Genomic DNA, 57,671 nt, shown 5'->3' with positions numbered 1-57,671 from the left:
TCTGTTTTGTTTGCTTTCAGGGCAGCATTGAGCAAGTATTTTTTGTCTTTCTGACTTGAGTGAATAGTAATCTTTAAGTAATAAAAATACATCCTGTTCCATAGTAATTGTGATTTTAATAGCTTGGAAGGATTCTTACGCCTTTAGCCAAATATTTGTTTTATACAAATATTTACTTATTCAAAAAATATAACTTTTTGACAAATAAATTCAATTTAATAAAACTACAATTGACTTACCCCCTTATTTATAAGGGAAAATTAACAAAAATATAATTATTTAAACTTTGACTGGTTATTTTTTTATATAACAAAACCCCTAAAATTCTTAAATCGTAAAACGCTTTTAAACGAGGAAAAATACAATTACAAAAATAGAATAATCATTCTATTGGTAATTGTTTACTGTCGGGGATCCATTTGTACGTGAGTATTTAATAAAAAGATATTCACTTATCTGAGGCAATTTAATAACTAAAATATTTGAATTATGACTAATGAAGTTGCCAAGTCTATGTCTCCAGAAGAACGGGTGTCTTTCCTTGAGAATAAGCTTAATAGTATCCTCTTCACTATCGAAAATATTATAAAGGGGGATACCGAAAAAGCCAAAAGTTTAATGCTTAGTCATACAGATGAATATGAGCAGACGATACTTAAATCCCTGATTGAAAACTCAGCCAACCCAATGCCAGCACAAGAAGAAAAAACTTACGATTTCCTAAGAATAATTATTGAAGGCATGCCCTTTCCTGTTTTTCTGAAAGACGAACAGGGGAAATACCTGCTTATAAATAAACTCGAGGCAGAACTGTTTGGGCTTGATGAGGCACAAATTATTGGGAAAGAAGATGCACACTTTATCCAGAATGAAGAGCAAATAGAAATAATCAGAAAGTCTGATGAAGAGGTTTTGAATCAGAATAAAAGTATTGAACTCCCTAATCAAAACTTTTCATTATCCAATGGACGAACCTATGTTTTCAAAACACATAAGATTCCATTTCTGAACCCTATTACTGGAAAGACCAATATCCTTGGATTCTCGGCGGATGTAACTGACACTGTCAACCTTGATAAATTAAAAAAGATTGTGATGGGCTGCAGTAATCCTTATTTATAGCTTATTTATAATTTTATTTTTTAACCCGACACATTTTACCTTCATATTTTTTATCTTGGGTTCTGATAAACCTACGAACTCAATTGATAAAATTTAATACAGTTATCCTCCAGTTCGAAGAAAAAGGAGAAAAAACAGGCTGGAGCTACATAGAGATCCCAAGAGATGTAGCTCAACAATTACAACCATCTAATAAAAAATCCTTTAATGTAAAAGGCAAATTGGATGCTTATGAATATAAAGGTGTAAGCCTTCTGCCAATGGGCAATGGCAATTATATCATGCCTTTAAATGCATCTGTAAGAAAAGCAATCAAAAAAAATAAAGGTGCGATGCTTGTGGTAGAAATTACTTTAGATACAGAAGAAAAAAAATTGTCTGAAGACTTTATGACTTGCCTGGAAGATGAACCTAAAGCTTTAAAATTCTTTCAGTCCTTACCAAAATCTCATCAAAGATACTTTTCCAACTGGATTGAATCTGCTAAAACAGAAGCCACCAAAACCAAAAGAATTGCTATGTCTGTTAATGGCCTGGCTATGGGACTAGGCTATGGGGAGATGATCAGAATGTACAAGAACCAATAAATACTTATTACTGATTATAAATAATAAAGCCTTTAATTTGAATTAAAGGCCTTATTATTTATGAAAATGATACCTCTTGCATATTAATAACTATCAGCAACAGTAAGTACTTTCAACTTCTTTTCCAACTCATCTACAGAGGGATTTCCATTAATTTTAAAAGTCAATATTCTGGTTTGATTTGCATCCAGATCAAAGAAGTTATCACTCAGATTACAATCCAAACCTTCAAAATATAAATAAACGTCTTTAGCGAATTTATCAGATCTTACTTGCATAGTATAAGTATCGATAGATTGAGATATTTTAACCAATACGTTTGGCTTAGGCAATGACAGGGATTTATAAGGAACCAAAAAGAAATTATTCTCCGTTATTGCTTTTCCATTTTCAGACAGTTCAGCTTTAATATAAACATCTTCTTTGTTCTTGCCCTTTAACAACTCAGCTAATTTATCTTTAAAAAACACTTTGCTAGCATTACCAGGAATCATTATCTTCTGTGGTATTGCTAAAATCAGCTTTCCAGAAAAATCATATACACTGATCCTCAATTCAGCATTAGTATTTTTTAATCTATCCGAAACAACATAAGCTTTTATAGTATCATTGCGCTGAGTAAAGCTAACAATCATATCCTTATAAGCATTTCTTGCTCTGTAATGGCTGGCTTTCCAATTACCGAAGTAATCGACAGAAGACCAGGATACAGTTGGCCAGCAATCGTTGATTTGCCAATACATAGAACCCATAGTATAAGGCATATTTCGTCTATGCGCTTCGCCGGCAGTCTTTATTGCTTGTCCGTGTAGCAGCTGACTTATATAAATATATGATTCAAAATCTTTTGGTGTCCTAAACTCCTTTTTCATATATCTATCTATCATATGATTACCATTCATTCCTTTGCCAATCCACTCCATAGGGCTTCTCTGTCTTTTCAGCAATACCTCCGAATCCCATTGCATATCTTCTGTTAAAGCTATTTTCTTTAGTGTATTGATACATGGATAAGATTGAAATCCATACTCACTGATAAAGCGTCCTGGTTGTTCTTCATAGCTGGAGAATGGCTGTTCACCAAACCATACTGACCAGGAATGCTGGTCGCCAGATAACGGCGTCTGCAATTTATCCTGCTCTGATTGAGGAGAACAAGCCCAGTATAATTTTTCCGGATCAAATTTTTGTACCGTTTCGGGAAGTACTTTATAAAATATATTTGTATAGTATTTCCAAAGCGTGTCTTTCTGCTGATTGCTGTAGCCAAAACGTTCCTGATAGTTCCACTCATGCCAGCCATTCAGTATTTCGTTATTGCCAGCCCATAACATAATGTTAGGATAGTTTCTAAGACGTTTAACCTGTTCTTCTGCTTCTTGTCTGATATTCTCCGCAAATGCATCGTCGCCCGGATACATGCTACAGGCAAACATAAAATCCTGGTAAATAATCAGTCCTTTTTCTGCACATAAGTCGTAGAATTGATCTGTTTCATAGACAGCACCACCCCATACTCTAAGCACGTTCATATTGGCATCCAGTGCTTCATTAATAACTCTATTGTATTTATCCTGTCTAACTCTTGTGATCAGATTATCTCCGGGAATATAGTCAGCTCCTTTCATAAATACCGGCACTCCATTCAACTCTACATAAAATGATTTGCCAAGAGCATCCTTCTTCTGAATTACTTTTAATGTGCGTATCCCAAGTTTTGTTTCTTTTATATCTGCTTCAGCACCTTGAATGTTCAGGATGGTCTTAACATTATATAGTTTTTGCTTGCCCAAACCTGCACTCCACCAAAGCTCGGGATTTTTAACAGAAAGGTCCATATGAAAGGTATTCATACCTTTCTTCAGCTGTACACTCATAGCACCAAGGCGCTTTCCATCTGCTGAAACATCTATATGCCCTGCTCCTACTTTCGTAGCTATAACTTCTATAGTAGCAGTATAATTGGCAATTTTGGATGAAACATTCTTCTGTTGAAGGAATACATCTTTGATTCTTCCTTTTGACCAAGCATGAAGATAAACAGGTTGCCATATTCCAGATGTTACAAGTCTTGGCCCCCAGTCCCATCCATAATGGTATGCAGCTTTCCTTGTCATTACCGAGTTCTGCTTTCCCTTTGGAGCTTGTTCATTTTGAACAGGAATTAGGAATCCAAGCTTATTCAATTTTTCCTGTCCGATTTTAACCGGAGATTTGAATACTATTCTCAATTGGTTGTTACCTTCTTTGAGATTGGGGCATTCTACACTCCAGGACCTGAACATATTGTCAGCAGACAAAATCAATGAGTCATTCAGATAAACATCAGCATATGTATCGAGCCCTTTAAAATAAAGTTCTTTGTTCTCCTGATTTATTATTTCCTTAGAAACATAGAAAGTGGTTCTATATTCCCAATCTTCATTTTCTATCCACTGTACATCGAATTCATTTAACCTGAAAAAGGGATCCTTAATAGTACCGTTTTCAATCAAGTCCTGATGGACACAACCAGGCACAGAAGCCTTTGACCAGTTCTCCTTACCAACTTGTCTGAATTCCCAGTTTTTATCTAACTGAATAGTTTCATGGCTTTTCTCAGAAGGTGCTTTGGCATTGGCTGAATTATTAAATGAAAAATCTAAAACCAATAAGAGGAATAATAAATAGCTGAGTTTTTTCATAGATGATTAAAGATTCAAACTTAAATTTCCGGCAAAGAATATCAAAACCCTATTGATATGCAATTAATTACTAATAAAAAATAGGATATTTCAGAAAAAAATTAAGGTCCATTTCAGCCAGAATAGACTTCAAGGGACCTTAATGAATATTTTACTGGAATATTTGGATTCAATAACTTAGCAGTTATTCTTTTACTTATCCGACTTAAAATAAACTGGCAGAAGAACTTTCAATTTATTTAACGTAGCCTCCATGGACATTTCGCTGATCCCCCCCGAAGCATTGGCATGTCCGCCTCCGTCAAAATGTTCTTCAGCTAGCATATTAACCGGATTTTCTTGCCCTTTGGATCTAAAAGACATTTTGATTTTCCCTTCCTTCTCATAAAGACAAACCGCAATCCTGATTCCTTTAATAGACAATGCTAAATTAGCCAGACCGTCAGTGTCTCCTTTCTGGGCATTGAATCGAGCAAGTTCAGCTTCTGTCAATGAAATAATTGCTGCATTGCAGCTATCAAGAATTTCAAGTTTCTCGCTCATAGCATATCCCTGCAAACGCAAGCGGCCGACAGTATTATTATCATTCAACTGCTCATGAATGAGATGGTGCTGAACACCGGCCTCTAACAATTTTCCTAATATTTCATGCGTTCTTGGTTGCACTGAAGGAAAGCGGAAAGCTCCTGTATCAGTAAGTATACCAAGATATAAAGGTGTTCCGATTTTTTCATTTAATAAATCTGCATGTCCTGATTGCTCAATAAGCTCATAGATAAGCTGAGAGGTAGAGCAGACTTCTGTTTCGGAAACAATTATATTCACGAAATTTTCCGGATTAAGATGGTGATCGATCATGATCTTCTTGCCAGGAGCCGATTTAATAAGCTGCTGCATTTCCGGCCCAACGCGGTCGGTTGCATTATAATCCAAACAGAAAATAAGACCAGCATTCTGGAAATGATTTTTCAGTGCATCTCCATCCCTATCCATATACAAAATTGAATCAATGCCTTCCAGCCATTGCAAAAACTCAGGTGCAGGATCAGGATGGCCAATTACAGCCTTTTTTCCTAAGCGTTCTATAAAATGAAATAAACCCAATGAACTACCTACCGAGTCTCCATCCGGTGATTTATGAGCAGTGATAAGTATGTGAGAGGCTTTTAGTATTTCGTTTTCAATCTCTTTGTATGGATTCATGTCAAATTTGCTTTGGGGTGCGAAATTAGGCTTTCTTTATAAAAAAAGAAATCAATTCCATCTTAAGCGATTACTTGTTGAAAGTATGCATTTCTGGCTGAAACCATAATATTCAGCTATTAAACAAAAAAACGGGCAAAACATTAACTCTAAATATTTATTTTTTAACACATTAGCTTACTTTACGAATCTAATTTTAATAATTTCTAAACCAGCTATCAATTTTTTAAAATGAACCGAATGACCCTTACAATGCTATTGGCTTTTACAGTAATCAATTGCTGCATAGCCCAGAAATTTCCTACTCTGAAAAATCAAATTAAGCTTTCACCTATGAGAACTTTAGATCTGGTGAATCCAGGATATGAATTAAGCTATGAAAGGCTCTTACAACGACTATTTGCATTACAAGCATCTGCGGCTTATTTAAAAGACATTTTTAAAACAACAGATTTTGAAAATATTCAAGGATACAGATTAGGACTGGAAGGGAAATTTTTAATTGCAATTATGAAAGTAACAAGGCCATACCTGGCTGCTGAAATGATCTATCAAAATTCAAATCTCAAATTCGAAGGGTACTATTGAGATTTCGGCACTACCGGTTCAAATAAACTAGAACTTTATAACGTTGATAAAACATGACCATATTTAATATGAAAATCGGATTTGAGTTTGTAATCCGGCACTTTGTTATTGATGTCTATAGTGGAATTGGTGGGAAATTTAAAAGCATAAATTACATTGGACCTGCAGCTAAACCTGGATGCATAACTTGGTCTTATAATTCGACACCTATAGAAGGTAATCATCTAACTTTTACGGTACCTATGAATGTCAAGTTAGGATACCCTTTTTAGATTATAACCTATTAGAGGATATTTTCTGTAAAATAAAAAAGGATAAGTATTTTACTACTTATCCTTCTCTCTATGATAAACCTAATAAAGACAGACAATTTGCACTGCCTGTCCTCATTCACTAATCCGCTATTACAACTTTAACTACTTTTTTGTTTCCCTTATAATTTATTACCAATCCATATACACCCGCATTTAGGTTGCTGACATTGATATTAGATTCTGTTTCTCCAGCTTGTAATTCTCTTCCGAAATTATCAACTACAGAATATTTGAAACTTCCTTGTAAACCTTGAACATTTAAAGAACTCTTAGCTGGATTAGGGTAAATTACAAATCCAATTGATCCAAGGTTATCTATTCCTGTTACAACCTCGAATTTAATTTCATTCGAAGTTACTGTAGCAGGATCAGCGCAGTTGGCCGAAGAAGTCATTGTAACAGAATAAGTATCTCCAGCATTGATTGGTTTTGGTACTTCAAATGAACCAGCGGAAGCATTGGAAATAACCTGATTATTCTTCATCCAGACATAAGTAGCATTCGCTCCTTTATTGAAAGCTGTGGTTGTCAATACAAAATTTGTTTCCGGATTATCAACTACAGTGCCTGATTCAGACTTCAATTCTATAGATGGAGTTACTTTTGCATTTACAGTCACTGTAATAGCTGCTCGCGGACTTTCGCAATCTTCTGTCGCTGATTTTTGAGAAACATAGTAAATTAATTTACCTGGAGTAGCTGTTGATGGTGTTGGTGCTGTCGTACTAGCTGTACCTCCTGTTGCATTGGTTCCATACCATTGAAGAATATTACCTGTTGAAGCAGTTGAAGTTAAAGCCGGAGCTGATGCTCCCTGACAATAATTAAGATCAACTACAGATGGAGCTGTCGGAGGCACGCAAGGACAAACTGGTTTCCAAACTTTAAAGTTTCCGGAAACATTAAGCATACCAAGCATATATAACATACCATCATAATATCTGTATTGACCAGTAGGGATCCCAACATTCCATAATTCCTGTACAAAAGGTGTTGCAAGAGAGGTATTATTTACAGCCAGGGAAGCTACAGCATTACAGGCAACCAGACCGGTAGAATGGTCACCATTGGCATTGGCACCATTCCAGTCGTAATGATTTTTATATCCAGATCCCTGGTTTTTGAAGAACGTTAAATATCTTTCGGAAATTACCGGTTGCTGTGCATCAGCCTTGAACCAATGATAGTCCATTCCTATATTCATAATGCTCCTCCAGGCATCATACATAAACCTGTCAGCATCCTTGTTATAATCCACTTCTTTGGGTGTTCCGTCAAAATTAGAATAATCAGTAGTTAATCCGGAAGACGAATGAGATGCATCTCTTAATAACTTACGTGAAGCAGCAGGTGCCTGAGACCAGAAAGATTGATTTGTTTTAGACCATTTAGCCCATAACTCCCAGAAACCAGGAAGATTATATGATGGATCAGTAAAGTTATAAGAGTCACCATATGGAACAAAAGTTATCAGTTTTGAATTGGTATTGAAAAGGTTGTATACTGAACCTGCTCCCGTCTTACTCATTACCTTGTTCAAGATATCCTGAGCTTCTGCTTCATAGTTATATATTCCAGTTCCATTGCCCCATCTGTTTGCAGCAAAGAATAATGAAGTAATGAAATAAGCTTCACCATCCGAAGCAGGACTGTTTCCTTTTATAGATCCATCTTTATTTAACTGCCATGCAAAGTAACCATTATAGTTATTGTTACTTCCATACTGCATATAGGTTTTTGCCCATTTCCATATTTTATTAAATTCAGCTTGTTTGTTTAACTGCACACATATCATCATACCATATGACATCCCTTCAGACCTTACATCATTATTATTTACATCCAGAATATAAGCCATATCAGTTCCAACTTCATAATATAATTTTTGATCTGCAGTGCCATAAAAGATTTGCTGGAAAGCAGTATTCACTTTAGAGTTGATTTCTGTATCTGTTTTATTCAGAAGTTCTTTAAACATATTTCTGTAAGTTCCAGTGTAATAAGCTCCTTCTCCTGCTTCTTTGCATCCTCCGCCAGTTGAACCTTCTGTAACATTCACTGTAATTGATGCTCTTGGTCCTTCGCAGTTATTCAAAGTTTGTGACACATAATAAATTTTGGTTCCGACTGCATCAGTACTTGGGACAGGTGCGATACTTGATGCAGTTCCTCCTGTAGGATCCGTATACCATTTTAAAGAATTACCAGTAGCTGTTAATGCAGTTGCAGTAGCCCCTTTTACATAACTTATCGGAGACGTGACTGTTGGTGCAGCGGTAGAACAAGTTGGAGTTGAAGTCTTATTTGCAATAGCATAAGTACCTTTATCAGGTACTACATCAAATTCTATATATTTAACGTTATTTACAGTTACAATAGAAGATGTTTGTAGCGTATTTCCTAAGTATACTTTTGCTTCGGTCCAGCCGCTTGGTAATTGACGACGAACTGTAACTGCTGCGTCATAAATACTATTATCAAGATTATCTGTTGCTGTCAATCTTAAAGAGTCATTATTTACAGTAGTCTCTGAAATATTCAGAGCATTACGTTCTTTAATATATTTTACAACATTAGAAAATGTTCCTACCCAATAATCAGCAGCATTAGAATTAACATAAGATAAATGATTTCCAAGTACACTTGAGGCCAAAGGAGAATATCCTCCGTCATTGTCTATACCGTGAATAAGGAATACGCACCATCCATTGTTATTCTTAGCGCTGGAAACTTTGTTATTTAAATCATTGGCTGTATTAACACCTGTATTTCCACAAATGATTGAACTAAGATTATAAAAGTCAGTTGGAGAACTTGAATTAATTTGTCCACTGCAAGTTCTGCCCGCTATATAATACTTTTGGATAGTATTTACGTCACCTGTATTACAGTTAGGATATGCAATGGTTAAACATTTTGCATTTGTAATATTGGAATTAATTGTGTTTTGAGAGTTTTTATATTCTGTATCCTGTTGAGTTGTATTCAGTGTAGTCAAAGTAGTATGTGAAACAGTATGACTTGCAACTTCATGTCCATTATTTGATGCGGTCTTCAACTGACTCCAGTTAGGTCCCCAGTTCGTTACCACAAACGAGGTAGTTTTAAAATTATACTGATTAAAAAGAGGAATAGCTACCGGTAACTGATTGGAGGTATTATCATCCATAGTATATGTAACCGCTGCTGATTTAAACTTATACCATTTACCAACCTGATAAGTGGATGGAACTTGTGCCATACCTGTAATACTTATGCAAAGCATTAAAAATATACTGGTCAGTTTTGAAACAGCTAAAACCTTTTTTGTGAGTAATCTCATCTTCTTCAGATTATTTGATTAATTGTAAGTGTGTTTTATAAATTCAAGGTTTAAAATCAGCTTTAAATCAACGGCCTGCTGCTTTTTCTTTCTTCACAATCAGAATTACAAGCCCAAAAGCCCAAAAGCAATATACAATTTGCAGGATACGTTGAATTAAAGGAGCTACACGCTGGTATAAAAAAGGTAAACCCAAAATCTTTTAAAAAATGTAAGTATCAGACACTCTGGCCAAAATGATAAATCAAAAAAATAAAGTCATTAATCAACTCTAAAGAAACTAAAAATCATTTCGATAAGAATAAAATTGATGACCATTTAGTTAATGAATTTCTCTTTTAAAGTTTAAAAATCGGAAATGGATTAAGAGGATGTTTTATAAAATTTCTAAGTAATAGTGCTAATAAGAACTTATGAAAGCCTGAATTAGGAAATTTTTTTCTAACTAAGTAAACATCTGATTTTTTTAAACTAAATCTTAAAAGACCCAAAGAAATGTCAATCCAATCTGCTTTCCTGAAAATCTCTATAGTAAGAGGTGCCTTAGTTTTGAAGTTTAATATTTTATGGTGCATTTCGATCATTGAAGAGATTTCCTGAATCCAATCATCTCTGTGAATTGAATGCAAGTATGCCTCTGCATTTCTTATTGAAGGATTCAGATAATCAAAAGTATGATCCGTCCAAATACCTATGTCATGATAAGCAGAAGCAATTGCATATTTATCTATGTTATTTTTATTTCCATCAATCAACTGGCAAAACATAAACACTCTATAGACATGGTTTCTATACTTTTCATAATCCATTCCCAGAATGTCCTTATATTTTAATAATATGTCTTCAATTGTAGAATTAACAGCTATCATTTACATTCAGGCTTTGTCATTACATAAAGTTTAATGCTTCTATTACTAATTTAAATTCTTACTATCCTTATTTTCAAATTTGAATTATACTACTTCGATAAAAGTAAAAAGGCAAGCTACCTATTGATAACCTGCCCTAGTATTTCTTTGTTATATTTGAATTAGTTCTTAAAAATCCGGTAAACCTTAAACGCTACACTGGAATCAATACCTATTCGATTAAGTAGGTCATCTCTTTTTTTTATTTTACTAAGGATACCTTTTTTATGATGGTTATTCCATTCTCATCTTTTAATTCCAGATAGTAAACACCTTCAGAAAGTGAAGATAAATCCACAAAAGAAATCGGTTCTCTTGAGGTTCTGTTATAAACTGTTTTTCCTCCAATATCTTTGATCGAAATACTTACGATCTTTGATCCAGATGCTGAGAATATCTGCATTGGGCCAGAAGTGGGGTTAGGCCCAACCACAAGCATTTCTTTTGTCAAAGACGGATCTGCAAGTGAGTTGATCATATATATTTCTTTTCCAGTAAACCAGTTTACATGACTGAGAGAATCTGTATTCTCACCAATATATCTAAATTTTAATACTTCTTTTCCAACATCCTTAGCCCACCAATTATATTCTATGACTTTATTTATATCTTGATTTAAAAGAGTCCAAGTATCTCCGGTTTTTACTTCAGTATAGGTTGTATAAGTGATATATGAAATTAGTCTTAGTGCATCAAAGTCATTTGTAGGGGTCTTCAGTATTCCCCAGGCATCAGCAGTATCTTTTTTTGCAGTAGAGATCCTCATTCTGGTAGAAGCATCAATCGGTACAATTCGTTCTCCTTCTCCGGAATAATAATTGCCAATGTTGATTGGCAAGTCCATAATAAGCAATGATGGAGAAAATTCATAAGCAGCAACATCCTTCCCTCCAAGAAATGTCTGATGATATCTGAGCCCGTCTTCTGAAATCTGGAAATAAAAAACGCCTTCCACTGTTATCGAAGCAAGGCTTGCAGAAGGAAAGAGTTTGCTAAGTTCTGAATCAAAGGTGATAGGATTAACAAAGATAGTACTGTCTTTAATGCCACCGCTTAATGAAGAAAAGTCCCAGACAATGTTATCTCCAGCTGCTCCGGGAGTTAATCCTTGCAGGTTCTCTGTTATAACCTGCCGGTAATACACATTGTATGCATCATCGGGATGTGGCAAATCTGCTATATTAAGCTGTATTTGAGCTTGAATAACTGGCTGAAAAAACAAAACCAACAGAATGGTTAATAGAAGTTTTTGCATGATTGATAGAATTTTTTAGTTGATTGAAAGAAATTTTCAGTCAACATAAAGAAGTTTCCACTCAATCACAAGAACCATCTGGCAGTCAATACTTTTCTAATCTCTTCCTGTAATATGATTTGTCTTATTTTTTTGAACCTTCTATAAATTCAAGAAATCTACATCCTAGAAACAGTAGGTATATCAGTAAAGAAAAACTACTAAAGGGGGGTAATTTTATCCCTCAGGGTTCACTATAAATTTAGATTGTCAGTAGCTAAATTTTAATCATATTCTAATCAAATTTTAATAATGGAGTATCTCTTTAATTCTTTCAGGCTAAATCCGAAATACCTTTTTAAAAGATATAATAAATAAGAAGGACTGATAAATCCCGTTTCTGGCTAAAATAACTTTGGAGAAGTCTTGTCGCATCAAGAAATGAAAACATATACATCAACATAGTTGAATGGTACTATAAAGTTCGACCCTTTTAAATTGTTTGAAGATAATAGAATATGATAAGTTTGATTGATCTTCCATTCCTTCATTTAAAACAAAATAAAAAGTCCCTCAATTTTGTGATTTAAATAGAGGGACATTTTTAAAACTATATTTCTACGATGCTTACTTCACTACCTTGCTTTTTTGCAGATCTAATAAAGTTTTCAAACGATTTTTGCTTTCTTTATAATGGCTTAGATGTTCGTTTTTCAGTTGACTGAAAAACTCCATTTGCTCAGGTGCATGATTTTCCCTTTTCCCCGTTTTAACATTCACAAAAAAATATTTCGTCCAAAGGAGACTCTTAAACTGACTTTCATCTTCACTCATCATAAGACCTTCAACTAACAATGATGAATTGTCTACTTCAATAACAGAAGTTTGAATTTTCACCTTCTCATTATATAAAGAAGGTTTGAGGTAGTAAATCTCATGATTCGTTACTACCCAGCAATAACCTGAAGCTATAAAATCACTTAACTTTAAATTATAATACTGATCCAGATGGTCTTCCCTTGCATTAATAATATAATCTATATAACGACTGTTGTTCAGGTGCCCCATTGGGTCGCAATCCTGGAAACGGACTGTGTAAACTGAGCTAGGTTCTTTTATCATATCAAAATAGACCATTCGGTCTTTTTTAGGTTAAAATAATTAAGCTTTTAAAGTTATTGTAATATAAGATTTGAGCTCATCAAGCAATCTATTGAGTTTCAAAGGATCACCTGTCGCTTTGGAAAGCATTATAGCCCCTTCTATCCTACTATAAAGAATATCTGCAGCAAGCCCAGCATGAACAGACTTTTTAATCTGATCATATTTTTGGCCTTTTTCGATAATCTGAACAAGGCTGGATAGCATCTGTTTAGAAGCTTGGTTTAGAAGAAGTTTTAATCCTGGCAAGCTATCATCTGCAAAGCTGCTATAATTGAGAATCGGGCATCCACCTTCTATAGGTGATTGTAATGTATAGTTGTAATAATAATCAGTGATGGCAAATAATTTATCAATAGCATTATCGCAGGCCTTAATTCTGGAGACCAGCTCATTTAATACTTTTGAAAAAGAATATTCAAAAGCAGCTTCAATGATATCTTCTTTGCTTTTGAAATGACCATAAACTCCTCCCTTAGCCAAGCCTGTTACATCAAGTATATCACTCATAGAAGTTCCATGAAAGCCTTTCTTATTAAAAGCATGGGCTGCTTTTTCAATGATTAATGCCTTGGTCTTTTCAGCTTTTGATTCCACAATACAAAAATAAGACTGATCGGTCTAAAAAACAAACAACAAAAGAAAAAAAACAAACTTCTGAAAACAAACACAATACAAAATACAAAAACCAAACTCTAAATAACCGTTTAGTCCAACTTGACTTTTTTGTATAAACTTGACAAATATCATTTTTTCAGGTAATCAAACTCATTTTTTCGACACCCTCAGAATCTGACCTTTACACCATAGAGCTGACAAATATGAAAACAATCCTCCTTCCCACTAATTTTTCAAAAGCCTCACAGAAAGCTTTGGAATTTGCTATCATGATAGCCCAAAAGGCTGATGCAAAAATCATCGTTGCACATGCTTATACGCTCACGTCTATTAATGCCGAACCTATTCCTGTTGTTTTTGAAAATGTACTGGAAGAAACTCAGGAATATTTGAAATCACAACTTGACTCGATCTGTGGATATATCTCTTCTTTTAAAACAGACTCTGGCAAGACAATAAACACTCAATATATTATTCAATATAATATCCCTGAACAAGAGATAAAGGAATTAGCAACCCGTCACCAGGTTGATCTTATTGTCATGGGAACCAATAACCCTGAAGGACTTCAGGGGCTAGTGGGAAGCACAATCCAGAATATGATAGAAAATACCAATGTGCCAATACTCGTAATCCATGAAGATACTCCTGTTAAGCTTTTTAATAAAATTGATTTTGCCATAGAAAAAGTATCTGAAAAAATTTCCTATGTAAAAAATATCATAAATCTGGCTAGCATATTCAAATCTGAAATAACCTTATTACATGTAGAACAATATGCCAGATCCTTTCAGGAATACGAAAAAAATACTGAATCGAGTACTGCGTCAATCATTTTGAATTCAGTTAAAAAAATAACCAGCTATGATCAGATTAAATACAAAACTACACTGTCTGATATTGTTGAAGAGGGATTGCACAAAGGTTTAATGGAAGACAATTCAGATTTACTGGTACTTATTTATAATGAAAGAAACTGGTTAGATGCACTATTTCATAAAAGTGTAATCAAAAGTGTTTTGAAAAAATTCAGCCTGCCTGTTCTGATTTTACATTCAAATAAATCTCAAGTAAACATTAGTTAAATAACCTATTTATGAAAAAGATAATTGTACCTATAGATTTTTCTGAAGTATCTGAAAATGCCCTTATTGCAGCAACCGAGATCGCCCGTAAGACTCAGGCTGAAGTTGAGATATTTCATGTAATTGAAGCCCCCGGAGGAACTACCATCAGTGAAACCGGCGAAATATTCATGCCTGATAAAATGGAACAGGTATACGTTTTAAAATGTATAGAGCTCGCCAAAAATAAAATCCATTCTATCCTGGAAAATGTCAGATACGCAGGAGTTAGATTCAATCCAAAGATAAAAGTCGGAGATCCGGGTAAACATTTTTCCAGGTACATTACTTTGGAAAAAGCGGATATGATCATAATGGGAACGTCAGGGTGTGAAGGAATACTTAAGGGAATATTTAATGAATCCAATGCTGAAAAGATTGTAACCAGAGCAGATTGTATGGTTCTTTCTGTGAAAAATAATAATAAAGATTTTCGTATCAGAAATTTAGTCCTTGCAACTAACTTTCAGGACGATTCTCCTGAGTTCATTGGCAAACTAAAGGCATTGCAGGAAATATTTGATTTCAAAATCCATTTATTATATATTAATCCTTTGATCAACTATGAATCAAATCAGAGTATAATTCAAAGCAGATTAAGAGATTATATCAACCGGTTTCAGATGAAAAATTGCGAAAGTATTATTCAGGAAGATTTAACCGAATACAATGGAATTGTAAAATATGCTGAAGATATCAATGCAGATATTATCGCTTTATCTACTCATCAGCATAAAGGCCTGCACTGGCTTGGAGGAATCTCTGAAGATCTGGTAAACTTTGCAGAATTTCCGGTACTAACATTTAAGGTAAATTAATTATTAAAATATACATTTTAGATATCTAGCATTAAATAAATAATAACAATTCCAACAGCATGAAACTAGCAATCTATAGCACTAAACCATACGAAATAAAATATCTTGAAAACGCCAACCACGGAAAACATGAGTTGTTATTTATTGAAGAGGCCCTTTCTGAAGAAACATTATATAAAGCAAGAGGCTGTGATGCTATTTCAATTTTCACTAATGATGATGGCTCAGCAGATGTATTGGAAAATATAAAAAAGCTAAACATCAGATCTATTGCTGTCCGAGCTGCAGGATATGACAATGTGGACATTAAAAAAGCGGAAGAGCTCTCATTCAAAGTTGCCAATGTTCCTGATTACTCTCCATATTCAATTGCAGAACATACAGCAACGCTTATCCTTGCTTTAAATAGAAAAATAGTACAGGCAGACCGTAAAGTAAAAGCTTATAATTTTCTACTTGATGAGCTTATTGGATTTGATCTTAATGGTAGAACAATCGGGATTATTGGCGTAGGAAAGATCGGTGGAATACTAGCGAAAATAATGAACGGATTTGGTTGTAAAGTGTTGGGATTTGACATTAAAGAAAACAAAGATTACACAGAAAAATACAACCTTCAATATGTATCACTTGATGAAATGTATCAAAAGGCTGATATTATCTCTCTGCATGCCCCTCTTAATGAATACACAAAGTATATGATAAACAAAGACAGTCTCGCTAAGATGAAAGATAAAGTCATGATTGTAAATACAGGCAGAGGAGGTCTGATAAATACAGTAGATGCTATAGACGCTCTTAAATCTGGAAAAATAGGATATCTGGGATTAGATGTATACGAAAAAGAAAAAGGTCTTTTCTTCTATAACCACTCAGCTGATATTATGAAAGATGATGTATTTGCGAGATTACTAACATTCAAAAATGTAATAATAACAGGGCACCAAGCATTTCTGACTGATAATGCATTAAAAAATATTGCAGATACAACTATAAATAACATAGATAGCTGGCAATCCGGTAACAAATCAAAAAATGATATTTTTTAGAATATATTTCTTATTAACTTTAGAGTAAAAAAGAGAAGTTGACATTGAACGAACAGGATAAAAATCCTTTGGATAACGAATCACGCCTCAGAGCCATTATAGAGACAGCTATTGATGGCATTATTACAATTGATCAAAAAGGAATCATTGAAACAATAAACCCGGCAGCGGCTAAAATTTTTGAATACGCACCTCTTGAGGTTATTGGAAAGAATATCAATATACTTATGCCTGAGCCCGACAAAAGTAGGCACGATGAATATATTTCTAATTATCAGCGCACAGGTGAAAAAAAGATAATCGGAATTGGTCGTGAAGTACTCGGAAGAAAAAAAAGTGGCAATGTATTCCCTTTCCGTCTGAGCGTAAGTGAAGTTTTCCTGCAAAATAAAATCATTTATACGGGAGTCATTCACGATATTACCAAGCTTAAAGAAGCTGAGAACGCATATAAAAAGCTGAATATCGAACTGGAAGAACGCGTTCAGCAGAGAACCTCTGAGCTTTTTGACGCAATCAAACAACTTAAAGAAACAAACAATAAGCAAAAGCAAGCTGAGGCTGAAGTAAGAAAAGCGCTCGAAAAGGAAAAGGAACTCAATGAACTCAAATCCAGATTTGTGACCATTGCTTCTCATGAATTCAGAACTCCTCTTAGCACAATTCTTTCCTCCGTTTCTCTTATTTCCAAATACAATGAAATGGGAGAAAAGGAAAAAATAGATAAGCATATCCAGAGAATAAAATCTTCTGTCTCGAACCTAACCGGCATACTTAATGACTTTCTATCCCTAAGCAAACTGGAAGAAGGAATTATTTCAAACAACCCCTCTCTGTTTAACCTACATTCTCTTGCTGTTGAAATTAATGAAGAGCTCACTCCTGCCCTGAAGACCAATCAGGTTATTACTTGCAAGCACAATGGCTTGGAGGATGTTTATCTTGATAAAAATATATTAAAAAATATCCTGTTAAACCTATTATCCAATGCTTCTAAATATTCAGGCGAAGGCACCATTGTTCTCGATATGTCTGTAAGTCATAAAGAAATAAATATAACTGTTAAAGATGAAGGCATTGGAATTCCTGAAAGCGATATTCAATTCTTATTTACAAGATTTTTCAGAGCTCATAATGCCGGGAATATACAAGGTACAGGGCTGGGGCTTAATATTGTAAAACGCTATGTAGAGTTGCTGGATGGAAATATTTCTGTTGAAAGCAAGCTTGGTATAGGTACAACTTTTAAAGTTAACATACCCGTTCTGAATAAATAATCGATTTTTTAAATTAGATGTATGAAAAAAATTTTGCTCATAGAAGATAATCAGGAAGTAAGGGAAAATACAGCAGAGATTCTTGAGTTATCCAATTACAAAGTAGTTACAGCAGAAAATGGTAAGATTGGTGTGGAGCTTGCTAAAATAGAAAACCCGGACCTTATCATCTGCGATGTTATGATGCCAGAACTGGATGGTTTCGGTGTATTACATGTGTTGAGTAAAAATTCAGCGACAGCGGGTATCCCATTTATTTTCCTTACTGCGAAAGCCGAAAAAGAAGACATGCGCAAAGGAATGAAGCTCGGAGCAGATGACTATCTTACAAAGCCATTTGATGATATCGAACTTCTGGATGCGGTTGAAACAAGGCTTAAGAAAAATGATCTGATAAAAGAAGAGTTTAAAAAAACGACTGAAGGTCTCGACGAATTTATAAGCAAAGTAAGAGGTATAAAAGAATTGGAAAATTTATCCAATAATGAGCAGCGAATCATTGCCGTCCCAAAGAAACATTCGGTTTTCTCACAAGGCAGCTATCCAAACTTTTTATATTTCGTAAGTAGTGGCAAAATCAAGACATCCAGAACTGATAAACTGGGCAATGAATTTATCACTGGTCTGTTCAAAGAAGGTGATTTCTTTGGCTATACTGATTTGCTGGAAAATTCAATATATACAGAAAGCGCTGTAGCGCTGGAGGATTCAAAAATATGCTCCATACTAAAAGAAGATTTTTTTGCTTTACTTTATAACAACAGAGATGTTGCCAACAAATTCATAAAACTTCTTTCTGACAATGTAATTGAGAAAGAAGAAAGACTACTTAAACTTGCTTATGGTTCAGTAAGGAAAAGGGTTGCCGAAGCCTTGCTTATGCTTCAAAAAAAATATCAGAATACCGAAAGTAATGAATTTACAATGGCTATCTCCAGGGATGATTTATCCGGTATTGTAGGCGCTTCAAAAGAAACTGTAATACGTACACTTACTGATTTCAAAGAAGAAGGCTTTATTCTGATTGCTGGTAGTAAAATTACTATTGTGAATGCAGATAAATTATCCAAACTCAAGCATTAAAAATAACTGTTCGATAATTAAATGATTTAATAAAACATAGTGATGACACCTTCTGACCATAACTATGTTTTATTTTTAAGCCTTTAACACTTGAAATAAACATTAAAAGTAGACCCAACCCCTACTTTACTTTTAACTTCTATTTTTCCTCCATTATTATCCATGATTCTTTTCACGATGGACATACCCACTCCTGAGCCTTCAACATGACTATGTAATCGCTTATACATGTTAAAAATCTCTGATATCTCATTTTCCTTTATCCCCATCCCATTATCAGTCACTTGTAAAAGAATATAATCTTTAATCATTTTGGTAGAGATATGTATTATTGGTGGCCTTTCAGGATCTTTATATTTTATAGCATTAGACAGCAAGTTAAATAATACACTTCTTAGGTTCTTAAGAGAAAAATTGATCTCCGGAGCAGCTTTAAAATCCTCTGTAATCAGAGCTCCAGAACTTTGCACCTGATCTTTGATCGATAATTTAATTTCTTTCAATACTTCTTTAAAAGCTACTTTTTCAGTTCCTGTGTCAATCTCTCCCTGCACCTTCCCAATATTTCCTAGTTCACTCAAAACATCTTTAAATTTAACAATCGACTCATCCATCATCTCGGTAATCTCATTAGCTTTTAATTGAGTCTCCGGTACCTGTCCTTTTAACAGATGAAAAAGTGCTTCTATATTTTTAATAGGAGCTTTTAAATCATGCGAGGCTGTATATACAAAGTTGTCAAGGTCTTTATTTATTTTATCCAGTTGTTTATTCTTCATTTCCAACTCACGATTCTTCTCAAATAATTCTTTTGTCCTTTCATTTATTCTTATCTCAAGCTGATTATTCAGAGTTCTCAGTTGAGCTTCCTTATTGATCAGGTCTGCAATTACTTCACTGATCTTTTGAGCTGCAGGTCTAAAAATAAAAAATCCTTCAAGTAGAAGTACTAAAAAGGTAATAACAAACAATACAACTTCTATCTTTTTTAATATTAATACCTTTAGCCTAGCTTCTTTCTCAAATTCTTTGACTATCATATCCATTAGATCCAGATAAGATGTTTCACTTTTGAGTATAATTTCTATTTCATCAAAGATTAATTTAGAATCCCAAGGTTTACTTTGAACAACAGAAGAGATGGTTCCTGCTTTATTATATATCTCCTTAAAATATAAATCCACTTTTTCAAACAAAAGCTCTGCCTGATGATTCACATTTACCGGAAGATTTATTGAAGTATCACCATACCTAAGTCCATGATGAAATTTGCTCCAGGTATCCAGTGCGACCTGAAGCTTTTGTGCGGATTTAGCGCGGTATAATGAATCTGGGCTTCGTTCTATAGCAAGGCACAATTTACAGATCTTCTGGCTTAACATCCTTTGCCTGCCAGACATGTTAACCACATATGAATCTTTAGTCTGATTAGACAAAGCTTTTTGAATAAGTACTTGTCCCAAAAGAGTTAAAAAAGCCACTGCAGATAAGGCAAGAATGTATAGCTTCGTAAGTTTCCTTGAAGAATCATGTGGAATTGAAATATGATCTGCAGCCTTTTCCATGTATTAGAAAAAAAAATTAAAGTCCGGAAAGATTGTAAAAGATAATCTATAAAAGATTCAACTAATATAAATTATTCATCTATTTCCCAATCCTCCTTAAATTTTTCAAACAGATTAGGGTTAATCTGTTTAAATTCATTCATGTTTTCTTCATCCCATTCCTTGCCGTCTGGACTGGCCTTGGGCGTCCGGATGATTTCAGGCATTTCCTCGTCTGTAAGCTCTTCATATGCTTCAGCAAATAAGTAATTATACTCCTCTCCGGCTTCGCTATCTCTGAGTGCCTCCTGCGTCATCTGGGCAAGAGAATCAGAATTTTCAAGAGCAGCATAATAAACTTCCTTCCCTCTACCAATTAACCACGCTCTGAAATCTATAAATCCATCATCGGAGCATCCACCTTGAATTGTATAAGCAGCAGCCCATAAGTCCCATTTGTAAGCCTGATCCATTAAATCCCAAAAAATCTCCTGAGCTTTTATTATTTCGCTTTTATTCAAATGCTGCAAAGCCTCTCGAAGATTGTCTAATTGCAAATAGATATCTTCGTTTGTATTTTTTTTCGATTGCTCAATTAAATCCCAGAATTTACTGATATCCATAGTATTAAAATATAATTAAAAATAACCCTTATTCCAATTCTGCATAACAATGATTTTTTATTATGCCTAAAAATATATGTAGACCTAATTAAACAGAAAATGTTTAATGATTAAACAAAATTAATATTTATTCAAAGTTAGAATTGAGGCGTTTAAATTACCTATAAAAAAATAATCCCGGAGGATATACGGGGAGTATATTGATCTCCGGGATCTTTCAACCAGCTATGGAAGTCCAAAAGTAGATAATATTTTAATATCATGCCAAATTTTTAGACTAAAAACACAATAAACAAGATCAATAGATCATTTAAATGTACTAACATCTTTTATACTGATATATTCGTAGTGACTTTCAATGCATTTTTTTCATTTTTAATTGGATTTTTTGCCAATTAAAAGTAATTTACTGATTAACAAGCCACAAGAAAACAAAGTAAGTACAATTACGATAACTATCTTATAATCTATGCATTATATCTCCCCGTATTAGTCTAAACATTAAGATTTGATTTTGCTTAATAAATTAGATTTGAATCAAAGAATCGAATTACCAGCTATTATCGTTAAAAATATTTAAACTCCCTTAAATGAGAATTATAAAATTAACATTTCTACTTTTAATAAATTGTACTGCAGCATTTTCCCAGAAAAACGCTCTTTTAGGGGATTGGTATTTTATTAACAGGAATGGCATCATTCAGACGAGCATTACAAAGGATTCAATTATTTCAAGACAATTGTTCTTTGACCTTTACCCAAAAGATTTACCGGCAGATAAGTATAAATATGAAAAAATCGCTTACAAAAAAAATCGAGTATATGTTATATCTAAAAGCAAAAAAGGCAATGAATTAGTGCATGCTTCTACCCTATTAAATTTTGTTCCTGGTAAAAGCTTTCACATGGCTTGGAATGGAAATGATACCGCTGTAAAAGGAAATAAAACCCTTATCAGAACCCTCGAAAAAGATACTATACTTAAGTACGGTTATGCTTTCTATTCTAAAAGTGAGATAGAACGAATTCAGAAATTGAAAGAGGTTGAATCAATGAGTAAAGAGGAATTTGCTGAATATTGCAGAATATTTGTAAATCTTCACAATCAGACCATTTCAGAATTTGATAAATATGACCATGGCTATGCCGGAATTACCTATATATTTCAAATAACAGCCCAGTCTTTACTTCAGGCTGGCTACAATCCTATTGAATCTGAAGGCAAACTGGAGAAAATTTATATAAAATATGCATCTGATCCCGAATTGAAAGAAATTCTTAACAGTCTCCGAATACAATAAATTTACCATCACATTTTTTAAGCGAGGATTATTTTAAGGCTAAAATATTCACTGGTGTCAAACAATTTTTCTAAATCAATTTTTAAACAATTTTCAAAAATTTATATTTATCCTTCGATTGAATCTTAAGGAAAAATTCAGATCCTTGAACCGATCTGACTTTTACTGTTGGATTTGAATAATTAATAACTTTAACTAACCAACTAACTAGTACAATGAAAAAACAATTATTATCCATTGCCTTATTACTGGCATCACTTACCTCTTTTGCACAATTAGAACAAGGTAAATTACTTTTAGGTGGCAGAATTGGGGTATCATCAACTAGACCTAATACTGTAAATGGAGGAACTACTGTAGACGGAGTAAAAACTACTTCTTATTTTATAACTCCTGCAGTAGGGTATTTCTTAGCGGAAAACTTTGCATTAGGATTAAATATCGGTTTCGGGGGGTATACTGAAAAAACTCCTGCAAACGGAGGTACTCCGTCTTTGAAAGACAGAAATCCTTATTTCTTAGTTGGACCATTTGGACGATACTATAAAAAGTTAGGAGATAACTTCGCTATTTTTGGCCAGGCTGCAATTGATTTCAGATTTGGTAAAAATAAAAATGAAGAGTATAATCCATTCTTTAATAGAATTGAGACTACAGAGAACAAGACAAGTTATTTTAGTCCAAATTTAAGACCTGGTATTGTATTCTTCCCATATTCAAAAGTGGGCATTGAACTGCTTGTCGGAAGAATCGGATATACACACTCAGTTGTGAAATTTGCTGATGACAGTAAAAGCAAAAACAATAGTGTAGACTTTAACTTTGACCTGGCAAACGTTCAACTAGGTGTGTTTCTATACCTATAATCTAAACTACACAGATAAAATAAAAGGTCATTTGACAATTCAAATGGCCTTTTATTATGGTTAGACACCGATATTTTTCACTTTAATTTTATAATAAGAGCATAAAATGCAAAAGGCTATCAAAACGACAGCCTTTTATAAAATTTACAAATTCCACTTTTTTAAAACTCTTCAACCTCTATATCTTTATTTAGAACACCCACTTTAATCTCCCCTTTCAAATTACTCACAGGGTTTTTCTCATCTTTTTCAAACTTGATTTGTAAAATATAAGGTATTACAGCATACATCAATGGGTCCTTGCCATGCGACCTTCTCAATTCTTTTATATTTCCTGCCTGATCCAATGTGAAATAAAATGCACCTATACCATCTATGTCCCTAATCGCGTCAAGAGAAGGTAAATTAGTAACTTTCCAGCCGGGGATACTTACTTCGATTCCCTGTTTTTCAATCTCTGTCTTCCGATTTGAATATTGATATTCTCTTTTAATTATCTGATCATTACTTGCATAAGTATATTTAACAGAATAATCAAGTTGACCATTTTTCTTGTAGCTTTCCTTTTTAATCAACTGACTCTTGTTATTGTAATAATATTTGTCTGTCAAAAAAATCTCAGAATTAGCAAAGTGATAAGTAGTTCTAGCTTTTCTTCCAATACTGTCATAGGCATGTCTTTCAATATTTAATCCGAAATCGAGTATTTTTTTGTCTTTGTCGTAACTTCTGACTTCAATTAACTGCTTTCCGGCATAAGTATATTTTACCACAGCCTTTTCCAGATTTCCTACTCCTCTCAATCTCCCTCTCTTATCAAAATTGAATTCATCAGTGAGTTGATTGTTTTTATATTTAAATCTCTTAACAGCTGGTTTATTCGCAAGATCAAGATAAGAACCATCAATATAATGATTGCTGATTTCTGCAATCAGTCCTTCGTCATTATACTTATATAATGTATATGAGGGATATTCCAAAGCGTCAGAAGTAGTGTCTGGCTTTATCATCTGACCATCTTTATTGAAGTACGATTTCTTTTCCAGCTTCCCCTTCCGATCATATTCATATTTAATTGTAGCTATCCCACTCAGATCATTTTCCAGCTTTCCATAAAAATTGACTCTGTTTTTCTGAATTAGTCTGTCTTTTTTATCTATTACTTCGGTCTTAATTGTTTGAGAAATACCTGAAATACTGATTAATACTAGCAGAATGAAGGGAACTAACTTTTTATAATCCATTGCTAACTTTAATTATTAAATAGAAAAATACTTAACAGATTGACTTATATTTAAGATGCTAAAATTAATAAAATAAATCCAATTTTAAATGGGTTTATTTCAGTTTTAAGTATTAACGTTGATAGGTGTTTTTCCTGATAGTAATTCTATACAAAAACAATAACAAGTTAAATAACAACACTTTACCCTACTGCTTATTTTAATAAAATAAACAATAGGGTAAAAACGAAAAAAAGAGCAGATTACTCTGCCCTTTTTAAATTACTTCTTTAATGCAAATTCCTGTTTATCTGCAAGTTTAACTCCATCAATACTTTTTTCTGATATTACTCTGGTCTTGCGCATTTTAATTTTAGAGTTCAACGCCTCAATAATACCGGCAAATGCCATTGCAAAGTAAATGTATGTTTTGTCAACATGAACCCCAGAACCTTCCATTACAAGCATTGCACCAATCATAATAAGAAATGATAATGCCAGAACTTTCAATGATGGTCTTGATTCAACAAAATCTGATATTTTACCAGATAAAAAGAACATTAGAGTCATTGATAATACAACTGCTGAAATCATTATTTCAACACTATCTACCAGACCGATTGCTGTTAATATTGAGTCAGCTGAGAAAACCAGATCTATCAACACAATTTGTAAAATCACTTTTACAAAAGTACCTTCCGTCTGTTCTTCTTTTATTTCATCATGAAATAAACCGTGTATTTCGGATGTACTCTTATGAATCAGGAATAGACCACCTGCAAGAAGTATCAAATCTCTTACCGATACTGGGTGATTTAATCCCCCTGTTGTGGTTAAACTGAACAGCGGATCTTTCATATGCGCAAGATCTGCAATGAATAATAAGGCAACAATCCTTACACCCAAGGCAAGCACAAGGCCTATTTTTCTAGCAAGAGCCGCCTTCTTTTTATTCTGAAGACCATTGGCAAGCAAGCCGATAAAAATAATATTGTCAATCCCCAGCACAATCTCCATCGTTGTTAGTACAAATATTGAAACTAGTATAGTTATCATCATTAATTTTTAAAGATTAAGTTTTAAATTTTTTTTTAAAATAAAAGATTCCATTTGTTATAAATACTGATGACGGATTAGTTTTACAGTATCCTCAATGCTTCTCGTAGAGGCTGGTTCACCAATTGCGACAAATTTCCAGTTGTCTCCATTACGAACTATTTTTGCCATAATCATCGCTACCTTTCCTTGAAAACCAGGTTCAGAAGCAAGATCAAAATATGCAAAAGCTTTTTTAGATTCTGATACACTTCCATCAACAAGTCTTATTTTCGCATAAGGAATAGTATGAAATTCCTGTCCTTTATAGGAGTTCAGATATACCACTATTGATTCTACTTTTGGAGATACTTTTTTAAGATTGATGGATATAATTTCATTATCCTTTTCATCTTCATATGTATCACCTGTCAAGTCATCACCTGTGTGATAGATGGAGCTATCGTTTGATCTTCTTTTATTAAAATAGACGGTGTCTATTACTCTTTTATCTTTATCAAACATTGTTACACTCCCATCCAAATCTACATTGACCTGCATCAGTCCCCATAGTTTAGATATCTTTCCCCAGTTAAGGCCCAGAAACATTGTTTCCAGATTTTTACCATCTTTCTCAAGATTTATAGATGATCCTTTTTTCAGATTAATCATTTTCTAGTTCTTCTAAATTTTCAATTCATTAATTAAGCATATATATCAATCAAGCCCTGAAGCCCTTTATTGTTGCCCGTACCAGTAGCAGTAAAGTGCCATTCATTATTTTTCTTTGTTAATGTACCAAATTTTACTACTGTGTTTCCTCCAAACTCAGCATCCAGGTCATATCTTAATAATTCTGTTTGTGTTTCCACATCAAAGATTCTTATATAAGCATCTGCAAGCATACCAAAGTGATGTTTTCTTATTTCTGCGTCATGAATGGATACTGCAATAACCATTTCTTCACAGGACGGATTAATGAGATCCATATTGGCTAATACCAGTTCATCATCTTCATCACCTACACCTGTCCTGTTGTCACCTGTATGCTTGATACAGCCGTCAGGAGAAGTAAGATTGTTATAGAATACAAAGTATTCATCGGATAATAGCTTACCGTTTTTTCCATTCATGAACACCGAAGCATCCAGGTCAAGCCTTTGGGAAACATATTCCCATCCAAGACCAATCATAATCTTTTTTAAACCAGGTTGATTTTTCGTAAGATTAAACGAGTTACCTTTTTTCAAATTAATTGACATATAGATTTATTATTGGTTAAAGAATTTACTTATATCATCATTGTTGCCTGAAGCTTTAGGCTTCAGAGAATAAAATTCACTGATCTCATTTGCTTTGTTTTGTTTGTTATTGTTTTTTAAAAGCTCATTTTCGATCTGCTTCATTTTGCTCTGATTCTTTTCATTTTTTTCTTCTGTTACCTGAGCCTGTAATGCCTGAAAATCCTCTTCTATTTTGTATGAAGTGAAAGATTCTTCAAGCTTCATTACTTCATGATTTTCAGCATCAGTAAGCTCAAGTAAAGCTTCCGACTCGGCTTCTAACTTGTTTATCTTTTCTTCAAGTCTGGATACTTCTGACAAGGCAGTGTTATTTAATCCACCAAGAGATTCGGCCAGGTTTTTCTGAGCTTTGGCTGTTTCATACTTTGCTGCATAAATTGATTTCTTGGCTTTCAGTTCTTCGTGCTTCATCTTAAAGCGTTTTAGCTGTTGCTTTTGATCTTCAATTTTTGCTTTTAGCATTTCATTCAAAGCGTGATACTCTTCAGCTTTCTTTTCAGCAATTGCCTTATGCTCCAATGCAGTCCTAGCAAGCTCTGCATGATTCTGAGCAATTGCAGCCTTAGCTTTTGCTTTCCATGACTCTGTTTCCAGCAAGGCTTGATTTAACTCTCGTTCCTTACTCTTCTGATCTGCAAGAGCCAAGGCAATTGCCTTAGTCATGCTCTGCAGATTCTTTTCCGATTCATGCACAGCAAGCGCATACATCTCTACAGGGTTTTCCACCGAGTCTAAAGCAGACATAGCTTTAGACTTAAACAGGTTGTTGAACCTGTTGAAAATAAATTTCCACATGTTGTTTTATTTATTATTTGATTGATTTACCGGATGTGAGTATTAGTAGGCTTCCGGTAAGCCTAATATTATAAAGGACTATGGAAGCTCAACTACAGCTTTTTGAGCAGCGGCAAAAACAGAATAAATAAAAAATGATAAAGTAGTTCTCATTGTATTTCTATAGCATTGCTATAGCTATTTGTTTATTTTAATGAGCATACAAAATGCAAGTCTCATGCCAAACTACCTCATGAATGTAAAAGGAAGATTTCCACAATTGTAAAAAAATATAGTTCTGATTTAAAATGAGCAGAATGTAAGTCAAAAAAAATTAACACAGAAAGTTTAAATCCAAGAGTCCAAGGATTCCAACTATAAGGGAGGCAACCCCAATTGCAGTGGTAAATGGTAAAAGTGATCTTGATAGTTTCGCCAGTGATTCCCCAATTCCTGGAATATTTACAAGAGTATCAGTTAAAAGTATAAGACCAGCAAGAATTCCTGCCAGATCATATATTGCGCATCCCGGACGAAACAAAAAGATCAATCCCAAAATAAAAGATGTAAACCCGATAATCACCTTAAAACCTGTAAGCCAATTACTAATCTTTAAAATGCTATCAGAAATGCTTTTGATTTTCATCAGAGTAGAAGTCGCCAGTAAAATTCCCGCAGCAATATTAGATAAATCGAAAATAGTGTCCATTGGTAAAAGTAAATCTTATCACTAATATCCTTTGAAAATCCATAAGTTGCAAATAGAAGTTTTTTGATTACTTTTACCAAAACAACTGTATAACAACAAATTACTATCTGCACATTAAAGCAATAATCACAAAAATCAATTATAAACGTCTAAAATCTAACTAGAACAAGTAGAAATCCGTACATAAGTTAATTGTTTGAAATAAGACTCTATGAAAAAAAACATTCGTTCCACTTTCTTTTTGACAATAATTGCTCTTTCTGTCCTTACAGGATGTAAAAAAGACGATACGGATCCCAAGACGGGCACCGTCACTACCAATATGAAACAAAGCGATAATACAGGTTCAACTGAGGTTGACGAAGCTATTTCGAATGTAAATGATGTTATTAGTAACCAAATTGGTGGTGGCGGAGCAAACGCCAGAATTGCAGCTTATGATTTGCCTTGCGGTGTAGTTAAGTTTGATTCTACAGAATCTTCAGGTAAAAAAACCTATACATTAAAATTCGGTGACCAAAATAAGTGCGGATATAAAAAGAAAAGCGGAGATGTTTCATTTAAACTTGAAAGTGGCTCTCACTTTAATGATATAGATGCACGATTTACTATAACATTTATAAACTATACTGTGGAATCCAACGCCACGGGACAAAGCGTTACTGTAAACGGAACAATTGCTGTAACAAACCTTACTGGCGGATATATCTGGCAGGTTGTGATACCTTCTAGTAATACTCTTCATAAGGATGCTGTAACGCATAGTGTAAGAGGTAAATTTATGGTAACCCATGCCAATGGAGCTGTGCGTGAACGAAATTATTTCCAAAAAAGGACCTGGTCTTCCACTTCAGGTTGGGCTGGTTTAAGACTGACAATTGCAGGTGATACAACAGCATCACTTGGAGCAAATACTCATTCCAATGTGTACGAAACTGGAAAAACCCTTGATGGAAACTTTGATTACGTCTCAAATCTAAGCGAAAACTTCCTTTGGACTAATTGTGGTACCACTTGGGCTGGCCCTTATGTGCTTGTTAAGGGTAAGGCAAGAGCAAATGTAAACATCCCCAATGTTACCCCTGCATATTTTGATGTTCAAGCTGGATATATCTATAACATATCCAACATGACAGCAACTCCAACGACTGATGCTAATCTTTGCGATGCCAATGCTTACAAAATAACAATTGAATTGGGAACGTATCTTAAGTCAGAACAATACCAATTATATTAATAATATCAATTTATTATAATAAAACGGCCTTTCCCCAAAACGGAAAGGCCGTTTTATTTTTCCATCATCCAGATATTGCCAAACTTTTAAGGTATAGTCATCGTACCTTATGTAAACGGTTTTGATGGACCATTTATGAAAAAATCAAATTGTGTCATAGTCTTATCCTTAATTGCTTGTCTTCCTATTCTTCTTTCCTGCACCAAAGAAGAAACAGGACCAGCAAAATCAGTTCCCTCTCAATTAAAACAAGACGACAGGTCTGCTTCTGTTGAAACTAATCAGATAATGTTGGATGTAACAGACTTTATAGGTTATAAGATAGGAAAAAATGAGAGCTCCTATACTTTACCCTGCGGTATTCTAAGAGTTGATTCAGCAACAGTTAATAGTAATAATAAAAAGATTTATAATTTATATTACGATGATAAAATTACCTGTAATGGAAAAATAAGAAAAGGATACGTTTCAATTCAGCTGAAAAAAGGAAATAGTTATGGAGAAAAAGATGCTGAATGCAGCATAACATTTAAAGATTTCAATGTAAAAATCATTGATTCAGAACAAACAGTTTCAATAATTGGAACAGTAATACATACAAATCTTTCAGGTGGCTATTATTGGCAGGCGGCTCAACCTTTAGGAACAGCCTTATATAGAGATTCTGTGCAAACCACTCTTACCGGAAAACTTTCGGTTAAACATACCAATGGAGAAGTAAGAGAGAAAAGTTATTCTCAAAAACGAACCTGGAAATCTATAGGTGGCTGGATTGGAATGTCAATGAGGCTATCTGGAATTTCAGAGCCGGTTTTCAAAGGTTCATCTGTTAAAAATGTTATTGAGTCAAGTAAAACCCTTATCGGGTATAATGACTACGTAATATTCATGAAAGAAGATTATCTATGGAAGAATTACGGTGAAAGCAAAGCCGGTCCTTTCGTACTTGTGAGCGGTCATTCCTGTATTGAGACAGATATAAAACTTGCATTAAATTCTGGCCCTGAGACAATAGATATAGAAGCAGGTTATAGATACACGGGAAGTGAAATCCCTACACCTAAAAGAGTTAAAAACTCAAGTTCTAATGCCTTTAAAATTTACTACCCACTCAGTGAAAATATTGATGAGATAATATATCAGTATTATTAATACTAAAAACAAAAGCTCTCTTTTATTGAGCTTTTGTTTTTTTATCCCATTTTTAAATCTATTTTATATTCAAAATAGTTTCTATTTTCTGTTTATCATATATACAGCTAATATCCCAAGAACCCCTCCAATGATGGTATGAATTTCCGGAACTTCTTTTAAAAAAATCCATGAGCCTAAAGCAGCAGAAAATGGCACCAGGAAAATAAATGTACTGGCTTTTCCAGCACCAAGTCTTGAAGTGGCAACAAAGAAAAATGTAGTGGCAAGAGCCGTTGTGATAGTGGAGCTAAAAAATAGATTTAACCCGAAAACAATATCAATCCTTTTAAATACCTCAATACTTTCATGATAGTCAGAAATAAATGCGATGAGAATTGTACATAAGCCATACATCCACAGACTAAAAGCTATCGGAGAACCATAACGTCCTGATCTTGCAGTAAACAGACTTAAGAATGCCCATGTGAAAGTTGCCATAACGAAATAACTGTTGCCGGAATGCCATATTTTATGCCAGTTATTCCAGATTTGAAGCAAGAAAGCTCCGGCGGCCAAGCCAATTACAAGACCAATTATTTCATATTTTCCAGGTTTCTTTTTAGCATAAACCAACATTATAACATAAGAAATTATCGGGTTTAATGTAGTAACCAACACTCCTCCAGCTCCTGCTTTTCCCAACGAAAGACCTTTAAAAAACAAATAGGTATAAAGAGCTATCAATGCAGAAGCACAAGTAAGGTCCACAAAGCCCTTTTTGAGAATGCTAAGCTTCTCTCCCGTAAAAAATACAATAATAAATAATGAAATAAATGTTACAAAGAACCGGTAAAGCGTAATATTCAGAGGATTCCCATAACCTGCCATAATCTTTCCCGATGTCCAGCTTAATCCCCAACAAAACATACTTACAACTAACCCAACCAGGAACAGATTATCTTTTTTGTGATTTTCAGATGACATGCTAAAACTTCAATTTTAAAATATAGATAAAATCAAAGTTAAAGGAATTTCTAATTGAGTTCTTTAATAAGTAAAAAATAAAAGCCCCACAATTCGGGGCTTTATTATAATTACTTACAACACTTATCTTTTTTCTTTTTTTTGCCTTCATGTTTGCAACAGGCTTCGGATTTTTCTTTGCAGCATTTTACATCTCCTTTTGTACAAACCTCATCCTTGCAGCAAGATCCGTCTTTGCAAGCCTCTGCACTTGTACAGCATGCTTTGCTTTCTTCTTTTTTGCAACAATCCTGATTTTTCTTGCAGCATTCCTGTTTCTTTTTACAGCATTCAGGCTTGTCATCATTTATAGTGCTTGCAAATGATTGATTAGCAAAAGCCAGGAAGAGACCAATAAGAGCAATTAAAATATGATTTTTCATCTTGATTTAAATTTTAAAATATTAGAATAATTTTTATTAATAGTTGCCTGTAAAGCAATGTTATCCGCAATACTGTATTGAACACGTATCAGAAAACATTATATAAATTAAGTAAATAAGCATACTTAATTATGCGGACTTCAAATAAAAACTCTTTCTACTAAATTCTAAATACCTGATGAAGGATCGATAAATCAGTGGTAATAAGAGGTGGACTGTAGCAATAAAAACGGACATGAGAGTCCTCTGCCTGCAAATGCTCAAATGCTACATAAAAGTAAGCTGCAGCAAACAAAATTATATCCGGGATATTATCAAAATTCCCTTGTCTTAAAAGATCTGAATCAAGCTTTTTAAGTTCTGATTTTACCTCACAACAATTGTTGCTCTCTTTGGTATTCTTGCAACAATTCTTTTTTTCAGCACTTTTACACCTTACATTATTCCCAGTTCTGTATTTACAGATAGCGTTAGTAGTAGTCACTCCTATCACAGAGATAAGAAGCGCAAATACAAGGACGATATTTATAAATCTTTGGAAATACATAAAATGGCATTAACTAAACCGTGGAATGGTTTCCAAGGTTCCATTATCAAATCTATATACGACCTTTTTTAAATAAAAGTATAACCAATTTAATAAAAAAGATATCTGCTCTAATCATACATAGTATAGTCAATTAATTTTTCACAATAAAATTAAAAATAACTATCTGGTTTTTAAAAGCTATACTTAAAACACAATTCAGAAGTTAATGTAATATAACAGATCATTAGGAAACAATTTTCAAATTTATCGTATATAGATCCAAATTACATACAATTCCTTCTTCCAACACGATTCAAACCAGGAATACGCTAAGAGGATATCTTTTAATTATCAATATTTATTAAATACCAGATGAATATTTCAGTTTTCAGTAAAACCAGCAATTCAAAAACAAAAGAACTCGAAGAGAGAGTAACAGCACTAGAAGCACAAATTATAGCCGCTTCAGAATTTGTGAAAGAGATAGAGAAAGGAAATCTGACCGCAGAATATAAGTATAATGGTGAATCAGAAACAGATAATGCACTGAGTACTTCACTTATAAGTCTCAGAAATCAGTTGAAGAACTATGCAGTAGAAGAAAAGGAAAGAAACTGGGTTACTGAAGGTCTTGCTAGATTCATTGATATCCTTCGTTCCAAAAACAATGACATGACTGAGCTTACAGATGATATAATCAGGAATCTGATTAAATATCTGGGAGCCAATCAAGGGGCACTATATATAATTAATGACACTAATGCTCAGGATATATTTTTAGAGATAAAAGCTTGTTATGCTTTTGAAAGAAAAAAATACATTGATCAGAGAATAGAGATAGGTGAAGGTCTTGCAGGACAGGCTGTAATGGAAAAAGAAACCATTTACATGACAGAGATCCCCAGTCATTATTTAAGAATTACTTCTGGTCTTGGAGAAGGAAGTGCTAGAAACCTTCTGATCGTTCCGTTAAAGCTGGATGATCAAGTTCTTGGTGTACTTGAAATTGCTTCCTTTTCCATATTTAAAAAATATCAGATTGAGTTTGTTGAAAGGCTTGGAGAAAGCATTGCTTCTACAGTAAAAGCTGTAAAAATCAATCAACGTACCAACAAGCTCCTTCAGGATACACAAGCCCAAACACAGCAGTTAAGGGAACAAGAAGAGGAAGTCAGACAAAACATGGAAGAACTTTCTGCAACTCAGGAAGAAATGAAACGTGTCCTTACTCAAGCTCAGGAAAAGGAAAGTTATCTGAATGAATTGATCAACGTTCCTAAAGACAGCATATTTACCATTGATAAGGATTATAAAATATTAAGTTACAACAGGGCGTTTGCAGCCGGCATAGAAGTTATGACAGGAAAGATGGACTTTAAAGGTTTTGATTTTCTTTCATTATTTCCGGATCCGAGTGTAAAGCAAAAGCAAATAACTTTGTATGGAAGAGCCTTTGCAGGAGAAAATTTTGAAGAGACTGATGAATATGATACTAATGGAGTGAAATCCTATTATACGACAAACCTTGCTCCTATTTATAGCAAAGAAGGTGAAATTATAGCCGTAGCTTGCTTTGGCAAAGATGTGACAATGCTTATGAGTGCACAAAAGCAAACAGAACAACTCCTAAATGAATCACGTCAGAAATCAGAGGAACTTATGGCGCAAGAAGAAGAGCTTCGTCAGAATATGGAAGAACTTTCAACTACTCAGGAAGAAATGGAAAGAATTCTGAATGAAGTAAAAGAGAAAGAAAGTTATCTTACCGAACTGATCAATGTTCCCAAAGATACAATCTTCACTGTAGACAAAGATTATAAAATTTTAAGTTATAACAAGGCTTTTTCAATGGCACTTGAATCATTTACAGGAAACATTGATCTAAAAGGCTTTCCTTTCCTTGATTTATTCCCTACCGAAGCTGACAAGCAAAAACAAATAGCTCTCTATGAAAGAGCTTTCAAAGGCGAAAATTTTGAAGTTACCAATGAATATGATGACAATAATGGGGGAATGATCTATGTAACAACGAACCTTGCGCCATTACACGACAAGAACAATAAGATCTTTGCAGTGGCAAGCTTTGGAAAAGACATTACAACCCTAATCGCAGTACAAAAGCAATCTGAAAAATTACTTGAAGAAAGTCGCCTTAAGTCTGAAGAACTTTTATCTCAGGAAGAGGAACTTCGCCAAAATATGGAGGAACTTTCCGCAACCCAAGAAGAAATGCAACGTATCCTAGAGGACGTGCAGCAAAAAGAGCGGTATTTAAAAGAATTGATAAATGTGCCTAAGGACAGCATTTTTACAGTAGATAAAAATTATTGCATAATTGACTGGAACAAATCATTTTCAATAGGTCTTGAAGCTGCAGGTATCACAGAGCTCAAGGGATTTAATCTTATGAACCTCTTTCAGGATGAGAAGGCAAAACAAGAACAGATTGAGGTTTACCAGAGGGCATTTAAAGGTGAAAACTTTGAAATAATAACGGAATATCCCCAAGATAATAAAATTTCTTACTACGCTTCCAATTACGCACCTTTACGTGATGAGACTGGGCAAATTACTGCTGTAGCATGTTTTTCCAAAGATGTTACTGAATTAATGGCGGCTAGAAAGAATAACAAAAAATAAGATTTAGTTTAGTTTAGAGTTGTTTTATCAGACAAAAAGGAACTGCCCTACAGTTCCTTTTGTCATTTATGAAGGTTAGTTTCTTTTGATTATATCATTGTTATCTGCAGATAAATAGATATCGCCGGTATTATTATCGAAAACCATTTATTGAACTGTTATGGACATCTTTACACCTTCATCTCGCAAGATCTTCATACATCCTTCCAAATTATAAGGCATTGCTTTCTTTAACAGAGTTTCAGCCCGTTCATATCTTCCACATGATGTCGTCTGAAGAAGGTTATTTCCAGAGGTTGTATTTTGAATCTGCTTATAATCATTGGTAACAACTATATAATCAGTCTTTGATATTCTTGTGGCAAACCTGTTTGGTGTCCTTTCAATAACAATTTTTTCATCCGATGAAACTCCTGAAAGCAGGATCAAGCAGTCACTAGCAAATTTAGTATTTTCAAGTTTTGCCCTTGCATCCTGAAAGGTATTCGAATAAGTTAAAATATCTCTTAATAAGAATGAGACAGGAACTGCAATTTCAGGAGTATCTTCGCTTAAAACTGCGTTCAGAGTAAGGGAAAACTTACCAGGACTAATACCTGACAATGTTCCGATAAATCCAGGCCAACCAATGGTTTTAAAAAGCGTTTTTCCTTCCCTTTGAAAGTGAAAAATCTGGTATGTTTCCCTAGCAGGTTATTTTCTGTATGCCAATCCAGATTCCTTCCATGCAATACTGTATGACCGTTACATATAGCAAATGCAGTGCACCCAAAGTAAAACTTCAGAATGTCATAGTACAAATTGGCTATCAGAACCTCATTAGAAGAAAAATTTGAAATAGAAGCGATAAATTCAATTTCCCACAAATATTCTTCTGAAATAATAGTTTTCTTGAATACCTCGATATTATCGAAAATAAAATCAGCCCCTTCGAAATCATTTAAATAACACTGAAGCAGATCATAAATAGCTTCTTTATAGCCGATCAAAAAAGCCCAACGTTGATCGGGTGGAAGATCCAGATTAACAATATGTTCTTGAATTAGATTTTTCATTAAATGAATCAGTATAGAAAAAATGAAAACTAAAAAAAAAAGGCTGTATGAAATCATACAGCCTTTTCAAAATAACAGGTACAAATATCTATTTTTCGATCTTCACGTTAACCGCGTTTGGACCTTTTTTTCCTTGACGAACCTCAAATGTTACTTTATCATTCTCACGAACTTGATCAGCTAAGCCACTAACGTGAACGAAGATTTCTTCTCCAGTTCCTTCTGTTTTAATAAACCCAAATCCTTTTGAGTTATTAAAAAATTTTACTACACCTTTTTGCATTATTAAATTGTTAAATAAATTATTAAAACTGATTGTGTTTTTAAAGTGGAATTTTACTTTTAGGACTGTAATTTAATAATACAAGAGTGCTAAAAATACTAATTCGCTTTAATATTTTGGTAAATATAAAAAGATAATTGAAATATTGCTAATTTTCAATTATTAAATTCCTCAAAATTTATTTACTTACCAGTTACTATCTCCACTGTTCTTTTTTAAGGGGGCTTTAGGGCGGGCTTTATTAACGACTATCTTTCTTCCCTGCAGGTTGAAATTGTTTAATCCATTGATTGCCTTCATTGAATCCCGGTCATTTAACATTTCTATAAATGCCGTTCCCATCGAAACTCCTGAATATTTGTCTTTCATTAGTCTCACTTTTTGTACCTGTCCGAATCTTTGAAAAAGATCTCTGAGTTGCTCTTCATTCACCTCAACATTGAGGTTTCCCACGTAAATATTCATTTATGAGTAAAATAGATTTAAATAAAAACTTATCCAATCACCGTTAATCTGTTCAACACCAAAGTTTGTTTGCGGAATTCAGGTGAGTATTTACCAGACGGTTATAAAATTTCAACTCCTAAAAATTATAAAGGTTTAAAACACCAGCTGGTATAATTATTTACCCTTAACGGATTTTTACAAGGAAAGATTACTCCCAACCAGTAATTTTTTTCAAATAGGGCACAATTTGTTGCGCCATACTTTCATGAGTATGTAAGCTGGGATGCCAATCTTCACCAAAAGGGGCTGATTGTGGTACCATAGCAAAGGTATAAATATTTTTGTCGCCAGCCTCTTTAATAGAATTAACTACAGATTCTACATACCTCTTCGATTTAGTAAAAAGGAATGCATTGACCGGAAAGCTATCATTGAGACCATTTGAGGGAACACAAACAATTTTTGCTGCAGGATATAATTCACGTACTTTTTTCACAAACGATATATATTGATCCACAAATCTGGAAGAATCCAGCTTAGAACTCCCGGAAAATTCCTGAAAGAAATCATTGGTTCCTAAGTGAATAACTACCAAATCAGGAATATAATTGCTAAAATTCCACTTGGGAAGTTTCTCATCAGGAAAAATTCTGTCATAAATCTGAGGCAAAGTTCCAATGGTATCTCCCTGAAAGTTTCTATACATACCCTTTCCGGAATATGCTGTACACATGTATTGAGCATTAAGCTTTTGTGATACCAAATTCCCCCAGGCCAAATAGTTATCTTCATTCGCACTACTGAACCCTGTATTAGGGTTTCCCTCCGGAGGTGCAGGAATTACCAACGCATTTCCGTAACCACAAGTATAAGAGTCACCTATGAATTCTATTTTTCTTACAGACTTATTCATTGGCTTTAACAACTTATCATTTTTACCAAATACAAATCCCTTAAACTCTGATTTACCTACAAAGCTTTCTGTCCTTTTAAATATGGAAATATCATGAATTGTATCCTTTAAATTTCCTCCAACGTGATAGACATGTGTACCTGGTTTACATTTCACAATTTCAGCAATCCGACCATCTACCAAAACCGTAAAATAATTAGCTGATTTATCTTCATTTCCGCCCAAATCATTGAGCTCAAAACCAATGGAATTGCCTACAAATCTTGCTGAGACAGTAACTCCAGGAAAAGTAAAACCAGGTTTTTTATTATCTGAGAAATCAATTCTGCCCGAATATTGAATATAGGGATGATCTGCCCCAACTTTTACTAAAGAACTATCAGCAGAAACCAGCATATAAAAAGAAGCTTCGTTAACCTTTACTCCCCCAAGCCTTGTGCCGAATAAAAACCTCTTTCCCCAATAAACATCATTGATGGATGAAATAATAACACCCTGGGAATGTGATGCATGAATAAATTTTTCTTCACCAAGATAGATTCCGGCATGAGTGATAAAATTCCTTGAATTGTAAGAATTGTAGAAAAAAACCAGATCTCCCCTTTCAAGACTATCTTTGGATGGAACTATATTACCGTATCTTGCCTGTTCATGTGAGGAATGAGGAAGCAAAATCCCGAACTTCTGATGAGTTACACGAACTAAACCTGAGCAGTCTATACCCTTCCTGCTTGTTCCTCCCATCCTATGCGGAGTTCCTAAGAAACTGCTAGCTTCTTTAATCAATTCTTCAACAGAATAATTTTCTCTGGAAATCTGTTTCTCAGCACCTCCCCTAAAAAAGGTTTTAAGTCCGTTTCGAATCTCTGGATTATTAAAACTATTTATTAACTGCTCTACTTTTCCGCCATCAGTAAATGAAAATGAACAGCAAAAGCAAAGTATTATTATTAAAGCAAGAGGTCGTTTATCAAACAGGAAAGAGAAAATCATTCAGTAATTTTTCTTCAATAGATTGTTATAGTTTTTCAAAGATAAAGACAACTTTCCTATATTTATGAACACTTTAGGGTTTAAAGGGCTTTTTTTTATAAAAAACCAAATAACCGCCACAATTTAAACTAATTACATTAAATCAATATTTTACAAAATGAAAAAAGGTCTTAAAATCGATTCGGTAGATATCGTTCAGCTTATACCCTCAATGGGTGGTTGTATAGCTTCAGATAAAATTACTGTGGACGGATTGCCAGTTGGATTTATGTATCGTGAAGAGCCTGAAGAAGGCTGGGACAGCGGCTGGAGATTCTTGTCTGGTACTGAAACTGAAGAATATATCGATGATTCGGAGAATTCAGGAATATATGATGTGAACACCATTGCAAACTATGACCGTGCTATCATCCCCCATTTGAACCTTCCGAATGGAACGGAACTGGAAAGAATAGAAGGGACTGATAATTTTCAGCCACTACCTCCGGAAGAATAATACAGAAAGATTGTAAGCAACAGCAAGAATTAGCCAAACTTGTTGCTGTTGCTCACACTCTTGCTGCCTTTTTAATATTACTTTTTTATCCACTTTTAGAAAATTTCCCTGTTTAACATTTCCTTCCACAGGTTTATTTCAAGTATATTTGAAGCTTTTTCAAAAAAATTAAAGAGAAATTATCAATCAATGAACGTCTTCATTCTGTTTGATATTCTTGATTGAAAAGTAACAACTATTTAAACATGGCAAATCATATTTACGGAATTGACTTTGGTACCAGTAACTCAGTTTTAGCAATAGCTAACAAGGCAACTAAAGAAATCAAGCATGTAATAAGTGAACAATCCGTAATACATTTTACAGAATCATCTCAAATTTCAATAGGGAAAAAAGCTGTTGAACATTATATCCAAAATAACCTGAAAGGACGTCTGCTTAAATCTGTAAAAACCCTACTACCTCAAGCTTCCTTTACTTTCACATATATTTATGGCCAAAAATATACTGCTGAAGATCTTGTTTGTCTCCTTTTAAAGTCACTAAAAAAGGAAGCTGACGAATATCTGGGGGAAGATGTGAATGAAGTAATCATGGGAAGGCCTGTTGTGTTTTCTGAGGATCTGGAAAAAGACCAGCTGGCAGAAAATCGATTGCTTGCAGCAGCAAAAAAAGCAGGATTTGAACATATATGGTTTCAATATGAACCAATAGGTGCTGGATTTTTATATGAACAAAGTATTGAGAAACCCGAAGTTGTCCTTATTGGTGACTTCGGTGGAGGTACTTCAGACTTTACACTCATGCGCCTTGATCGCAATAACCTTAATCTTACTGACAGAAAATCGCAGATCATTAATACCGGCGGTATACACATTGGAGGGGATGATTTTGACGCATTGATTATGTGGCATAAGATGGTCTCATATTTCGGATATGGACTTAAATACGAATCTTTCGGAAAAATGCTTGACTTACCGGTACATATCTACCGGAGCCTTTGTGAGTGGGAACAAATGGCATTCCTGAAAGAAGGTAAGCTAAGGAAATCTTTAGATAGCTATTACCTTTATACACAAAGAAACCCTGCTATACAAAGGCTGATGACTTTTATCGATCAGAACCTTGGGTTCTCTTTGTTTCGCAAAATTGAAAAAGGTAAAATTGAATTGTCTGAAAAATCATTTGCAGATATTCAATTCAGTGAAGCTGGAATAGAAATTCAGGAACACCTTGAGCTAAATGAATTCAATGAATTTGCAATGAAAGAGGTAATCAAAATTGAAGCATTCCTGACTGAATTTATTGAGAAGTCTGGCATACCTCAAAACGAAATCAATAACATATTCTTAACAGGTGGAACTTCATCTCTTCAGGCTGTAAGAAATATCTTTTCCAATAAGTTTTCAGATGATAAGATACATCGAGGAGATAACTTCAACAGTGTGGCGCAAGGATTGGCGTTAAGTTATTTTTATAGAAATTAAAATGGATCTCCTCAACAATCAAAATCTGGAAAACTCACCTGTAGTTGCCAACAACAGAATGAACAGAGAGCGCAATGCAGTAGGCATAAACAGTTATGAGAAGGACATTGACCTGTCTCCTGTTGAAGTCATTAGCCAAAGCTTTAAAACCAAAAACACTTTCACCTGGCTTGACATCTGCTGTGGAAGAGGCAAAGCACTCATTCAGACAGCACAGTATGTATCAAAGCATTTCCCTTCAAAACAGATAGCTTTTACAGGAATAGATCTGATCGATATGTTTGATTCCATTCCGGAGCAATGTAATTCAGTCTCCCTACATGCTCAGTCATTTTTCAATTTTGAATCAGTGCAGAAATATGATCTTATCACCTGTGTCCATGGCTTGCACTATATGGGCGACAAACTAGAAGCCATTCGCAAAGCTTGTTCAATGTTAAATAGTGAAGGCTTATTTATAGCCAACTTCGATACAAAATGCATCAAGAGCATTGAAATTAAGAATATTCAACAAAAGCTTTCGGCCTGGTTTAAATTCAATAACATAGAATACTCTTCAAAGAAACACTTAGTAAAGTTTAAAGGCATCGGAACATTTACTATGCCATTTCAATTTGTCGGGGCAGATGATAAAGCAGGCCCTAACTATACAGGGCAGGAGGCTGTGGATTCGTTTTACAAGTAAAAGTAGTTGAAGATATAAAAATTTTTAACCTACAAAATTAAACTGTCATCGTAAACCTCACTTTATCCCTACTCTGACCTCCTATTCTCTTATAAAACTTGATTGCTCTTTCATTAAAAACAGGTGTCTGCCATTGTATATTACAACAACCTTTAACTTTGGCAATTTCCTTTATACGCATAATCATTGTCTCTCCTATTCCGCATCCACGATAACATTCATCCAGATAAAGGCAATCCAGATTCAAAAAAGAAGCGCCGCTCCAAGTCGAATAATCAAAGGTATAACTGGCATAACCGACAACCTTTTCATCAACCTCTACCACCAGACAATGCAAAAGCGGATAATTCCCAAACAAAGCTTCATTCAATAGCATTTCTTTATCATGAGCATCATAATCTGCATTCTCATACGCAGCATGTTTTGCGCATAAATCTATAAGCACAGGTAAATCTCGTTCTTCACAAGTTCTTATTCTATATTCCATACAACATGCAACTCCGTTTTCAGAAAATCTATGAAATGAGTAAAATAATCGGGTTGTTTTTTATCACTTAACACAGCGATGTAATGCTTTCTTTTCAATCCTGTCTTACCAATTTTTATCGCTTTTAAAGTGGAGGTTTTAAGATAAGGCTGAGCTGCCCATTTTGCCATAGACATGACACCCATATCCGCCTTTACCATTTCTACAGAAGCTTCAGTCAATGGAAGCGGCGTGATTTTCTTAGGCTTTACTTTAGCTGGTGCCAGAAAAAACTGATGTACTGAAACGGTTTCCAATGGAAGTGAATGAATGATCAGATGTTCATTGATGAAATCTTCTGCCTGTACATATTTCTTATCAGACCAGGGATGATTCTCTGAAACCAGCATCACCAGCTCGTCCTGAAAAAGCTCGATGTACTTAATATTTTCATCTTTAACAGGATCGCTGGTAATAGCAATGTCCAGTTCATTGGCAAGAAGCTTTTGTAATGGATAATGGGTGGCTTCCATTACAATCTTCAGGTCCACATTAGGATACAATAACTGAAACTGTTTCATTACCGAAGGCAGCCAGTGGTATCCGGAATAACATTCTGTACTGATTCTTATTTCTCCGATTTCTCCGAAAACCATTTGTTTTATGGAGTATTGAGTATTCGAAAGCTTATCAAGAATCTCGTTGGCTGCCTCATAAAGTTTTTCACCGGCTTTGGTCAGAACAAGCTTTTTATTTACCCTTAAAAATATCTTTGTTCCAAGTTGATACTCTGCCTCTTTAAGTTGATGACTCAAGGCAGATTGAGTAAGATGCAATTTAAAAATGGCTTTGGAAATACTGCCTTCCTCTACAATAGCTTTAACAAGTTTCAAATGTCGGATTTCCATCAATTAAAATATTATGCCTACAAATTACGGAAAAAAATCAATTGATGAATCCATGAAAATAATTGATCAGACAGATGAATTCTTTTCGTTTTTAACAGACCATTCAACTGGATAGATTTGCTTTATACTTTTTAAACAGCAAAACTATGAACGAACAGATTAAACACTATGCAAACAAATTGCAATTTGAGATGGATCCATCAGATTTGTTTGATGCTTTAAATAAGGGTGAAAAGATCATTGTAATTGATGCAAGAAAACCAATGGCCTTTAAAGCTGAACATATACCTGGGGCTATTAATATTCCTCATCGTGAAATGAATGAAGAACGAACGCAGACGCTTGATAAAAATATCTTATATATCACCTATTGTGATGGTATCGGATGTAATGCTTCTACCAAAGGAGCGCTCAATATGGCCAAGCTTGGCTTCTATGTGAAAGAATTAATAGGTGGCCTTGAATGGTGGAAAAAAGATGGCTATGCAATAAAAGGAACCCAAAGTGAACCAAATGAATCAAAGGCAGAATGTTCCTGTTAGTGGCGGTTCCCTTATTCGTCAAAAAAAAGACTAAGCATCAAATACTTATAAGCATTTGTAATCTTTTAAGATATTCTGATTGTTATATTATAAAACAGTTCAGGATATGGGATATATCAAAACCAAAACTTCTGAAAAAGGACAACCCATAGAGTTATTTTATCAGGATTTGGGTGAAGGGAAACCGGTTGTACTTATTCATGGGTGGCCTTTAAGCCAGGAGATGTGGGAATACCAGGTAAATGCCCTGGTTGAAAATGGATTAAGAGTGATCACTTATGATAGACGAGGATTTGGTAAATCTTCCAAACCTTTGAATGGGTATGATTATGATACATTTACGGATGACTTAAAAGCAGTTTTAGAAACCCTAAATCTTGAAGATGTAACCCTTGTGGGCTTTTCCATGGGCGGTGGTGAAGTAGTGAGATATTTCAGCAGATACGGCGGATCAAGAATTACTCAGGCAGTATTATTAGGTGCTGTCACTCCGTTTTTACTTAAAACAAAGGACAATCCAGATGGAGCCCATAAAGAGATTTTCACTAATGCAATCAATGTAATCAAAGAGGACAGGATCGGATTTATAGATATGTTCGGTCAGCAGTTTTTTGGAATTACAAAAGATCACAGGCCATTGAGCGATCCTTTACTTGAGTATTATCGGACATTGGCGTCATTTGCAGGTCCGATACCTACCCAAAAAGCTGTGATTGCATATTCAGAAACAGATTTCAGAAAAGATTTAAATGCTGTACATGTGCCGACTTTGATCATCCATGGCGATGCGGACACAATTGTTCCAATCGAAATCAGCAGTGATAGAACAGCTCAAATGATTCCGGATAATTATTACAAAATTTATCCTGGTGCTCCACATGGGTTCTTTTATACGCATAAAGAAAAATTAAATGAAGACCTGCTTGAATTTATATTACATCACGACCATTTTGAGCCTGTGACTGTAAAATCAGGCCGAAGATAAGATCAATTTGTATAGAACCAGAATACAATAAAAAAGCCCCCCGACAAAAGTCGGGGGGCTTTTTATAGTGCTTTCAGTGTAGTTTTCAGACTAAACAGCAGCTGCAGCTTTCTCTTTTACAGGAGACTCTGCGCCAAGGCTGATCTGTTTCATGCTTGTCATAGCTTCTCTAAGCTCAGCACCTACAATTTCGATAGGGTGGAAACGGATGATTTCGTTTACAGCAAGAAGTGTTTTATTGTCAACACCACCTGATTTTCCTTCATTGTAGTTTTTACCGATTACATCAGTATCTATTTTCTTCATGAAATCAGCAAGTAATGGCTTACATGCATGATCAAACAGATAGCAACCATACTCGGCTGTATCAGAGATCACTCTGTTCATTTCGAAAAGTTTTTTACGAGCGATAGTGTTTGCGATAAGTGGAGTTTCGTGTAGAGACTCATAGTATGCAGACTCATCTTTGATACCTGATTCTGTCATTGTTTCGAAAGCAAGTTCAACACCTGCTCTTACGAAAGCAACCATTAACAGACCGTTATCATAGAATTCCTGCTCAGATATTTTCATTGAACCTGGAGCTGTTTTCTCAAATGCAGTCTCTCCTGTTGCAGCTCTCCAAGTCAATAGATTCTTGTCGTTGTCAGCCCAGTCTTTCATCATAGTAGAAGAAAATTCTCCGCTCATGATATCATCCTGATGCTTCTGGAATAAAGGTCTCATAATGTCTTTCAACTCCTCAGAAAGTTCGAAAGCTTTAATTTTAGCAGGATTAGAAAGTCTGTCCATCATTAAAGTGATACCGCCATGTTTCAATGACTCAGTGATCACTTCCCAACCATACTGAATAAATTTAGCAGCGTATCCTTTATCAATACCTTTTTCAACCATTTTGTTGAAGCTAAGGATTGAACCTGTCTGAAGAAGACCGCAAAGGATAGTTTGCTCACCCATAAGGTCAGATTTTACTTCAGCTACAAATGAAGACTGAAGAACACCAGCTCTATCTCCACCTGTTGCTACTGCATAAGCTTTAGCATAATCCCATCCTTTTCCTTCCGGATCGTTCTCAGGGTGTACCGCGATAAGAGTAGGAACACCGAAACCTCTTTTATACTCTTCTCTCACTTCAGATCCAGGAGATTTAGGAGCCACCATGATTACCGTGATATCTTTTCTGATCTGCATTCCTTCTTCAACGATGTTGAAACCGTGAGAGTAAGAAAGTGTAGATCCTTTTTTCATTAATGGCATAACAGCTGTAACTACAGAAGTATGTTGCTTGTCAGGAGTAAGGTTGATAACAAGGTCAGCAGAAGGGATTAACTCTTGGTAAGTACCAACTTTAAATCCATTGTCAGAAGCATTTTTCCATGACTGTCTTTTCTGATCAATAGCATCTTTTCTCAGAGCATAAGCAATATCAAGACCTGAATCTCTCATGTTCAAACCTTGGTTCAAACCTTGAGCACCGCAACCTACGATTACGATTTTTTTACCTTTCAAAGCTTTTACGCCATCAGTGAATTCAGAACTGTCCATGAATTCGCAAACGCCCAATTGATTTAGTTTTTCTCTGAGCGGAAGTGTATTGAAATAATTAGCCATTTTGTTTTATTAAATATTTAAGGTTCAATATTTTTCGAGTCAAAGTCAGCATTACAGACTTTTGATCGTTACAAAGATCGTAAATCTTATGGAAAACAGATGTTAATTTTCCTCAAAGTTTAGGTACTTTTTATGGATTTCCAAAAGAAATATGCTCAACCAGGGGTGCTTCAATAAATATATAAGCGGGAAAGATCTTTCTCCGATTAAAGTTAACTAAATATTCCTGAAAAAGCACCCATCTGGATAAACTCTCCTTATTTCTACTAATTATCAATTATTTAAAACACAAAAAGTGAAATCTGCGTGAGATTTTATTATAAAAAGATACTCTCTTTTGAGAAAAATAATGAAGCTTCAAGGATAAAACTGTGGTTAGTAATTTTTTATGGAATTTCTTTAAAAGCTCTTCAATGCATGCACCCCATATAAATCTGAGCCGGAAATACTTTAGCAGATGGATAATCAACTTTTATAATATTGGCGAGACTGTCAGCGCTTTTCTTATTCAGATACATCATGGCAAGCACAAACATCTTTGTTGTATCCTGACGGTGTTTCTCTAGTTCAGGTTCATTATTCGAAATAGAGGTATCTGTATATGCATAGCTCATTTCTACACTAACAAGATTTTCTCCATTTCTTCTGAAAAAATATTCACCAGCCCACATTTCATCTTCATCGTCATCAGGCAACACAATTCCCTTTTGAGGATTGTAATACCTACCCAAAGTGTCGAACTTAAAACTAAGCTTGTCAGCAGTTTGTAATGCAATAGTCTTTAAACTATCATAATTATAACCTTCTGCCACAGAGACGATATAATTCAATTCTAAATCAGATTCTTCACTTGTTTCTACAGCCTCTTCACTTACATCCGGTTGTTTTTCTACAACAGAAGTATCAGAGGCTAGAACTTCTGTAGGTTTATTTTCTTCAGAAGCACAACTGAGAAGAGCTACTAAAGCTACGATGTAGATTAAATTTGTTGATTTCATATATAAATTTAATACTCTATTTTTCAGGTTGACAAAATTTCATCACCTCTCTCTTAAACCCTTCATAATCCCCTGCCTCCAGAACTTTAATCTGCTCTGTCGCTTCTATTCCACATGCTCTGGTTGTGAGCACCGGAATACCTTTTGATATTGCCTTTAATATCAATCTTGGCTGATGCTCTACATACGCAGGATAAACCACTAATCCGACTTCTTTGAAGTTACCGTTAAACCTTTCTGTAACTATATCTTTCCAGAAGTCATCCTGTTCTGCCGCTCTTCCCGCTATAACAACCGGGAGATTCAACTCCATGGCAAGCTTCTTTACCTCATAAGCTCCTTTCCGTCCCAGAGATGAAGGGAACAAAACTTTTGTTCCTATACTGCCTGTAGGCTGAATAGCCGGTAATACCCAATCAAGCTTCACGGCTTTGTTTCTGAAGATCTCTGTAATATCATGATGAGGAGTAATTATTTTGTGAGACATGGTAAGAGCTATATTCTCCAAATCTATCATTTGTTGTGAAGCTCTGTAGTCCTTCAATGTGTTACTCTCCGGATATCTGTTAAATGCATGATCAAGTCTTTCGTGGAGTTTTTCCATTGGCAACCTGGTCATTAATACATCATAGGTTCGACCACCCAGAGCTCCTGTTGCAAATAAAAAAGGTAACAGGTTCTGAGATACTATAACATGAGTCGATTCCACAGGGATCATTTGTGCTGCTCTTTCTGCAATCTTTCTGTCCGCACTCAATGTGATTTCAAAAATATTCTTTCCGTTTTTTGAAGCTGCTCTCTGCTTTAAAGCTCTCAAAATTCCTTGTATCACAGTTGAACGTACATGTTTATGATTTTTAAATGACCAAGAATAACGTTCAGTATTCAGCAGTTTAATTCCAGATAAAGGAATTATATAAAAATCATTGTGTGTTGATATAGAATTTATGTAAGCATCATATTCCGGCCATTTTTCATCAAGAATAAATGTAGTGATATTGCCTGAGCGTTTTATGGTTGGCTTACCAGGATGCTTAAAGCAGCTAGTATTTCCGCAGGAGTAACAATCATTCAATTTATTGTAATCCCTGATGTTATCAGAAGTCTGCGCAGATGAGTTTTTCTGTGTACTTTTAAATCTTACTATTAACTTCTCGGAAGTTAACTCTACTTCAATTCTGAAATCATAATCCGACCTGAACCTGAGATCTACATAATTCCATTTTACCGTAGCATCTCTGTCCTGCTCTGCCAGAGAGCCTTTTATAACTCTTGTATGTTTGTGCCTCTCAACTATATCAAAATTCGCTTTAAGAGCAGCATCATACAAGGCATTCGACATCTGACAAAGACCGCCGGCAATAGTCGGGACAATACATCCTTCTCTTACCTCTCTCCCGATTACATATCCTTTACCAAAGTTAGGATTGCCGATATGCTTCCAGAAGCTGAATACTTCATTTGCTTTTACTTCAATGCCATTGAGCTTTCTGGCTGCAATCCTTATATTTTCTATCTTTCCTGCAGTCAGAATCCAGTTATCATCATTATCATAAGGATTCCAGAGATCACTCTCCGACAATGCAATCACAGGAAGCGTTACAAGCTTCTGAGCATCTTTATAAACCTTGATATTTGAAAATAAATTTTCAGTCAAACGTTTCGCTGTCAGCAAAGCAGATTTCACCCTGAACTTTGTATCCTGAATAAAGCTGTGCTTCTCTGTGAGTATTTGTCTGGTTGTATTCAATGCAACTTATTTAAACTTAAAAACAAAACCTGTTGTCGCAAGACATAAAAGTAAAAACGGACCTAAAAGTACAATGACTCCGGACAAACTATCGCCCGCTATCCCAATTGCAAAAGATAGCCATGCTCCGGACATAATGATCTGAGCCAGCTCTAACAATGGCATTCGCTTTTGTTTTTTGTTTATTATATAAAAAGAGAAAAGCTGAAACAGTGCAGAAAATATAAATATGGGGCCAAAGAATATCAACAGAACTCCTGCATTACAAGAGCCTCCCATCTGAGTACTGAGCGCTATTACTGAAAAAAAGCTATAGAGGACAACTATCGCAAAAACAGTGTAGTAAAGTTTGGAATGTTTGGTATTCATTAATTAAAACTTTCTTTATCAAAATTCTGGAGGTCTATATTATGAAACTTACTTCGTTTAATATAATCATAATACCTGCCACCTCCTAGTTCCTACTCCATACTGCATTTACAAATATGAAGTTTTTACTTTTTCCCGCTTAATTTAGTTTCTTCCATTCCATTTCCTATCATTTTATTTTACAGCCTCTTATTTCCCATCTCCAATCCTCAAATCAGACCAAAATCCTCTTCGTCAATCCCCCAAACTATTTCACCGAATTAAGCTAACAATTTTAGCAATTGACCGTTTTTTTAGTAATATTTGGCAATAAAATTAGTAATAATGTATTTAAACTGTCATAGCTTCTATTCGATGAGGTACGGGACGCTTTCCGTAAAAGAGCTGGTGGAAGAAGCCTGTGAAAAACGTGCTGATGTTCTTGCACTTACGGACATCAATAACACTTCTGCCACTTTTGAATTTGTCAGAACCTGTCAGGAAAAAGGAATTAAACCCATTGTCGGAATTGAATTCCGAAACGGAGATGAACTGCTCTTCATCGGAATAGCAAAAAACAACGAAGGTTTTAGAGAACTTAACAAGCTGCTTTCCATTCATAACATGCGCAAAAAGGCATTACCCGCCCATGCCCCTGAAATGAATGACGCCTATATTATATACCCTCTGGGCAAAAAAGAACCTGAAGCTCTGAGAGATAACGAATGGCTTGGAATCCGCATTCCGGAACTCAGCCGCATTCCCTTCTCTGACCTGAACAAGCAACAGCATAAAATGGTGATGCTCCATCCTGTTACTTTCAAAAGTAAGCAGGGATACAATCTGCACAGATTACTCAGGGCCGTCAGCAAAAACACGCTATTGAGCAAGCTTACGATGGAAGAACAGGCCATGCAAGATGAGATCATGCTACCTGCTGATCAATTGTTTGGGGCTTATGGCCGCTTCCAGAAAATCATCAAGAACACCATGGATCTGGCAGACTCCTGCTCCATACACTTTGATGATAAAAACAAAAGCCGTAAAACCTTTACAGGTAATCTTTATGATGACAAACTGTTGCTCGAGAAACTAGCTCTGGATGGTCTCAAACACCGCTATCGAAGGAATAATAAAGCTGTTCAGGAACGTGTAAAGAAAGAACTGGAGGTCATTGACCGGCTGGGCTTTAATGCTTACTTCCTGATCACCTGGGACATCCTGCGTTATGCCAAGAACAGAAACTTCAGCTTCGTGGGCCGTGGCAGCGGGGCCAACAGCATCATCGCTTATTGCCTGGGCATCACCGAAGTAGATCCTATCGAACTTGATCTTTATTTTGAGCGGTTCCTCAACCCTCACCGTACCTCTCCGCCGGACTTTGATATCGACTTCTCCTGGAGAGACCGCGATGATGTCACCGACTATGTATTCAAAAGGTATGGTAATGAGCATACTGCATTACTTGCAACTTACAGTACCTTCCGGGGCAAATCCATTATAAGAGAACTCGGCAAAGTTTTCGGATTGCCCAAACCAGAGATAGATAATATTCTCACGCTGCACGATCCTTCCAAACTGAAGGATAAGGATCAAATCGTGAAGACGATGTTTCATTATGGAAAACTCATGGAAGATTTCCCTAATTATCTTTCTATCCATGCAGGCGGAATTCTTATTTCGGAAAAGGAAATCAATTATTATACAGCCACTGATCTTCCGCCTAAGAACTTCCCTATCACACACTTCGATATGTGGGCGGCAGAAGATATGGGACTACATAAATATGACATCCTCAGTCAGCGTGGATTGGGCCATATTAAAGATGCTATTTCTCTTGTAAAGCAAAATACAGGACAGACTGTAGAAGTGAATTTTGAAAAGATCAAAGAAGATCCTAAGGTAAGAGACAATATAAAGACAGGTAATACAATAGGCTGCTTTTATATAGAATCTCCTGCGATGAGAATGCTGCTCAAAAAGCTTCGCTGTCAGGATTATAAAACGCTGGTTGCTGCTTCTTCCATCATTCGTCCTGGCGTGGCGCAGTCTGGCATGATGAATGAATATATCAAACGCTTTCATCAGCCGGAGACTATTCAATACCTACATCCTCTCATGGAGGAGATGCTGAAGGAAACCTTTGGCGTGATGGTTTATCAGGAAGATGTGATCAAAGTGGCGCACTACATTGCTGGACTTGATCTTGGAGAAGCCGATCTGCTCAGAAGGGCTATGTCCGGCAAATACAAAGGCAAGGAAGAAATGGACAAGGTAAAGCGTAACTTTATCGACTCCTGCAGAAAGCAAGGTCACCCTGATGATTTCTCCAACGAGCTATGGAGACAGATACAGAGCTTTTCCGGTTATAGCTTCTGCAAAGCTCACTCTGCAAGTTTTGCTGTGGAAAGCTATGAAAGCCTTTATCTTAAAACATATTACCCGAAGGAATTCATGACTGCGGTTATCAACAACTTCGGTGGCTTTTATTCTACTGAGTTTTACTTCCATGAAGCCCGCATGTCCGGAGCGGAAACTGAAGCTCCTTGTGTGAATAATAGCGATTATTATACAACCATTATAGGCAATAAAATCTATACTGGCTTTATTCACCTGAGAGATTTTGAACAAAAGATCGGGCAGGCTATTCCTCTGGAGCGCGAGACAAACGGGCCATACAGAGATCTCTATGATTTTATCAAACGCATTCCTCTGTCTCTGGAGCAACTCAATATTTTGATCCGTATCGGCTCGTTTCGTTTTACAGGCAAAACTAAAAAGGTTCTGCTCATGGATGCTGCGCTACATTTCAGTAAGAGCAAAAGCAAAGTTCCCGGCCCCGAACTGTTTCAACTTGAACGGAAAGAACTTGTGCTTCCGCCTCTAAGCAGTTTTAGCTATGAAGATGCTTTTGATCAGTTTGAGATACTGGGCTTTCCGTTGTGTATGCCTTTTGATCTTTTGCCTCAAAATTATACGGGAGATATTTCCGCAGATGAAATGCTGCAGCATACCGGCAAGCAAGTATCGATGCTTGGCTATTTTATTGCAACCAAAGACTTGTATACGGTCAGAAATGAGCTGATGTCTTTTATGCATTTTATAGACAAAAAAGGCAAAAGCCTTGACACCATACATTTTCCTCCTTCCCTGCAAAGATATCCTCTCAAAGGGCAAGGCTTCTACATGCTGAAAGGAAAGGTAACCGTGGAATTCGGCTATCCGAGCCTGGAAGTAAATTACATGCAAAAACTACCTATGGTAAAAAAGGAGGTAATACGTGAACATCAATGATCCTAACAGAACCATCGTACACATGGACCTGGATTCTTTCTTTGTCTCCGTGGAGTGCAAGGAAAATAAAGAACTTAAAGGAAAGCCTGTCATCATAGGCGGTTCGGGCGACCGGGGCGTGGTGGCTTCTTGTTCTTATGAAGCAAGAAAATTCGGAGTACACTCTGCCATGAGCAGCAAGATGGCCAGAAGGCTGTGTCCTCAGGCTATATGGATACGTGGAGACATGGAAAAGTATAGCAGATACTCCAATGAGATTACAGAAATCATAGCAGAGAGTGCTCCTGTTCTTGAGAAAGCCTCGGTCGATGAGTTCTATCTTGATGTATCTGGCATGGACCGCTTTTTCGGCTGTTACAAGTGGACAACAGAACTGAAGCAACGTATCATGAAGCAATCCGGGCTACCTATTTCTTTTGGCTTGTCTGTTAATAAAACTATTTCCAAAATAGCTACCGGAGAAGGCAAGCCCAACGGGGCTAAAGAAGTACCATTCGGCACTGAGAAGGGTTTCATCGCTCCTATGCCTGTTTCCAAGATCCCCATGGTAGGTGAAAAAACAACACAATACCTCAACAGTCTTGGCATAGTAGATGTGAAAACATTAAGCAACATGCCAATGGAGGTCATGCACTCTCTTCTGGGAAAGAACGGAATCGTCCTCTGGCAAAGGGCTAATGCTATAGACCATACACCTGTAGAGCCTTACTCCGAACGTAAATCTGTGTCTACTGAGACAACCTTTGAAGCAGATACGATTGATGTGAAGATGATTCGTTCGGTTATTCTTAAAATGGTAGAAGAACTTTGCTTCAGCCTGAGAAAGGAAGGCTGGCTTACTGGCTGCATCACCTTAAAGCTTCGCTATTCTAACTTTGACACTTGTACCAAACAGAAAAGCATCCCCTACACTGCTTCCGACGAAGTACTGATGCAACATATAAAAGAATTGTTTGACAGTCTCTATAACCGAAGAATGCTGATCAGGCTGGTAGGTGTACGCTTGAGCCATCTGGTACATGGCAATTACCAGATCAGTCTTTTCGAAGATTCAGCAAAGAAGATCAACCTGTATCAGGCAATGGATAAGATCAGGTATAAATTTGGTGAAGATAAGGTGGGACGGGCGGTGTGATTATAGAGACGCCATGTATGGCGTCTCTACAAATTGTGATTACAAAAAACATCATAACAAATCAATAAAGAAATGATGTGTATAAAAAATCGCAAGGCCCACACGTGGTGGAAAGACAGACGTCAGACATGGCGTCTATACAACATTTACTCAACTATAAACCTTTGAAAATTCACGCCATTCTCCGGAGTCTCAATTTTAATTATATAAAATCCTGGCTGGATGACTGATTTTAAATTAAACGGACTATCGATGCTTTGTACTGAGTGATATAACTCCTGTCCTTTAACATCTAAAACAGTAATTGTAGCAGCACTCAGATTTTGCCCATCTTTTACAGACAATCTGAAATTACCGTTATTCGGATTGGGATTAATCTGTAACGAACTTCCTAAAAACTCTTTTTCAGCAGAACCATCTATAGACGTTACAGCAGTGCAAGTGGTATTTACTGAGAATCCGGAATAATTTCCACTATAATCACTATGAAAAAATAAGGTAAGAGACCCATCTGCTGCTGTGGAAGTAATATTGGCAGGCATAGTACTACCAGATAATTTTTTAATTAATGATGCTGCCACATTCGAGTTTCCATTATAAACACTTAAATAATCGTAGCTCTCGGTATAAAACTCGGTAAATGAAAGCATAACCTTTTGGCCAGCCTGCTCAGGATAAATAGTTAGTTGATCATCTGAGTTTGCCTGATAGCTTCCTAAAAATCCATTATCTGTAATAAGCTTATTACATGTTGTAATGGAGTTAATCTGCTTGTATTTTAATTTATAAATACCAGTTGTGTCCAGACAGCTTGCAGTCATCTCAAAACCTGTATTCTGATTATAACCATCACTGATGAATTTCACAATAATACTTCCATCTTTAGATGAAGACACATATGATTTCGGGAGAGAATAAGCATCGCTCTGATATAACTGACCAATGATCGCCTTGTCATCCGGATTTATAAATTGTATATAATCATTATATGCAAAAAGGCCATAATTTGATTTTTTCAAAGTAATCATAGCTATTGAATTCGGTTCTGCAGGGAAAATCCTTATTGTACTGTTAATATTGGGAGAATAATTAGCGGCTTCACTTCCATCATCAAAGATTTGAACATTGCAGGTCCTTAACGAATCATTTCTGTTTGTCATCAGAATTTTTTCTGCATAAAAGACAAGGGGTTGAAGCTGGCTCCAAACAACTTGTTTTACTATTGTATTATTCAAACTCCCCTGATCTGCGGGAACAGTAGTCTCTATAGTAACAGACACATAAAAAGGGCTATTAAGATCCAGAGATGTTGGCAATGTTAAAGAGTTATCAAATACCATTGGCGTTGATACGTTCTTAAACTCTTTGTTATCATAAATTTTCTCAACCAATGGTGTAGCCAGGTTTGCTTCTGTTGAGGCTAATCTGATCACATATCTGAACGAAGAAAAAGGTGAATCACTTGGGTTAATGATCGCAGTCTTTATATTTAAAACACCGCTCTTGTCTGAGGTTCCAAGATTCACAGACAGCATAGCCAGGTCGGGATTTCTGTTTCCTATAATTACTTCATAGGCTTTAACATTATTCTTTTTATCTTCTTCTGTGATCTGATTGTCCGGATCTACAGACATAATAAAATAACATTTACCGGCAGGGAAATTCATTTCAGGTGTCACCAGAACACCATATACAGCTTTCCCGAATGAACCTGTTGTCGGAGTAGTATTTACTGACGAGCTAGCCAAAAAAGCATCTCCATTATCCAGTATTGCATCTTTAGATAAATAGAAATTACATTTAATAGTCAAAGCAGGTTGTGTTTCACCCACATGGGTAAATAAACCAGCGCCCCAGTCCATATCAAATGCTTCGCCGGGATAAATAACGTCTGGTATATCGGAAGTAGCATTTCCTATATCAAAAGCAAAAGTAGAGTAAAATGAAAGAGAAAGGCAAAAGCAAAGAGCCAGTAGTAGTTTTTTCATGTGACTTAAATGTTTATTCTTGTTGATTTAAGGAAACTCATCTCAAAAATATTCACGACCATCCCTGAAGGCAATAGCCAATATTAGTCATTTTTATCAATTCAACATGGTGCAGATATTGGGATCTACAAATTCTATAAATCTTTAAACCTTTAAAAATGAAGACAATCAGTATTCTTATTAAACAACAACAAATCCTATTATCAGATATAATGTGTTATTAACCATTTGCTTAACTAATTTTCAAGGAAAGAGGAACTTGAAATAAAGACAACTGCTGGTTCAAGCGTCCTCGCTTGGACCTATTATTTTTAAGCGGACGCTTGAACCAGCGGAGGTTTGAACATTGCTAAAATTTGAATAATTTGGATAAATTATCCATATACTTTTAGAGGTCAATTTTAGAACAACAACCAATCAGATGAAAAAATTATTCTTAATAACAGTAGCTATAATTTCATTTTTAACTTCATGTGACAGCACTATTGGTAAATATAAAAAAGAAGCTTTACCTGACGACTTTACTTATAAAGTAATTGAAGACAATAGTGATGAAGCACTTGAAAAAAATCAACTGACAATAGAAATTAACAAGAAAATAACTATTGAACAAATTGCCTCACTTGCAGATAAATTATTCTCATCAAAACCCAAACAACGTAGATTTTATATTTTCTATTTATTACCAGGAATGAAAAGCGGTTCTGGAGCTTGGGCAATAAGCCACTTTGACCCAGACTTAGATATTCAGATAATTGGTTCATCAGTTCTGGAAGACCAAAACGCTAACAAAATTTCAGACGCAGTTATTGATGAAGAGATAATTGGGAAATGGCGTGAAGAGCAATACACATCATCCAATTATATTATTTACAAAAATAACAACAAGATTTTCATTAAGACAATATTTAAAAGCGGAGGGACTTCTGACGAAGAGCTTAAAGAACAGAAAGTAAAAAAAGGTATCCGTTACGATTACAAAGCAAGTGGCTATAATGGTGAATATTTCATATTAAATGCGGCTGGTGAGCTTGAATTTTATAATAGCGAAAACAAAAATTTTACGACGGCGACAAAAAATAAATAGTTTAATGTTGAAGACCTTAAGTAAAGGTCTAGCTATTAAGCCCAATATTTAAATTTCCTCTGAAAAAGAGAAAAGATTTCCTCAAAGAAGATTAACTAATAAAGATGACAGAAGAGCTAGACTTAAAGGATTGGTATGATTACTGGAACTTATATGATGATGCTTGCTGGGGAAGGTATCTTACAAGGCCGGATATTAAAGAAGCTTACCATGTATCTCAATATGAATTGAGAAGTTATCTTCATGACAATATTTTAATAAAAGGAATAGAACAAATAGAAACTAATCTTGAGCAAATAGATGGAAATAGTAAATTTTTATATTGGTTTAGATTTCGCGAAGAATTTCTAATCATAACTAAAAAATATAAGATTGATACTTCTAATATTGATAAAGATCTTAAACTGAAATACAAGGAATATATTAATTGGCAGCAAGAGATTAAGCCCAAGTTTAATCTCGATTATGATTACTTTAAATGGTTTTATATTGGAATTTGTTCACTTAAAGATGAGGCTGAAATTTACCTTAATGAAATTCTGTTTAACCTTCCAGTATTCAATAAGATGGAGCTTAATAAGAGAAATTTAGAATTATTAGAAGAAGATAGAAAAGAACAGATTGTAAATATTTATAACTACGGCAATATTGACACTATAATCAATAATTTAAATGAAAACTCTAATTCAAAGACAGGCAGAAAGGAGAAGTTATCTAACCTCAAAATTGTCGAGACAATAATTGATAATTTCAAATGTAACCTTCCCATTATTAGGACAGCTC

The 57,671-nt window shown here is 35.1% G+C and carries 53 protein-coding genes; 23 read left to right on the top strand and 30 right to left on the bottom strand.

Annotated elements, in window-relative coordinates:
• The first annotated feature begins 489 nt into the window (after positions 1 to 489).
• Both J7604_RS20335 and J7604_RS20330 read left to right on the top strand, forming a co-directional pair.
• Entirely contained in the window at positions 490 to 1,122 is a 633-nt protein-coding gene (locus J7604_RS20335) for a PAS domain-containing protein (protein ID WP_293899940.1), read from the top strand.
• Between the two features lie 83 nt (positions 1,123 to 1,205).
• Positions 1,206 to 1,709, top strand: coding sequence for a YdeI/OmpD-associated family protein (locus J7604_RS20330; RefSeq protein ID WP_293899937.1), 504 nt, complete (start codon positions 1,206 to 1,208; stop codon positions 1,707 to 1,709).
• A gap of 83 nt (positions 1,710 to 1,792) precedes the next feature.
• Here J7604_RS20330 and J7604_RS20325 read toward each other — a convergent pair whose 3' ends face one another.
• Complete coding sequence (locus tag J7604_RS20325; RefSeq protein WP_293899934.1) at positions 1,793 to 4,393, bottom strand: glycoside hydrolase family 2 protein; 2,601 nt, start codon at positions 4,391 to 4,393, stop codon at positions 1,793 to 1,795.
• A 192-nt stretch (positions 4,394 to 4,585) separates the two neighbouring features.
• Positions 4,586 to 5,596 carry a bifunctional oligoribonuclease/PAP phosphatase NrnA gene (locus J7604_RS20320; RefSeq protein WP_293899931.1) on the bottom strand — a complete coding sequence of 337 codons (1,011 nt, stop codon included), beginning with the start codon at positions 5,594 to 5,596 and terminating at the stop codon, positions 4,586 to 4,588.
• Positions 5,597 to 5,827: 231 nt separating this feature from the next.
• Between J7604_RS20320 and J7604_RS20315 the strand changes: the two genes are divergently transcribed.
• Together J7604_RS20315 and J7604_RS20310 are read left to right on the top strand one after the other, a co-directional pair.
• Complete coding sequence (locus J7604_RS20315; RefSeq protein ID WP_293899928.1) at positions 5,828 to 6,184, top strand: hypothetical protein; 357 nt, start codon at positions 5,828 to 5,830, stop codon at positions 6,182 to 6,184.
• 53 nt (positions 6,185 to 6,237) lie between these two features.
• On the top strand, positions 6,238 to 6,456 hold the full coding sequence (locus J7604_RS20310; RefSeq protein ID WP_293899925.1) for a hypothetical protein: 219 nt from the start codon (positions 6,238 to 6,240) through the stop codon (positions 6,454 to 6,456).
• 121 nt (positions 6,457 to 6,577) lie between these two features.
• On the opposite strand, the gene J7604_RS20305 is transcribed toward J7604_RS20310, so the two are convergent.
• From J7604_RS20305 to J7604_RS20285, 5 genes are all read right to left on the bottom strand, one after another.
• On the bottom strand, positions 6,578 to 9,820 hold the full coding sequence (locus J7604_RS20305; protein ID WP_293899922.1) for a glycosyl hydrolase family 8: 3,243 nt from the start codon (positions 9,818 to 9,820) through the stop codon (positions 6,578 to 6,580).
• Between the two features lie 338 nt (positions 9,821 to 10,158).
• Positions 10,159 to 10,689 carry an HD domain-containing protein gene (locus J7604_RS20300; protein WP_293899919.1) on the bottom strand — a complete coding sequence of 177 codons (531 nt, stop codon included), beginning with the start codon at positions 10,687 to 10,689 and terminating at the stop codon, positions 10,159 to 10,161.
• A gap of 241 nt (positions 10,690 to 10,930) precedes the next feature.
• Entirely contained in the window at positions 10,931 to 11,983 is a 1,053-nt protein-coding gene (locus tag J7604_RS20295; RefSeq protein WP_293899916.1) for a T9SS type A sorting domain-containing protein, read from the bottom strand.
• A 606-nt stretch (positions 11,984 to 12,589) separates the two neighbouring features.
• The gene (locus tag J7604_RS20290; protein ID WP_293899913.1) at positions 12,590 to 13,084 is read right to left on the bottom strand and encodes a thioesterase family protein; all 495 of its coding nucleotides are present in this window, start codon (positions 13,082 to 13,084) and stop codon (positions 12,590 to 12,592) included.
• Between the two features lie 39 nt (positions 13,085 to 13,123).
• Positions 13,124 to 13,720: a TetR/AcrR family transcriptional regulator gene (locus J7604_RS20285; RefSeq protein ID WP_293899910.1), complete on the bottom strand. Its 597-nt coding sequence runs from the start codon at positions 13,718 to 13,720 to the stop codon at positions 13,124 to 13,126.
• Positions 13,721 to 13,944: 224 nt separating this feature from the next.
• Here J7604_RS20285 and J7604_RS20280 point away from each other — a divergent pair, with 224 nt between their 5' ends.
• From J7604_RS20280 to J7604_RS20260, 5 genes are read left to right on the top strand one after another with little or no spacing between them, the layout of a single operon-like run.
• Entirely contained in the window at positions 13,945 to 14,826 is an 882-nt protein-coding gene (locus J7604_RS20280) for a universal stress protein (RefSeq protein WP_293899907.1), read from the top strand.
• A gap of 11 nt (positions 14,827 to 14,837) precedes the next feature.
• On the top strand, positions 14,838 to 15,683 hold the full coding sequence (locus J7604_RS20275; RefSeq protein ID WP_293899904.1) for a universal stress protein: 846 nt from the start codon (positions 14,838 to 14,840) through the stop codon (positions 15,681 to 15,683).
• 59 nt (positions 15,684 to 15,742) lie between these two features.
• Complete coding sequence (locus J7604_RS20270; RefSeq protein WP_293899901.1) at positions 15,743 to 16,732, top strand: 2-hydroxyacid dehydrogenase; 990 nt, start codon at positions 15,743 to 15,745, stop codon at positions 16,730 to 16,732.
• 38 nt (positions 16,733 to 16,770) lie between these two features.
• The gene (locus J7604_RS20265) at positions 16,771 to 18,009 is read left to right on the top strand and encodes a PAS domain-containing sensor histidine kinase (protein WP_293899899.1); all 1,239 of its coding nucleotides are present in this window, start codon (positions 16,771 to 16,773) and stop codon (positions 18,007 to 18,009) included.
• A 21-nt stretch (positions 18,010 to 18,030) separates the two neighbouring features.
• Positions 18,031 to 19,092, top strand: a complete 1,062-nt coding sequence (locus tag J7604_RS20260; RefSeq protein WP_293899896.1) for a response regulator — start codon at positions 18,031 to 18,033, stop codon at positions 19,090 to 19,092.
• Between the two features lie 83 nt (positions 19,093 to 19,175).
• Here the strand turns inward: J7604_RS20260 and J7604_RS20255 are convergent, their stop codons facing one another.
• Complete coding sequence (locus J7604_RS20255) at positions 19,176 to 20,657, bottom strand: ATP-binding protein (RefSeq protein WP_293899893.1); 1,482 nt, start codon at positions 20,655 to 20,657, stop codon at positions 19,176 to 19,178.
• Between the two features lie 71 nt (positions 20,658 to 20,728).
• A complete protein-coding gene (locus tag J7604_RS20250) occupies positions 20,729 to 21,259 on the bottom strand; it encodes a DUF4240 domain-containing protein (protein WP_293899890.1) in 531 nt (176 codons plus the stop codon).
• A 590-nt stretch (positions 21,260 to 21,849) separates the two neighbouring features.
• Between J7604_RS20250 and J7604_RS20245 the strand changes: the two genes are divergently transcribed.
• Both J7604_RS20245 and J7604_RS20240 read left to right on the top strand, forming a co-directional pair.
• Entirely contained in the window at positions 21,850 to 22,560 is a 711-nt protein-coding gene (locus J7604_RS20245; RefSeq protein WP_293899887.1) for a hypothetical protein, read from the top strand.
• Between the two features lie 215 nt (positions 22,561 to 22,775).
• The gene (locus tag J7604_RS20240; protein ID WP_293899884.1) at positions 22,776 to 23,426 is read left to right on the top strand and encodes an outer membrane beta-barrel protein; all 651 of its coding nucleotides are present in this window, start codon (positions 22,776 to 22,778) and stop codon (positions 23,424 to 23,426) included.
• A gap of 161 nt (positions 23,427 to 23,587) precedes the next feature.
• Here the strand turns inward: J7604_RS20240 and J7604_RS20235 are convergent, their stop codons facing one another.
• From J7604_RS20235 to J7604_RS20210, 6 genes are all read right to left on the bottom strand, one after another.
• Complete coding sequence (locus J7604_RS20235; RefSeq protein ID WP_293899881.1) at positions 23,588 to 24,670, bottom strand: hypothetical protein; 1,083 nt, start codon at positions 24,668 to 24,670, stop codon at positions 23,588 to 23,590.
• A gap of 261 nt (positions 24,671 to 24,931) precedes the next feature.
• Positions 24,932 to 25,708, bottom strand: coding sequence for a TerC family protein (locus tag J7604_RS20230; RefSeq protein WP_293899878.1), 777 nt, complete (start codon positions 25,706 to 25,708; stop codon positions 24,932 to 24,934).
• Positions 25,709 to 25,762: 54 nt separating this feature from the next.
• On the bottom strand, positions 25,763 to 26,356 hold the full coding sequence (locus tag J7604_RS20225) for a TerD family protein (RefSeq protein ID WP_293899875.1): 594 nt from the start codon (positions 26,354 to 26,356) through the stop codon (positions 25,763 to 25,765).
• 32 nt (positions 26,357 to 26,388) lie between these two features.
• Complete coding sequence (locus J7604_RS20220) at positions 26,389 to 26,946, bottom strand: TerD family protein (RefSeq protein WP_293899872.1); 558 nt, start codon at positions 26,944 to 26,946, stop codon at positions 26,389 to 26,391.
• A 9-nt stretch (positions 26,947 to 26,955) separates the two neighbouring features.
• On the bottom strand, positions 26,956 to 27,783 hold the full coding sequence (locus J7604_RS20215) for a PspA/IM30 family protein (protein WP_293899869.1): 828 nt from the start codon (positions 27,781 to 27,783) through the stop codon (positions 26,956 to 26,958).
• 313 nt (positions 27,784 to 28,096) lie between these two features.
• Positions 28,097 to 28,471, bottom strand: coding sequence for a hypothetical protein (locus tag J7604_RS20210; protein ID WP_293899866.1), 375 nt, complete (start codon positions 28,469 to 28,471; stop codon positions 28,097 to 28,099).
• Positions 28,472 to 28,682: 211 nt separating this feature from the next.
• Between J7604_RS20210 and J7604_RS20205 the strand changes: the two genes are divergently transcribed.
• Together J7604_RS20205 and J7604_RS20200 are read left to right on the top strand one after the other, a co-directional pair.
• The gene (locus tag J7604_RS20205; protein WP_293899863.1) at positions 28,683 to 29,708 is read left to right on the top strand and encodes a hypothetical protein; all 1,026 of its coding nucleotides are present in this window, start codon (positions 28,683 to 28,685) and stop codon (positions 29,706 to 29,708) included.
• Between the two features lie 135 nt (positions 29,709 to 29,843).
• A complete protein-coding gene (locus J7604_RS20200; protein ID WP_293899860.1) occupies positions 29,844 to 30,860 on the top strand; it encodes a hypothetical protein in 1,017 nt (338 codons plus the stop codon).
• Between the two features lie 81 nt (positions 30,861 to 30,941).
• Here J7604_RS20200 and J7604_RS20195 read toward each other — a convergent pair whose 3' ends face one another.
• The 3 genes from J7604_RS20195 to J7604_RS20185 form a co-directional block, all read right to left on the bottom strand.
• Positions 30,942 to 31,826 carry a DMT family transporter gene (locus tag J7604_RS20195; protein ID WP_293899857.1) on the bottom strand — a complete coding sequence of 295 codons (885 nt, stop codon included), beginning with the start codon at positions 31,824 to 31,826 and terminating at the stop codon, positions 30,942 to 30,944.
• A gap of 110 nt (positions 31,827 to 31,936) precedes the next feature.
• Positions 31,937 to 32,248 carry a hypothetical protein gene (locus J7604_RS20190; RefSeq protein WP_293899854.1) on the bottom strand — a complete coding sequence of 104 codons (312 nt, stop codon included), beginning with the start codon at positions 32,246 to 32,248 and terminating at the stop codon, positions 31,937 to 31,939.
• A 160-nt stretch (positions 32,249 to 32,408) separates the two neighbouring features.
• A complete protein-coding gene (locus J7604_RS20185; RefSeq protein ID WP_293899851.1) occupies positions 32,409 to 32,795 on the bottom strand; it encodes a hypothetical protein in 387 nt (128 codons plus the stop codon).
• Positions 32,796 to 33,149: 354 nt separating this feature from the next.
• Here J7604_RS20185 and J7604_RS20180 point away from each other — a divergent pair, with 354 nt between their 5' ends.
• A complete protein-coding gene (locus tag J7604_RS20180) occupies positions 33,150 to 35,417 on the top strand; it encodes a PAS domain-containing protein (protein ID WP_293899848.1) in 2,268 nt (755 codons plus the stop codon).
• A 147-nt stretch (positions 35,418 to 35,564) separates the two neighbouring features.
• On the opposite strand, the gene J7604_RS20175 is transcribed toward J7604_RS20180, so the two are convergent.
• From J7604_RS20175 to J7604_RS20155, 5 genes are all read right to left on the bottom strand, one after another.
• Complete coding sequence (locus J7604_RS20175; RefSeq protein WP_293899845.1) at positions 35,565 to 36,020, bottom strand: carcinine hydrolase/isopenicillin-N N-acyltransferase family protein; 456 nt, start codon at positions 36,018 to 36,020, stop codon at positions 35,565 to 35,567.
• Positions 35,981 to 36,472: a hypothetical protein gene (locus J7604_RS20170; RefSeq protein WP_293899842.1), complete on the bottom strand. Its 492-nt coding sequence runs from the start codon at positions 36,470 to 36,472 to the stop codon at positions 35,981 to 35,983. Before J7604_RS20170 ends, J7604_RS20175 begins: the two co-directional genes overlap by 40 nt.
• Before the next feature lie 88 nt (positions 36,473 to 36,560).
• Complete coding sequence (locus J7604_RS20165) at positions 36,561 to 36,755, bottom strand: cold-shock protein (RefSeq protein WP_028980522.1); 195 nt, start codon at positions 36,753 to 36,755, stop codon at positions 36,561 to 36,563.
• Between the two features lie 186 nt (positions 36,756 to 36,941).
• Complete coding sequence (locus tag J7604_RS20160; RefSeq protein ID WP_293899837.1) at positions 36,942 to 37,220, bottom strand: RNA-binding protein; 279 nt, start codon at positions 37,218 to 37,220, stop codon at positions 36,942 to 36,944.
• 190 nt (positions 37,221 to 37,410) lie between these two features.
• Positions 37,411 to 39,108 carry an NlpC/P60 family protein gene (locus J7604_RS20155; protein WP_293899834.1) on the bottom strand — a complete coding sequence of 566 codons (1,698 nt, stop codon included), beginning with the start codon at positions 39,106 to 39,108 and terminating at the stop codon, positions 37,411 to 37,413.
• A 157-nt stretch (positions 39,109 to 39,265) separates the two neighbouring features.
• Between J7604_RS20155 and J7604_RS20150 the strand changes: the two genes are divergently transcribed.
• The 3 genes from J7604_RS20150 (at position 39,266) to J7604_RS20140 (ending at position 41,776) form a co-directional block, all read left to right on the top strand.
• Positions 39,266 to 39,604, top strand: a complete 339-nt coding sequence (locus J7604_RS20150; protein ID WP_293899831.1) for a DUF2185 domain-containing protein — start codon at positions 39,266 to 39,268, stop codon at positions 39,602 to 39,604.
• 245 nt (positions 39,605 to 39,849) lie between these two features.
• On the top strand, positions 39,850 to 41,091 hold the full coding sequence (locus J7604_RS20145) for an Hsp70 family protein (RefSeq protein ID WP_293899828.1): 1,242 nt from the start codon (positions 39,850 to 39,852) through the stop codon (positions 41,089 to 41,091).
• 1 nt (position 41,092) lies between these two features.
• Complete coding sequence (locus tag J7604_RS20140) at positions 41,093 to 41,776, top strand: methyltransferase domain-containing protein (RefSeq protein WP_293899825.1); 684 nt, start codon at positions 41,093 to 41,095, stop codon at positions 41,774 to 41,776.
• A 37-nt stretch (positions 41,777 to 41,813) separates the two neighbouring features.
• Here the strand turns inward: J7604_RS20140 and J7604_RS20135 are convergent, their stop codons facing one another.
• A complete protein-coding gene (locus tag J7604_RS20135; RefSeq protein WP_293899822.1) occupies positions 41,814 to 42,263 on the bottom strand; it encodes a GNAT family N-acetyltransferase in 450 nt (149 codons plus the stop codon).
• Positions 42,248 to 43,150, bottom strand: a complete 903-nt coding sequence (locus tag J7604_RS20130; protein WP_293899819.1) for a LysR family transcriptional regulator — start codon at positions 43,148 to 43,150, stop codon at positions 42,248 to 42,250. The genes J7604_RS20135 and J7604_RS20130 overlap by 16 nt, the downstream gene beginning before the upstream one ends.
• Before the next feature lie 146 nt (positions 43,151 to 43,296).
• Here J7604_RS20130 and J7604_RS20125 point away from each other — a divergent pair, with 146 nt between their 5' ends.
• Together J7604_RS20125 and J7604_RS20120 are read left to right on the top strand one after the other, a co-directional pair.
• Positions 43,297 to 43,692 (top strand): rhodanese-like domain-containing protein, encoded by a 396-nt coding sequence (locus tag J7604_RS20125; RefSeq protein WP_293899816.1) that lies wholly within the window; start codon positions 43,297 to 43,299, stop codon positions 43,690 to 43,692.
• A 106-nt stretch (positions 43,693 to 43,798) separates the two neighbouring features.
• Positions 43,799 to 44,677 (top strand): alpha/beta hydrolase, encoded by an 879-nt coding sequence (locus J7604_RS20120; protein WP_293899813.1) that lies wholly within the window; start codon positions 43,799 to 43,801, stop codon positions 44,675 to 44,677.
• A gap of 90 nt (positions 44,678 to 44,767) precedes the next feature.
• Here the strand turns inward: J7604_RS20120 and ilvC are convergent, their stop codons facing one another.
• From ilvC to J7604_RS20100, 4 genes are all read right to left on the bottom strand, one after another.
• Complete coding sequence (ilvC, locus tag J7604_RS20115; protein WP_293899810.1) at positions 44,768 to 46,288, bottom strand: ketol-acid reductoisomerase; 1,521 nt, start codon at positions 46,286 to 46,288, stop codon at positions 44,768 to 44,770.
• 410 nt (positions 46,289 to 46,698) lie between these two features.
• The gene (locus tag J7604_RS20110) at positions 46,699 to 47,286 is read right to left on the bottom strand and encodes a hypothetical protein (protein WP_293899807.1); all 588 of its coding nucleotides are present in this window, start codon (positions 47,284 to 47,286) and stop codon (positions 46,699 to 46,701) included.
• A 16-nt stretch (positions 47,287 to 47,302) separates the two neighbouring features.
• Positions 47,303 to 49,036 (bottom strand): VanW family protein, encoded by a 1,734-nt coding sequence (locus J7604_RS20105; RefSeq protein ID WP_293899804.1) that lies wholly within the window; start codon positions 49,034 to 49,036, stop codon positions 47,303 to 47,305.
• Positions 49,037 to 49,042: 6 nt separating this feature from the next.
• Positions 49,043 to 49,405 (bottom strand): hypothetical protein, encoded by a 363-nt coding sequence (locus tag J7604_RS20100; protein ID WP_293899801.1) that lies wholly within the window; start codon positions 49,403 to 49,405, stop codon positions 49,043 to 49,045.
• A gap of 324 nt (positions 49,406 to 49,729) precedes the next feature.
• Here J7604_RS20100 and J7604_RS20095 point away from each other — a divergent pair, with 324 nt between their 5' ends.
• Positions 49,730 to 52,678 (top strand): DNA polymerase III subunit alpha, encoded by a 2,949-nt coding sequence (locus tag J7604_RS20095; RefSeq protein ID WP_293899798.1) that lies wholly within the window; start codon positions 49,730 to 49,732, stop codon positions 52,676 to 52,678.
• Positions 52,665 to 53,813, top strand: a complete 1,149-nt coding sequence (dinB, locus tag J7604_RS20090) for a DNA polymerase IV (protein WP_293899795.1) — start codon at positions 52,665 to 52,667, stop codon at positions 53,811 to 53,813. Before J7604_RS20095 ends, dinB begins: the two co-directional genes overlap by 14 nt.
• Positions 53,814 to 53,959: 146 nt before the next feature.
• Here the strand turns inward: dinB and J7604_RS20085 are convergent, their stop codons facing one another.
• Positions 53,960 to 55,801 carry a CUB domain-containing protein gene (locus tag J7604_RS20085; protein ID WP_293899792.1) on the bottom strand — a complete coding sequence of 614 codons (1,842 nt, stop codon included), beginning with the start codon at positions 55,799 to 55,801 and terminating at the stop codon, positions 53,960 to 53,962.
• Between the two features lie 421 nt (positions 55,802 to 56,222).
• Between J7604_RS20085 and J7604_RS20080 the strand changes: the two genes are divergently transcribed.
• Positions 56,223 to 56,888 carry a hypothetical protein gene (locus tag J7604_RS20080; protein ID WP_293899789.1) on the top strand — a complete coding sequence of 222 codons (666 nt, stop codon included), beginning with the start codon at positions 56,223 to 56,225 and terminating at the stop codon, positions 56,886 to 56,888.
• Between the two features lie 104 nt (positions 56,889 to 56,992).
• Positions 56,993 to 57,671, top strand: a 679-nt coding sequence (locus J7604_RS20075) for a hypothetical protein (RefSeq protein WP_293899786.1), incomplete at its 3' end; no start/stop codon positions are given.

Source organism: Sporocytophaga sp. (assembly GCF_017745095.1).
GTDB lineage: Bacteria > Bacteroidota > Bacteroidia > Cytophagales > Cytophagaceae > Sporocytophaga.
This window is presented reverse-complemented; position numbering and strand designations above follow the sequence as displayed.

Coding starts and splice junctions, on each gene's coding strand:
- J7604_RS20335 (WP_293899940.1), top strand. CDS start 490: ATGACTAATGAAGTTGCCAAGTCTATGTCTCCAGAAGAACGGGTGTCT.
- J7604_RS20325 (WP_293899934.1), bottom strand. CDS start 4,393: ATGAAAAAACTCAGCTATTTATTATTCCTCTTATTGGTTTTAGATTTT.
- J7604_RS20320 (WP_293899931.1), bottom strand. CDS start 5,596: ATGAATCCATACAAAGAGATTGAAAACGAAATACTAAAAGCCTCTCAC.
- J7604_RS20315 (WP_293899928.1), top strand. CDS start 5,828: ATGAACCGAATGACCCTTACAATGCTATTGGCTTTTACAGTAATCAAT.
- J7604_RS20310 (WP_293899925.1), top strand. CDS start 6,238: ATGACCATATTTAATATGAAAATCGGATTTGAGTTTGTAATCCGGCAC.
- J7604_RS20305 (WP_293899922.1), bottom strand. CDS start 9,820: ATGAGATTACTCACAAAAAAGGTTTTAGCTGTTTCAAAACTGACCAGT.
- J7604_RS20300 (WP_293899919.1), bottom strand. CDS start 10,689: ATGATAGCTGTTAATTCTACAATTGAAGACATATTATTAAAATATAAG.
- J7604_RS20295 (WP_293899916.1), bottom strand. CDS start 11,983: ATGCAAAAACTTCTATTAACCATTCTGTTGGTTTTGTTTTTTCAGCCA.
- J7604_RS20290 (WP_293899913.1), bottom strand. CDS start 13,084: ATGATAAAAGAACCTAGCTCAGTTTACACAGTCCGTTTCCAGGATTGC.
- J7604_RS20280 (WP_293899907.1), top strand. CDS start 13,945: ATGAAAACAATCCTCCTTCCCACTAATTTTTCAAAAGCCTCACAGAAA.
- J7604_RS20275 (WP_293899904.1), top strand. CDS start 14,838: ATGAAAAAGATAATTGTACCTATAGATTTTTCTGAAGTATCTGAAAAT.
- J7604_RS20270 (WP_293899901.1), top strand. CDS start 15,743: ATGAAACTAGCAATCTATAGCACTAAACCATACGAAATAAAATATCTT.
- J7604_RS20260 (WP_293899896.1), top strand. CDS start 18,031: ATGAAAAAAATTTTGCTCATAGAAGATAATCAGGAAGTAAGGGAAAAT.
- J7604_RS20255 (WP_293899893.1), bottom strand. CDS start 20,657: ATGGAAAAGGCTGCAGATCATATTTCAATTCCACATGATTCTTCAAGG.
- J7604_RS20250 (WP_293899890.1), bottom strand. CDS start 21,259: ATGGATATCAGTAAATTCTGGGATTTAATTGAGCAATCGAAAAAAAAT.
- J7604_RS20245 (WP_293899887.1), top strand. CDS start 21,850: ATGAGAATTATAAAATTAACATTTCTACTTTTAATAAATTGTACTGCA.
- J7604_RS20240 (WP_293899884.1), top strand. CDS start 22,776: ATGAAAAAACAATTATTATCCATTGCCTTATTACTGGCATCACTTACC.
- J7604_RS20235 (WP_293899881.1), bottom strand. CDS start 24,670: ATGGATTATAAAAAGTTAGTTCCCTTCATTCTGCTAGTATTAATCAGT.
- J7604_RS20230 (WP_293899878.1), bottom strand. CDS start 25,708: ATGATGATAACTATACTAGTTTCAATATTTGTACTAACAACGATGGAG.
- J7604_RS20225 (WP_293899875.1), bottom strand. CDS start 26,356: ATGATTAATCTGAAAAAAGGATCATCTATAAATCTTGAGAAAGATGGT.
- J7604_RS20220 (WP_293899872.1), bottom strand. CDS start 26,946: ATGTCAATTAATTTGAAAAAAGGTAACTCGTTTAATCTTACGAAAAAT.
- J7604_RS20215 (WP_293899869.1), bottom strand. CDS start 27,783: ATGTGGAAATTTATTTTCAACAGGTTCAACAACCTGTTTAAGTCTAAA.
- J7604_RS20210 (WP_293899866.1), bottom strand. CDS start 28,471: ATGGACACTATTTTCGATTTATCTAATATTGCTGCGGGAATTTTACTG.
- J7604_RS20205 (WP_293899863.1), top strand. CDS start 28,683: ATGAAAAAAAACATTCGTTCCACTTTCTTTTTGACAATAATTGCTCTT.
- J7604_RS20200 (WP_293899860.1), top strand. CDS start 29,844: ATGAAAAAATCAAATTGTGTCATAGTCTTATCCTTAATTGCTTGTCTT.
- J7604_RS20195 (WP_293899857.1), bottom strand. CDS start 31,826: ATGTCATCTGAAAATCACAAAAAAGATAATCTGTTCCTGGTTGGGTTA.
- J7604_RS20190 (WP_293899854.1), bottom strand. CDS start 32,248: ATGAAAAATCATATTTTAATTGCTCTTATTGGTCTCTTCCTGGCTTTT.
- J7604_RS20185 (WP_293899851.1), bottom strand. CDS start 32,795: ATGTATTTCCAAAGATTTATAAATATCGTCCTTGTATTTGCGCTTCTT.
- J7604_RS20180 (WP_293899848.1), top strand. CDS start 33,150: ATGAATATTTCAGTTTTCAGTAAAACCAGCAATTCAAAAACAAAAGAA.
- J7604_RS20170 (WP_293899842.1), bottom strand. CDS start 36,472: ATGAAAAATCTAATTCAAGAACATATTGTTAATCTGGATCTTCCACCC.
- J7604_RS20165 (WP_028980522.1), bottom strand. CDS start 36,755: ATGCAAAAAGGTGTAGTAAAATTTTTTAATAACTCAAAAGGATTTGGG.
- J7604_RS20160 (WP_293899837.1), bottom strand. CDS start 37,220: ATGAATATTTACGTGGGAAACCTCAATGTTGAGGTGAATGAAGAGCAA.
- J7604_RS20155 (WP_293899834.1), bottom strand. CDS start 39,108: ATGATTTTCTCTTTCCTGTTTGATAAACGACCTCTTGCTTTAATAATA.
- J7604_RS20150 (WP_293899831.1), top strand. CDS start 39,266: ATGAAAAAAGGTCTTAAAATCGATTCGGTAGATATCGTTCAGCTTATA.
- J7604_RS20145 (WP_293899828.1), top strand. CDS start 39,850: ATGGCAAATCATATTTACGGAATTGACTTTGGTACCAGTAACTCAGTT.
- J7604_RS20140 (WP_293899825.1), top strand. CDS start 41,093: ATGGATCTCCTCAACAATCAAAATCTGGAAAACTCACCTGTAGTTGCC.
- J7604_RS20135 (WP_293899822.1), bottom strand. CDS start 42,263: ATGGAATATAGAATAAGAACTTGTGAAGAACGAGATTTACCTGTGCTT.
- J7604_RS20130 (WP_293899819.1), bottom strand. CDS start 43,150: ATGGAAATCCGACATTTGAAACTTGTTAAAGCTATTGTAGAGGAAGGC.
- J7604_RS20125 (WP_293899816.1), top strand. CDS start 43,297: ATGAACGAACAGATTAAACACTATGCAAACAAATTGCAATTTGAGATG.
- J7604_RS20120 (WP_293899813.1), top strand. CDS start 43,799: ATGGGATATATCAAAACCAAAACTTCTGAAAAAGGACAACCCATAGAG.
- ilvC (WP_293899810.1), bottom strand. CDS start 46,288: ATGGCTAATTATTTCAATACACTTCCGCTCAGAGAAAAACTAAATCAA.
- J7604_RS20110 (WP_293899807.1), bottom strand. CDS start 47,286: ATGAAATCAACAAATTTAATCTACATCGTAGCTTTAGTAGCTCTTCTC.
- J7604_RS20100 (WP_293899801.1), bottom strand. CDS start 49,405: ATGAATACCAAACATTCCAAACTTTACTACACTGTTTTTGCGATAGTT.
- J7604_RS20095 (WP_293899798.1), top strand. CDS start 49,730: ATGTATTTAAACTGTCATAGCTTCTATTCGATGAGGTACGGGACGCTT.
- J7604_RS20085 (WP_293899792.1), bottom strand. CDS start 55,801: ATGAAAAAACTACTACTGGCTCTTTGCTTTTGCCTTTCTCTTTCATTT.
- J7604_RS20080 (WP_293899789.1), top strand. CDS start 56,223: ATGAAAAAATTATTCTTAATAACAGTAGCTATAATTTCATTTTTAACT.